The sequence below is a fragment of the Legionella hackeliae genome (assembly GCF_000953655.1).
GTDB classification, from domain to species: domain Bacteria; phylum Pseudomonadota; class Gammaproteobacteria; order Legionellales; family Legionellaceae; genus Tatlockia; species Tatlockia hackeliae.
Genome location: NZ_LN681225.1, coordinates 115,343 through 173,013, shown reverse-complemented (window position 1 = coordinate 173,013; position 57,671 = coordinate 115,343). Strand labels below are relative to the sequence as shown.

Below are 57,671 nucleotides of genomic sequence, written 5' to 3'. Positions count from 1 at the left end.
AACATAATAGTCACTGCGAAGCCTACGAGGTAGTGATATAGTGTTTGAGATAAATAATCAGGTAAAGACTTGTTAAAGGGCCAATCAAAGCGTCTAACAAATAATAAACAACTCAGATAAATAATACCCGCAGTAAATAAAATACCTGTAGCAATCATTAATGAGTCAAGATAAATGCGATTAAAACTATGCACATGCGGCTCAGAAAATAATAAATAAAAATCCAGTGTAAAAAAGGAAAAACCACCAAATAGTGCAAGCAATAATCTTTTCCTTGGAGACAAGAGTACTTCTTTCCGTTTGGCACAACACAATAAATGGGGAAGATAAAAACCTAAGCCAAACGCTAAGGTTGCAGCAAAGAACTTTTTAGGAATATCTTCAAATACTATTTGATAGGCAGGATTATCATGCATGTATTCAGCAGCAGGTAAATTGACCAGCAAATAGATCCCTACGGAAAATAAGTACAATGCAAGTATAGATTGATGTAAAACATGACGTTGCTGAACAATATTGCATTGCTTTAAAACAATAAGATAAATAATGGCTACAAGCGGACAAACTAGACTACTTGCAGTAAACATCATTCCTTGGATCTGAATTATTTTAAAAGAAACATTAATTAACAAAATAAGACAAGTCATCATGCTTATGGTAAGCGGTAAATAACTTCGTGTCTGGTGTGCAGTTGAAACAGTAGTCATAAAAGGACAATACTCATATTACAACGAAGGACTCACCATTTGGGGCTTGCCTCTAAAAGTGTGCAGTAATATACCATTATTACCTTTCTTTTTGCAAATTTTATCAAGTACGTATAATTATCCGGCATCTTGAACAAGGTAAGAATAGAATGTTCATACCTTTGTTATTTTGCAACAAAGGTATGAACTAAGCCTAATTAGTGAGGGTTGATGTAGTAGGCTGATTAATAGTCCTATGACGAATAGTGGCGTCTGGAACTAGCTTAAAAAAGGCAGGGCCCGAAGAGTTAATCCCAATATCAATTACATTTGCTTTTTGATCTTTTATAACTGCACCAGGGTTAAGCATGATTGGCACAGACTTGCTAGTACTTTGCGCTTTTGGGATCTTTTTTTTATTTATGTCCTCATCGACAAGCTCTTCAATTTGCGGTGAGGTAACCGGCTTTTGAGTAATAACCTCTGATGGGACGAGACGAAGGTGCATATCAGAATCTATTTTAACAATTGCAGAAGAAAAGTTAGTTGGCTCCTGTACTTGCCCGGTTAATAAGAAAGCATCGTCATTGTGAGGTAATGCAGGGGCTTCTCCAGGATGCAAACTACCAACATAATTACGAAACTGCCCCAATTTGAGCATAGCCTCTTCGTTTTTCAATATACTCAGAAGAATTGTAACCAGCGACTTAGGGGTCCCAAAGATAGGACGAGCCAATTCAGCAGCAGCATTGGGTGAATGCATCGCTATTTTTACTATAAGATAGGCCCTGATATCTTGAATATTTTTAATGGCATCAAGTATTCGCTGACGAGATAAAGACCAAGGTATGACTGGATCGTCAATAAATCTTTCCCCTTGAAGCATTCGTGGAAGCATTACCAGTTTAATTTTTTCAGAAACAGGATTTGTCCACATAAAATGTGCATAATCTGGAATCTTGCTCCAAGGAATTATTGATTCAGTTCGTTTTTTAAGCAATGCGGGAATTGTCTTTCTTGCCCCCTCGGCAGTTGTATCCACTACAAAACCAACCATGTTCCCATAAGCTGCTACAGGATCAGGTATATTCCGCCGTGGCTCTTTTACCGCGGGCGGCAGGGTCATTTGCGACGCAATGCCGATTTGTGAAATTAAGAGAAATTGCTGTACTGTAGATTCGTAGAACACTGCAGGCACTCCAGTGTAATACTCAATCATAGAGCAAACAAACTTGCTTAATACATAATGCGTAATACCATGCGATAATGCTAATTCTGGATATTCACGCAAGTAACGCTCTTGATCGGGCCCACAGAGTTCGGGCAAGACCAGCGTAGTCACATAACGGCCATTGTGGTAAACATCAAACGCCGCAGCCAAATTCTCTCCAACTACAGGGACATAGCCTACAAATGCAATAGCCGCTTTGGTAGACCAATATTCGATAAGATCACGGAAAGAGCCCTTTAAAAAACGCATTGTTGTACATTTTTTCTGAATGCACAAATCCATGGGTGGCGTTTCTCTCATACTATTAAATGCACCGCCTGCTTCAAGCGCTAATACGGTAGTGCGAACAACAAGCTGAGTTTTCCTGCGTGTGGTGTACACCCATTGGGCTCCCCACATTAACCATAGACCCATATAAAGTGCAGTATTGACAGACAACCAGGCTTCATTGGGATTGTCCTCCAAATAGTCTTCACCCTGCTGTTCTAATACTGTGTAAAGATAAGAGGCTACCGCTAACGGAATAGCATCCTCCACAATGATACGAGCGCCTCCCTTCACGACTTTACCTACTTTTTCCTTTGTTTCTGCTGAAATTGCAGGATCAAAAGCAACTCGCGTAAGTCTGAGTGCAGCTGGCAACTGTTCTAATAATCTACTTACAGTGTTGTAAGAGAAATTCACTATGCCACTTGTTGCCCCACTGACAGATGCGTTATTCCAAACGTCTTTTCCCCATCCCGAGACAGTTTCCTTAACTGTGGTCCATTTATCCCACCATCCCATACCAAGCTCCTGCTAAATAGTCGGAAATTCCATTCTAGGGGGAATGCTAAAAAATTACCAGAGTAGCCGAATTTTTATAAGAGCGCTCGGAAATCATGTAGGAGGGTTAAGATTTTTGTCGGTAAATTCACACAAGTCACAAATTAGACAGCGATAACATCGTGGTTTGCGGGCGATACAAACATAACGACCATGTAAAATTAGCCAATGATGTGCATCATGCAAAAATTCTTTATCTACGTTTTTAAGTAACGCCTGCTCAACTGCTAAAGCTGTCTTTCCATGCGCCAAGCCAATTCGATTCGCAACACGAAAAATATGAGTATCTACAGCCATGGTTGGCTGGCCAAATGCTGTATTCAAGACAACATTGGCAGTTTTGCGTCCCACACCAGGCAATGCTTCCAAAGCTTCACGATTATCTGGGACTTTGCCCTGATGTTTTTCGACTAGAATTTGGCAAGCCAAAATGACATTTTTTGCTTTGTTATTATAAAGACCAATTGATTTGATATAGTCTTTTAGCGCTTCTTCCCCTAAATCAAGAATAGCTTGTGGAGTATTTGCAACAGGAAATAGTTTTTCAGTTGCTTTGTTAACACTGACATCCGTGGTATGGGCAGACAACATCACAGCAATAAGTAACTCAAAATTTGAACTGTAACGAAGTTCCGTCGTTGGATGCGGATTATGCTCCCGAAAACGTTCGAAGATGGCTCGACTTGTTGATCTATCCATTATTTTTTTTCGCTTGGACCCGAGCAAGTGCCTGTAAAATATAGGTTTGTTTTGCTTTCATATCTTGCGAATCATCCTCTTTTTTTGCTAGCTGCCGTTTTTCTCGATATGAATGCTGTTTTTCCTGCTCTTCCCGCAATAACCGCGCTTGTCGTTCATTAAACCGTTGCCGGGCAAGCTCCCTATCATAAGCAGGCTCAGGAAGGATAACCAAATCAATACAGTCCACAGGACAGGGTTCAACACAAAGGCCGCAGCCCGTACACTCATGTGCAACAATACTATGCATTAGCTTGCCACTTCCTATAATGGCATCTACTGGACAGGCTTGAATGCATTTAGTACAACCAATACATTCCGCCTCACGAATTGAGGCGACCGAGGGCTCGCGCGTATTTACTCTGGCTTCGGCAAGATAAGTACTGGCATCGACTCCCAACAATTCGCCCAATGCCTTAACCGTTGACTCTCCTCCAGGTGGACAACGGTTAATAGGTGCCACACCTTGTGCCAATGCTTCAGCATAAGGCAGACAGCCTCCATAGCCGCATTCTTTGCATTGGGTTTGCGGCAATAGTGCATCGATAGTTTTAACAGCAACCATTACTTGACCTTCATTCCTGGTGCAGCCCCGGAATCAGGTTGCAACAAAAAGATACCTTTTCCATCACCTGCAGCCAAAACCATGCCTTCTGAGACGCCAAAACGCATTGTGCGAGGTGCCAAATTAGCCACCATTACGGTTAATCTTCCAATTAGATCAGCGGGTGCATAGGCTGATTTAATACCGGCAAATACTTGTTTTTTTGCATCGCCAAGGTCTAATTGCAAACGCAATAGTTTATCCGCTCCTTCAACTGCTTCAGCAGAAATGATACGAGCGACACGTAAATCAACTTTACTGAACTCTTCAATACTAATCGTATTTTCCAAGTTTTCAGGTTGAGTTTTTTTCTCTTCTGTCACCACATTCCCCTTTGTTTGTAAAAGCATAGCATCGATTTTTTCTCGCTCCACACGCACCATCAGCGGTGTGAACAGATTAATACGATGATTTAGCAGAGGTCTTTCAATATTTTCCCAATTCAGGGGTTCACAGTTTAAAAATAATTCGGCTGCCTCGGCCATAGTAGGCAATACAGGTTTTAAATAACTCATTAACAATCGGAATAAATTGAGTCCCATGGTGCAAATTGCCTGCACCTCTGACAAACGATGTTCTTCTTTGGCAAGTACCCAGGGTTTATTCGCATCAATATACTGATTCACGCGATCCGCACATTCCATAATTTGACGAATAGCTCTCGCATAATCTCGCTGAACAAACCCATCAATGATTTCCTTACGGGCAGCTAAAATCGATTCATATAAAGCAGGTTCGCTTAATTCAGCACTTAGCTGATTGTCAAATCGCTTATTAATAAATCCCGCACAACGGCTCGCTATGTTGACAATTTTCCCTACTAAATCTGCATTCACACGATTAATAAAATCATCAAAGTTTAAATCCAAATCATCCACTCGCCCGTTTAACTTCGCCGCAAAATAGTAACGCAAATAGTCGGGATTCAAATGCTCAAGGTAGGTACGAGCTTCGATAAAAGTACCTCGGGATTTAGACATTTTTTGGCCATCAATGGTCAAAAATCCATGGGTGTAGACCGCAGTTGGCAGTCGATGCCCACTACCTGCTAAAATTGCAGGCCAAAACAATGCATGAAAATAGACGATATCTTTACCTACAAAATGATACAGTTCTGTCGTTGAATCCTTACTCCAGAATTCATCAAAAGAAATTCCTGTCTCACTACAATACTTTTTAAAACTCGCCATATAACCAATCGGAGCATCCAACCAGACATAAAAATACTTGTCTTCAGTGCCTGGGATTTTAAAACCAAAATAAGGCGCATCACGTGAAATATCCCACTGCTTAAGACCTGCAGCGAACCACTCATCCAATTTATTAGCTACTTCAGTTTGTAAGTGCCCTTTACGTGTCCAATCTTTGAGTAGCTGCTCATAGCGAGGTAAATCGAAGAAGTAATGTTCAGAATCTTTCTCGATAGGTTTAGCGCCGGAAATTGCAGAAACCGCATCAATCAATTCGGTAGGCGAATACGTTGCACCACACGACTCACAATTATCCCCATATTGGTCAGAAGTACCACATTTAGGGCAGGTCCCTTTTACATAACGATCGGGTAAAAACATTTGTTTTACAGGATCATAAGCTTGTCGAATTGTTTTTTTGACAATGTCGCCAGAGAATTGCAATTGCTTATAAATAGTCGCAGCCAATTCCTGATTTTCTGAAGAATGTGTTGTGTGGTAGCAATCGTAATCAATGGCAAAGGCTTTAAAATCTCGCTCATGACTCAGTTTAATTTGAGCCGTTAATTCTTCTGGCGTTATCCCAAGTTGCTCCGCTTTAAGCATAATTGGGGTTCCGTGGGCATCATCTCCACAAACGCTAATGCAATCATAACCCAGCAATTTATGGGTACGCACCCAAATATCTGTTTGGACATGCTCCACCAAATGGCCTAAGTGTAAATGGCCATTAGCATAAGGCAGCGCACTGGTTACCAGCATTTTACGAACAGTTGTCATATCATGAGCCTATGGAAATAAAATGGCGGATTATAACGCATCCTTGGCTAGAATGCTGCACTTTATAATTACAATTTAGAGGAAATACAGATGGGTTATTGTCGAGAATACTACGATAAAAAAACGCGGCTTCGGCCGCGTTTTTTTTAAGACTACAATTATTGGCACTTAGGAACTTGAAGATTATCAACTTCATCAGTTAAAGGTACTGTTTGTTTCCTGTCAGAAACATTTGAGCTTCTGAAACCAAATGTAGATCTAACTGTGTCAGTTGGCTCAGCTTTTTTCTCAGCACAGCAGCTACCAAAAACTCTTTGAAAGAGGTTAGGCGTACCATTAAGATCTTCGTCTTCATCCTTTGCAAGTTTAATTTCTGCAGAAGGCTCGATATCTTGAGCAGGAGTAATTAAAGTATTCATGAAATTGTAAATACTAACAACGGTATTGAACAGAGTGCTAGCAGTTAAACTTGCAGCAAAAGTAAGAGCACCAACTGTAGCAACAGCAGCAGGAGTAGCCAATGTACTCAAGAATGCCAAGGGTGTTACGCCGAAAAAGCTAGCAGCAGCCAATGCAGGAATTACTGCAGGGAACAAAACAGCGAGTGTTACAGCAGCAGCCGCAGTTAAAATACCTAAAAATACTGCTAAAGAAGCTGCCCAGTGTGTACGCAAGAAATTAATAAAGCGCATAGTTTTTTTACTCCATTGGTTAAAAAATCGAGCGCATCATAACAATCTATTGCCCAGATGTGAACCGAAAATGCGCAATATGTTGTAACATTTATGTAAAGATGTGAGTTTTTAGTATTATTTGTAACGTGTTGGATCAGTTAGATTTGCCGCTTTAAATCCTTGTTTTCTAAAAGTACAACTATCACAAATACCGCAGGCTTCACCAGCTTCTGTTGCCTGGTAACAGGATACGGTCAAAGAATAATCAAGTCCTAGATTTGTTCCCTTTAAAATGATTTCTTCTTTGGTTAAAAATTGCAACGGAGCATGAATCTTAACAGTATCGCCACTGACGCCTGCTTTAGTTGCTAAATTTGCCATCTTTTCAAATGCTGCGACAAATTCAGGACGGCAATCAGGATACCCCGAATAATCAACAGCATTAACTCCGATAAAAATATCCCGAGCCTCCAGAATTTCAGCATAGGCTAGAGCCATTGCCAAAAAAATTGTATTGCGTGCAGGAACATAGGTTATGGGAATCTCTTTGGATCCGGAGTATTCAGGGACTGGTATAGCGTTATTGGTTAAAGCAGACCCACCAAATTGACCAATATCAAGATCGGTAATACGATGCTCAACTGCACTTAAGTGCTTGGCAACACGAGTTGCTGCTGCTAATTCAGCGGGATGACGCTGGCCATAACGAAAACTTAATGCATAACAAGCATAACCCTCTTGTTTAGCTAGAGCCAAACAAGTCGCAGAATCCAATCCCCCAGACAGCAATATGACTGCTTTTTTCATAATAAGCTCACAATCTCAAAGTGTGTTGACAGTTTTTAAAGCCAGGCTCCATTCTCCTTCAAAGCCACGTTTCCATTCTCCTTCAAAGCCACGTTTCCATTCTCCTTTAAATCCGCGTACGGCTTTCTTTAAACCCATGTCCGGCTATCTTTAAGCCTACGTCCCGCGGCTTGTCCGCGGGATCCATAGTGCCCAACCACAGCAAATTAGCATCCTAATGAAATGAAATACCAGCACGCACCTAACTTGTCGTTAAAAAAATGGCTATTATCATCATTGTAAACAGATCAAGCAATGCAAAACCCCAATAAGAACAAATTTCGAACAAAACAACCCTATCTATACCTTAAAATATTTGGTTTTTTTAACTATTTTCTTATTAAAATCATTTAACCTACTTATAAAAGCTTAATTTCAGTAAATTAGGTTTCAATTGTGTAAATTTAAAAGGCCCAGGCTTGTGACGTGATTCCGTGCTATGTTATAAAAAAGAACAGTTTGAACATTTATACAGTCTTTTTTTTGGTCACCAAAGACTCTCTATTTATGAGGTGATATCATGAGCGCGAGCAAAGATGCAGTCAATCAGACAACTGAGTTGTTGACATTAGCCGAGCTTCTTTATCGCGAGCGCAATGAAACTACTTCAAAAATATTTGGTGACATCGTCACATTAAATGAACAACGACGGGAAATTGCTAGTTTGTTGGGTTACCACAGCGCACAACTGTATGCTATGAATCCCATCATGTTTCAGTTTTTAAAACCTGCCCAGCGAGCTCAAGTTGAAAAACAACTTATCTTTACTCTGTATCTATTAGCAGCTCAGGCTCATCTTGATGATGCTGAAGATAGAACTAAAAACCTGCAAGGCTCACTTGATGGCATAAATTTGTGCTTGAAGCGTTTAGGCGAGTTAAAAGGTTACACGACAAAACCTATTGACAAAAATGAAGCTCAATTAAAAGAGGCTGTTGACAACTCCGAAAAATATTTGAAATTTTTGGGATTAACTATTTTAGCCCCTTGGCTTGTGTCAAGAATGACCGAGTTTTTTAACCTTACAGTAAAAGAGAAGAATGATGCTGAGAAAGCAGCCGAAGTCGTTAATAAAGAGAACGATACATCTACTCTGGCTTATCAAATGGGCGTTGACCAAAAGCAACTAACAGGTGTTGCCGATGGTAAAAAAACCTCTCTTCTAGTCGACTGGATGAGTCAAATCAATGGTCGACGTCTCTACTGGGTTTGGGGCGGAGGCATGCTTGCGTCTGCATTGGAACTGTTAGCTTTTGAAGGCATTTTACCCTCTGATCAAATTAAGCAAGCACAAAGTAATTTAAGTACGCCCTCTCCAATCACGGGTTATATGAGTTGGGTACTGTATTATACACGTTTCGCTGTTCACTTGGGTTTGCTATTAAAACACACCATCGCAGGTCCGTGGATGAGTCCGGAAGAAGCAAAAATTCCGGCTTGGGAGCGATTTAAAACTCAGTTGGTACAACGTAAATTTGCTATAATCAACGACTCAGTCTGGGCAACAGCCAACCTGGTTTGCTTCTTCTGGTTGCGAGGCGGAGGCGCACTCGGTCACGCCGGTAATATCTTAACAGCACTTTTATTATTAATGGATTTAATATTGAGTATTGTTGCTCTTATCGAAGAAAGCACCAAACACAATAAAGAAATGGAAGCATTTAACAAGAAGGAAATAGAACTCGGTGAACAACGTGCTACATACGCAGCGTCTATCGACACGGCTGAAAAGACACTTGCAGCACTTAGAACCTCTATTCCGGATTACGAAAATAATGAAGTAGTCAATAAGAAATTAGAGGAAATTAAACTTTGGCAAATCCAATTGGCAGAGACAGAAGCAGAGCTTAAACAATTGCAGAAAATTAAAAAGCAAAGCGAAATGGCTTGGAAATACAAGAAATTTGGCTTGATTAATAATACTGCTTATGCCGCCGGTTTATTATTTGCTTTCGCTTTGTTCTGTTGCTTCTTCTTCCCACCTGCAGCCTTAGCACCTGCTTTGATTCTTGTGATGGGCGTTGCCGGGGCAGCATTATGTTTTACCCTGACTATCCTTTATGCAGCAATCAATGGGGGTCTCGATATTGCCAAATCCAAAGACTCCATTAAAGCAGCACGTGCAGAATGCAAAGATTTAATGATCCAGTTTGCTAAAGAAAGCGATCCTGACATTAAAAAACAATTGTATCTGGAGATGAAAGCGTTAATGGCCGAATCTGAGTACCAGGAAAGATTGGTTCGCTTCCAGGCCGTGCAATTGGCTCGAGCCGTCTTTGTTGATGCCTTTATTCCTGCTTTAGTATTTGCATCTTTGGTGTTTATGCCATTAGGAATTGGTTTAGGCGTTATGGCAGCGGGGCTTGCAGTTGCCGTTATTTCTCATCTTATCATTAGTCGCTTTGCTCCAGAAAAAGCGCCAATAAAGGATTTGAAAGATGTGGATTTGGCTGCTTTTGAGAAAGAGTTTAAAACATTTGAAGATAAATTTAATATAACTTTTGTTGATGAGGAAACTTCTGTCGAGAAAATCACTGATGATGGGGTCGTTGCTTTCTTTGCTGAACCTAAAAAAACAAATGGTCATAAATTATTTGATCAAACCAATAAGAGCGGCTATCAACGATTATCCCCGGGCGATAAAAATGATATTGCTTTAGATGGTTTATCCTCATCTAAATAAAGTTACTCCATTACTTTTTGAATACCCAACCTTGTGTTGGGTATTCTGTTAAAAAAGTGTATAATTGCAAGATTTGTTGCGCAGTTATTTTTCCTCATGAATCTTGAAAAGCATTATGATGTTATCGTCATTGGCGGTGGCCATGCGGGTACTGAAGCCGCGCTAGCTGCAGCACGTCTGGGTGCCCAGACCTTATTACTCACCCATAATATGGATCTACTCGGCCAAATGTCCTGTAATCCCGCCATTGGTGGAATTGGGAAGGGTCATTTGGTGAAAGAAATCGATGCTCTTGATGGCGCTATGGCCTTAGCTGCTGATAAAGCAGGCATTCAATTTCGCATTCTCAATGCTTCAAAAGGTCCTGCTGTCAGAGCTACGCGTGCCCAGGCTGATCGCGTGCTTTATCGTCAGGCCATTCGCCAACAACTACAAAGCCAGCCAAACTTGACCTTATTCCAACAAGCCGTAGATGATTTGCTCGTTGAGGGTTCTCGTGTGACGGGAGTGGTTACCCAGATGGGCCTAACCTTAAAAGCCCATGCCATTGTGCTCACCGTAGGCACCTTCTTAGGCGGCAAAATTCATGTGGGTATGAAACAACATGCAGGCGGACGTGCAGGTGATCCTCCGGCTATTGCTTTGGCAAATCGCCTGCGCGAACTTGATTTGCCCGTTGGCCGTTTAAAAACAGGAACGCCACCTCGTATTGATGGTCGTTCTCTTGATTACAGTCAAATGACTGTTCAACCTGGTGATGAACCCGTACCAGTATTCTCTTATTTGGGAACGACAGCACTACATCCCCAGCAAGTACCTTGTTACATTACCCATACCACGAGTCTCACGCATGAAATTATTCAGGAGAATCTGCATCAATCGCCCATGTATGCTGGCGTTATTGAAGGTATTGGTCCCCGCTATTGCCCTTCGATTGAAGACAAAATTGTTCGTTTTGCTGACAAATCTTCTCATCAAATTTTCGTAGAACCTGAAGGCTTAACCACGGATGAAATTTACCCAAATGGCATTTCAACCAGCCTACCTTTTGAAGTGCAGGCCCAATTTGTAAAAACCATTAAGGGATTTGAAAATGCGCATATTACCCGCCCGGGTTATGCGATTGAATACGATTATTTCGACCCCCGCGGTTTAACACCATTTCTGCAAACAAAACCATTGAGCAATCTGTTCTTTGCCGGCCAAATTAATGGGACGACCGGTTATGAGGAAGCAGCAGCCCAGGGAATCATTGCCGGAATGAATGCCGCATTGCAAACGCAAGAGAAAGAGCTATGGTGTCCGCGTCGCGATGAAGCTTACGTCGGTGTGCTCATTGACGATCTTATCACTTGCGGTACCCAAGAACCTTATCGCATGTTTACCTCCCGAGCAGAATATCGCCTGTTACTGCGTGAAGATAATGCCGATTTGCGTCTTACTGAAAAAGGACGCGAACTCGGTTTGGTGGGTGATGCCCGCTGGCAAGCCTTTTGTGAAAAACGAGAAGCCATTGAAGCAGCCCAAGCACGTCTTAAAGAAACCCTTGTACGTGTTTCCCACAATGAAGCATTAAGCCATATTATTGACAATCCCCTGCAACAAGACTGCAAAGCCGCAGAGTTGTTAAAACGCCCGGAAGTGACTTATAACGATTTACAGGCGGTTTCCTCTTTAGAATTACCGGTATTAAGCGACGATGTGGCCGAACAAGTAGAAATTCAGAGTAAATATGCAGGTTATATTGAACGGCAGATACTTGATATTGAGCGTCTGCGCAAACATGAAAATACACAATTACCTGAATCATTGGATTACAGCAAGGTTTCTGGACTATCAACCGAGGTCATGCAAAAATTAACTCGCATACGACCAACAACACTTGCACAAGCAGGTCGCATTTCGGGGGTAACACCAGCAGCACTCTCATTGCTTTTAGTTCATTTAAAAAAGCATAGAGAACCAGCATGAACCAATCTGCAAACATTGCGCGGCTGCTTCATGAAGGGCTTGCCCAACTTGGCATAGAAACAAACGCAGCTTCTTTGCTTCAGTATCTGTATTTGTTGGATAAATGGAATCGTAGTTATAACCTAACGGCCATTCGCGATTTGGATACCATGGTGACACGCCACCTTTTGGATAGCTTAGCCATCACCCCCTGGATTCATGGCACACGAATTCTTGATGTCGGTACAGGCGCTGGTTTGCCAGGAATTCCATTAGCCATTTATAATCCACAGCTTAAAATTGTCTTATTGGACAGTAACGGTAAAAAAACTCGCTTTTTGCAAGAGGTAAAACGGGTATTAGCGCTTGATAATGTCGACGTTGTTCAATCGCGTGTCGAGAACTACCACCCACAACAAGGTTTTGATACAGTAACAAGTCGAGCCTTCAGTGACTTAGCGCAAATGATCAAATGGACTTCCCATCTCATTGGTAAGCAAGGTATTTGGCTTGCCATGAAAGGGCGCTATCCTGAAACTGAATTAGCAAGCATCAACCAACCTTACCAGGTGGACTCTTACTCAGTACCCGGTCTGGATGGTGAGCGTTGCTGCGTCATCATCAAAAATGCAACTTAAGGAATAAACCATGGCAAAAGTCATCGCCATTGCCAACCAAAAAGGAGGCGTGGGGAAAACAACCACTGCAATTAACCTGGCAGCCTCCATTGCCGCAAATCGTCAGCGTGTGTTATTGATTGACTTAGATCCACAAGGCAATGCCACCATGGGTTCAGGTGTTGATAAAAATGCGCTGGTGCATACGACCAATGATGTATTACTGCGCGATTGCCTGGCAGAACAAGCCTGCCTGACCACCACCTGTGGTTTTGATTTAATACCGGCCAATGGTGATTTGACGGTTGCGGAAGTGAGTTTGATGGAACAAGACCATCGTGAAACATTTCTTTCTAAAGCATTACAGTCCGTGCAAAATACTTATGATTTTATTCTCATTGATTGTCCCCCTGCATTAAATACACTAACAATTAACGCCTTGGTTGCTGCAGATTCGGTATTAATTCCCATGCAATGCGAATACTATGCGTTGGAAGGTTTAGCCTCATTGATTTCAACAATCGAACAGGTTAAAGCGAGTGTGAATTCACGTTTGCACATTGAAGGTCTGCTACGTACCATGTACGATGCACGTAACCGTTTATGCTCAGAAGTCTCCAAACAGTTACTTGAGCATTTTAGTAATAAAGTTTATCGAACGGTAATACCCCGTAACATTCGCCTAGCCGAAGCACCCAGTCATGGTATGCCGGCATTACAATATGATAAAACCTCTCCTGGAGCTGCAGCTTACATGGTTTTAGCGGCGGAAGTTATCAGCAAACAAACGGTCGCCGTTTAAATTGAGGTAATTATGACAGTTAAATCCCGAGGTCTTGGACGAAATTTATCCGCGTTGTTAGGAACTGGTACCGCATTGATCACAGAAAAACCAGCTACGCCAGAAAGTTTAAAATTAGCCATTCATTGTCTGCAACCAGGAAAATACCAACCTCGTGGTGAAATTGAAGAAGCCCCTCTTGCTGAGTTAGCTGCATCTATTAAGCAGCAAGGGGTACTGCAACCCTTAGTGGTGCGTGAAATTGCCAATGGCCAGTATGAAATTATTGCAGGAGAACGCCGCTGGCGAGCTTCACAACTTGCAGGCTTAACTGAGGTTCCTGTCATTCTTCGCCAAGTAGACGATGAAACTGCTATGGCCATAGCACTGGTGGAAAATTTACAACGCGAAGATTTAAATGCCATGGATCAAGCTCGCGCCATGCATCGTCTAACCACCGAGTTTGGTCTCACTCATCAACAAATCGCTGATCTTCTTTCCAAATCACGCACTGCTGTCAGTAATTTTTTGCGTTTGCTGCAATTAACACCGGAAGTCAGACGTTTGTTAGAAAATGGCGATATCGATATGGGACATGCTCGTGCACTATTAATGCTGGATGAAAAACAGCAAGCCCAAGTCGCACAACTCATTATTGCCAAAAATCTCTCCGTTCGTGAAACTGAAAAGCTAGTTGCCCGTGTCAAAGAAGGCAAAACAGAACAAGTGCCCAAACCTGAAATTAACCCCCTGTTACAAGAACAAGTCCGCACCCTATCCCAGCGTTTAAATGCCGCAGTTAAAATTAATCCGGGCAAAGCGGGTAAGGGCACATTAGTTATTCACTATAACAATCTGCAAAGCCTACAATCAGTCATTGACGAATTAATTAACAAATAAAGCTCAAGTTTTGATCAACTCCGCCGATATAGCCTAATATGACGCGCGGAGTGCTCTTATGCAAATCCAACCCGTGCAGCCTGTACCCGTCAAACTAAAATGCGGACATACGCATGCTTCCTGTTTGTTAGTTGAATTGACCGACACAGAGATGCAGGTAACCAGTACCGATTATCTTGACAAAGACAGTCCTGTAATCTTCAGCGCCCAATTTTTTCATGGCGAAGCCATCATTACGCACATTAGTTTTTTGAATTATCGATTCATCTATACTTTGGGTATTAATCAGATTAAATACCAACCTGGGTTATTGGTGAATAAGCAGCTGTGAATTATTCCTTTCGGCCAAAGTATTTTGTCAGCAAAATAACCTCGGCAATTGCCGAGGATTATCAACTAATACATGAAAGGACATCGTGTTTCTGAAGCATTTTGTGTCTCGTTTTCTGTTATTTTTTTTATAACCGGTGCAGCGTATTGATGAAGAATATCTCGCTGCATAGATTTTTTATCGTTAAAAACGAGCCCACCAATAAGGCTGTTACAAAGTTCCTTACTCAAATATTCAATCATCATAGTACCCGTGGCTTGAGACATCAGTTGAGGTGGCATTTCAGCATAAAAGACCAAATCATTATCCTCTTTGCTTTGATTCTTAAAGTAATGTTGAAGATATTGCACCTCAATCATCCCTTGTCGAGGGCCTTGAGTTCCGGCAACCACAGCACGTGCATCCGCCCTATCCAAAATTCCCAATGACTCCCAGGACTTAAGAATTTCATGCAGACTACGAATCTGCAGCTCAGTCACTTTCTCGCTAATTTGCTGAAGTAAGGAAGTCTGTTTCTCTCGTAATTGTGACACCAATTCCAAAAGAGATTGCTCCTTTTCCAGTTCCTGCAGTAAACAAGCAGTCAATTTCTCTCCCAAAATTAACGATTCTTTCTCGATATCTGTTGCTTGCTCAAGAATTTCCATTAAATCGTCATAGATTCCCTTAAGATTCGAGCGCTCATTGATTAGTTTGCCCTTTTGCTGCAAATCCCCCAAAATGAGCAGTGTTGTTGAAAGATGCAATAGTGTTTTCAAGTAATTATAAGCAGTCTCTTTTGCCGCTGTCGGCTGACAAGCAATTTCCTGATACTCACCTGACCCTTGTTTCTTCCACAGTAATAAATCACCGCGTAATAGAATAAGGATAGAGTCTTCTTTTAGTGCTTCTTTGGCATACTGAGCATGAATCCCGTGAAAGCGTGCATTGGCTTTATTACAAGATTTTGGTAAGTGCGATTTATCTACGGCTATAGGATTCGATTGAAATAAACGGTAACGAGTAGAGGAAGGGGAGATTGGAATAGGTTTTTCACTATCTCTATCTAAAAAGATACCCCCGGTCCTTGCTTAAATTTGCAATAGAGTCGCCATTGTGTTGTTGTTTAGCATCGTCTAATTGGGCTTTAATGGTTTGTGTATTAAGCATTAGTTTTCTCCAGTGATTAAATGCCATTACACTGTAGAATTTTTTACACACTTATGTCAATAACAAACCATTGTGATTTTACGACAATCAAACCTAAACAGGCTTAACACCTTGATCCTTGTTCGCGTTATTTCTGTAATCTCTTGGTTAATTTGGCTTAAATCAATTACGGTAGTGTTAGTCATTTTGGAAAATAGAAATCCGAACTGTGTAACGTCGTTAGTTTTATCACCTGCATCTATCAATTTTCCATTCTTTATGATCTCATGAATTAATTATGTTTTACCTGCAGACAACGCACCAAAAAAGCAAATGAGGCATTTTTCCTCACAAAAACGATTTTTAGTCATTTTAGCTCTAGGATATTGAGAGAGAATTATGGAAAAAAGACACCGCGCTTCACTGATTATCTATGCTATATAAATCCCTTATACTTCGCATATTAATTATTAATTTTTATTTCAATGTGATCAATGTTTATTCTTATGTTTTTATTTTAATCCTTATTTGTCATGAAAAGAAAAGAAGAAATCGAAGATACTAATCTCTTTGAAGTGTTACCTAACGAAACAATAAATCACATTGTAGATGCCCTTAAAAAAGAATCCGGAGCCCAACGAAACTTCGCCACTAGCTGTCGATTCTTTTATAAAAATTATAACGACCAATGGTTAATTAACAAATTAATTGAGGCTGTTATCATCTGCAATCAAAACAAAGTCCAAAAGATTCTTGTAAACCATCCTGAATATATGTTCGAAAAAATGAATGAGCTAAAGGACTTATCAGGGCGCACTTTTTAAAACATCTCTATTTGGCAATACGTACTTTGGACCCTTGATGTTCGATATATGGCTCCCATGATGCTCCAATGTCTCCCTCAAAACGAAGAGGGCGAAGCCATGCGAGTAGAATTGCTTACACAATTTGAAGAGGTGAAATCTCATGGTGTTATCTATCGTTTAATGGGTGAATTACATAGAGAAACTCAGTACAATTTTTCAGTGTTACATGCATTAAATAATTATGTCGCTTATTTTGAAGAGCATGGATTAGATATATTTGAACAAATGGATAAAAGTTTAGTAATTGGCTATGAACAAAAATTAATACCCGCTCATATTGCCCAACATTACTGCGAACTCGCTGTCCCGTTTTGGCCAACACCTTCATTTAAACACGATCATTTGAAGCGCATGTTAACAGTGGCCTATAGTGGCGATTGGTATTCCACCGCCAATGAAGAGACCGCTTATCATCCTGTAACCAAAGAAAAACAACGATATGCAATGAGTACCCGTTTTTTAACGCTAATAGAAGCAAAAATTGATGCGAGAGCTCTTGAGGAATTACAAAAAGTACGCTTAGAGGATTTAAACGCGCTTCACCTGAATTTACAAAAGCCAATACATTGCTCACCGCATTTAGCTGGTTAGAATTGCAAGAAGTAGCCTGGTTGGCGCAAAGCGGCAACCGGGTTTTGAATTCATTTTTTAAATTTTAGTATTCAAATGTCTAACAATATGTTAGTTAATGATTATTGCAATAACATTCACTAATTATCACACTATGAGTATCGCTATTGTTTGGTTTCGACAAGACCTTCGATTATCGGATAACCCCGCTTTTGCTAGCGCATGCAATGAGCATGAGGTGGTCATCCCTATTTTTATCTTTGACAAAGAAACAAGTGTCCTTGGCAGTGCACAGAAGTGGTGGCTTCACTATAGTCTTAACGAGTTAGCTAACTCGTTGGCAGATTGGGGATTACCATTCGTGTTACGGGCAGGAAATCCCTTTGATATTCTGATGGGTTTAATCCAGGAATCAAGAGCTGATGCTGTCTATTGGAATCGCTGTTATGAGCCAAACGCGATAAGACGAGATACAAACATTAAAACAGCCCTTTTAGAGCAGGGCATTGCGGTTCATAGCACCAATGGGAGTTTGTTAAATGAACCTTGGTGTATTAAAAACCAAAGCGGGGATTATTTTAAAGTTTTTACTCCTTTCTGGAAACAATGCCTAAAAACATTAGCCATTCCAAAGCCATTTACGATCTCAAATCATCCTCAAAAATTAGAATTGCACTCAGACGTTTTAGACGATTGGAATTTACTGCCTAAAAAACCTAATTGGGCTTTTAATTTCTCTAATTATTGGCAACCGGGTGAAAAAGGTGCTCAGGAAAAATTGAAACATTTCATCCAAAACAAGCTTAAGCGCTATAAAACTCATCGCGATGTCCCCATCGAGGATGCCACCTCAAAATTATCTCCTCACTTACATTTTGGTGAAATTTCTCCCTGGGAAATAGTGCGTAACTTGGAGCTTATCAAGGTTGAGGAGCAATCCAATTTAAACGCGATTGATTGTTTTTTATCAGAACTGGGATGGCGTGAATTTTCCTATCATCTTTTGTATCATTTTCCCAATCTCGCTAAAGATAGTTTTAGAGAGGAGTTTGATTTATTTCCGTGGCATAGTGATGAAAATCTCCTTCAATATTGGTACCAGGGCAAAACCGGTTATCCGCTAGTTGATGCGGGGATGAGGGAGTTATGGTCAACAGGCTACATGCACAACCGTGTAAGAATGATAGTAGCTTCTTTTTTAACCAAAGATTTATTTCTTGACTGGCGCCTGGGGGCTGATTGGTTTTTAGATACCCTGGTTGATGCGGACTTGGCTAATAATAGTGCGAGTTGGCAATGGGTTGCAGGTTGTGGTGCAGACGCAGCGCCCTACTTTCGTATCTTTAATCCTATTTTGCAAAGCGAAAAATTTGACCCCAATGGGGATTATATCCGCCAATGGGTTCCAGAACTGTCAAAAGTTGGTCCTAAATACATTCATCAGCCCTGGTTAGGCAGCTTCTCACAAACCGGGATAACGATCGGTAAAGACTATCCTGCGCCGATTGTTGATCACAACGACGCCAGGAAAACCGCCTTAAAATATTACGACCAAATTAAACACCATCGCTTCAATGAATAACCCTTATCTGATAGCGTTAAATGTGATTACGAAGCATAAGTTCCTTAGGATAAGGATTAAGATAACTCTGCGTACTTAAATAAGGTTGAGGATAATGTTTTAAATGATGGTTTAGCAAAGTTACAGGGACTATCAAAGGAAGCAAGCCAGAACGATAGTCGTAAATTGATTCTATCAATTCCTGCTTATCAACCGCTGCCAATTGTTTCTTAAAGTAACCCAAACAATGTTCAAGTACATTGGTATGTTTTTTAGGGGTAGCAAGATAGGACATACCCTGCATAAAGGTATGAATATAATTTTTTGCAAGAGACTCGAGATCATATTTTTTAAGCTCGGCAACTTTTTGGCCTAATAACTTGTAGGTTGCTGGGGAATGGGCCATAAGCGTTAACTTGTGACGCGTATGAAACTTAACGAGTTTATTGGCGTTGAAATCGGATTTTGTGAGCGTTTGCCATTCATTGTAAATGAAAATTCGTTCAATAAAATTTTCACGCAGACGATAATCCTGAAGGCGCCCCTCTTCTTCAATCGGTAAAGAAGGATAAGTTTCCTGAAGAGTGCGAGCAAATAATCCCTGACCATGAAGCGGCGTTTTCCCATGTTCCTGGTAAATTTTGACACGCTTTAAACCACACGAAGGCGATTTGCTTTTCAAAATATAACCTGATATTTCAGTCAACTGAGGCATGGCTTGTCGTGAGAAATTTAACATTTCAGACGTGTATTCACGAGCATGGTCTTTTGAATTAACCAATTTGGGATTATCAGGATCCCCACGTAACTGTATTGCGGGACGAGGAATGCCAAGTCCGATAGCCACCTCAGGACAAATTGGAGTAAAATCGACGTAATTAGCAAGCAGGTCACATATGAAATGGTCACGTTTATGACCACCATCAAAGCGAACTCGCTCTCCAATTAAACATGATGAAATACCTATTACAAGATTTTTAGTCATATTATCTGCTTTAAATAAAATATGTTCCCTAAATAAGCGTAGCCTGGTCGGCGCACAGCGACAACCTGGTTTTCCGAATGATTAACCATGAACAGGATAAATGATAACCCGAGTGTCAGCAAAGCTTCCACCAGGCAACGTTTGCTAATTCAGCTTGGTTTTATCATTTTTTCCGAGGAACTCTAGGATCAATGTCGATTGGATCAAATCCTGGTGGATATTGAGGTACATAAGGATCATCGTGGTCCCCAAATTGTCCAAAACCACCAGAAATATCCTTTAATTTGTTTTTATTAACTTTTTCTTTCGTTTGTTTTTTTGACTTGGCTTGAGAAGACTTTTTCATAATTTTATCCTGTAACAAAGAAAGGTCTTTTAAAGCATAGTCTAAATTTTCAACAAGGATTTTAACGAGCTGTGATTATACAACCTCGTATTAATCACCAGGATTAGCATCTCCTTTTTTTTTACTAAAAAATAAATCGGATAGCAAATCCTGCGCACTTTCATATTGCAACATTTAAAGATACGATTAGCCAATTTCGTCTTAACCTTCTTATTGAATAAAAATGAATTTTATTGATGCCGTTATTTCTTGGGTTGATGGATATGATCCCGTTTATCAAAATAAATTAAAAACATTTTGCACTGAAAAAGGCATTCACCAACATACCGCGGTCGAACCAACTCGTATTCAGCAACGTAATGAAATTCATTATTGCTTACATGCTCTACGTCGCTATGCCTCATGGATACGAACTATCTACATCATCACTAATCAGCAAGTACCTCCCACAGTAAAGGCTTTAGAGGGCACAGAGTTTGGAAATAAAATAAAGATTATTGATCAAAATGATCTATTACTTGAGAGCAATTCGACATCTCCTGTTTTTAACAGCATTAGTGTCGAATGGTTAATCTGGCGAATTAAAGGATTATCTGATCGATTCATTTATTTAAATGATGATTTTTTTATTATCCGCAATGTCACTCCTGAGGATTTTTTTAAAAACGATTGTGTGCTTCTTCGCGGTGAGTGGAAAGTACAAACCGAGCACAAATGGCGGCATCAAATTAATAATTACTTTCTCAAATTAAGAGGAAAACCCGCAGTAAAACCCCAAGACAATCCCCACCGAACTTGGCAAGAGAATAGTGCAAAGCTCGCTGGGTGGGAGAAAAAGTTTTATCTTTTACCGCATGCCCCCTTCCCTCTGCTTAAAGATACCTTTGAAAATTACATAGGGCCGGAATCAGAACTGTTTAATGAAAATATTCGCTATCCATTTCGTAATCCCAATCAAATATCAAGTATTCCATTGATGGTCCACTTGGACATTAAAAACAAGCGTGTACTTTACGATAAAAATTTTCAAACAATCATGGTCAATGGAGCCACTCATCCATTAAAGAAAATTAAATCGCGCCTGAATCATGCAACGCGTAACCCCAAAGTGGCTTTCGTATGCATGCAAAGTATTGATCAAGCCTCGGAAGCAACGCAAGAATATATGCTTGATTGGCTGAGTAAGACTATTGAAGCGTAGCCAGGCAGAAAGCGCTAACCGGGTTTTTTATGAAGCCTGTCCGTATTAGCAATCTGGATCATAGGGAATTAATACATCAACTCGCATGTTGTTATTTTACCAATGCCATAACATCGCGAGCGTAACGGATTCCTTGTAAATAGGAATTTGCAAAATCAGAAATATCTAGTGTTGATGCTTCTAAAGCACTAAATTGAGCTTCTTCATAGGCAATCGTATATTTGAGAATTTGACCTAAATCTCCCTTATGATTCAGCAAAGCGGTATTGAGTTGGTCACTTAATTGAATCTTGTTCAATAAGGATCCCATTGGTTCATTTAGGATGGCATCTAAGGTGGATAAAACGCCAACCATATAAGCCATTTGTGGTTTAGGATAATAATTCGTTTTGGCAAGAGTTTCGCACATTTTTGCGCGAATTAAAGTGCGTTCTAGAAGATCAAGTGCTACTTCATCTACGCTAGATAAGAGTAAAAGACAAAGCCAATTCCGTATTTGAATTAAGCCTAATTGGTTTATAGCATCTAACAAGGATTCCATCTTTCTACCTTGATAATACGAGACCGAGTTGGCAAGTTGTAAAATACGATAGCTGAGTTTTGGTATTTGCAGAATGATTTCTTCAACTCGATTAATAGACACTTTTTCATCATTTAGTTCGTTTAATAATCGTAATAGATTTGTTTTATTTTCGGTAAGAACCTGTCCTTTTAATGGATCGGGCTTATTCAGAAAAAATCCTTGGAAATAGTCGAAACCTAATTCAGCACACCAATTAAGTTGTTCTTTAAATTCTATTTTTTCAGCAAGTAATTTACCTCTGAAATGAGTTAATGGAGCTAATTGAGATTTAATCTGAGATTTATCAAGACCAAGAACATCAATTTTAATAATATCTGCAATCTCAATTAAGGGAAGAATTTCTTCAGTGAAAATAAAGTCATCCAGTGCAATTTTATAACCCATATTACTTAAAGACAGTAAACTACTTATAAGTGCTTCATCGATAATGACATTCTCAAGAACTTCAACAACGATACGATTTTGAGGAAGGATTTGAGGTATTTGCTGAATTAGATGATTATAAGTAAAATTGATGAATCCCAGCTTATCTCCAATCACAGCGTCTAGATCAAGATTAGCAAATAATTGTGTTATTACCGTTGAGGTGGCCCTGTCACCATCAATAGTACTATCTTCTACATTTGAAACTGACCTATTGTCATCCCGATAAAGCAATTCATAGGCACAAACTTCGCTTTGCTTATTATAAATACCTTGACGAGCGAGTAAGGTGTGTATTGGTATATCAACCATATAAAATCCTTATCAGTATTAAATGCAATACCGCATCAGCCTTTCAAATTGCTCAGGTTATTAAATTATAAAAGAATTTACTCGTTGGGTCATTGGTTCATGTTGCTCTAATATACTAATCGGCGTAAATCGCGCGCAAACCTTGTTCCAAATGGTATTTTTATTGTTAGCATATAATGCTGAGTTCTATTTTCCAAAAGATTTTGTCAAATGGAAACCACGTTGTGTCTTATGAAAATTAATGACAGTCTAGAGGCTGTTCAAATGCGTTGGGACATTGTGCCTTGGTATGCCAAGAAAAGAAAAATGCTTTGTTAATAAACGCACGTGCTAAATATAGAGTAAATGTATCAGTTTCGATCATACCCGCTTTGTTGAAGCAACCAGGCTATTGCAGTATACGGGATACATGCGGTTATCTTTTAGAAAAAAAAGCCAAGTAAACTCTTACTTGATGACTGAGGTTTTGACTTAGCTGTTGCAAAAAATCCTCCGGTGCTTACACTTGATGAGGATTGCCCATTACTCTGTTTCTGCTCCTCGCTCGGTAATATTTTTTGGACTTGTTTAATAATTTTTTCATTACCAAGAATCTTTGCTATCTCCAAGGACCGAGCTAATTCCTGCTCCGGTATCTCATCATGGGAGTCTACACTCTCTATCATTCGTTTCACAATCGTGCTAGATCCAGCAAAAATCGCTAGGTCTAGAGCGGTTATACCTGCGATTTTAGCTGGGAGAGGATTTTGATATTGTGTTTGCAACCAAGCCCGCAGTTTATTTTTGCAAGAACGATTTTTCACTAAAGCCAATGCATTTTTGGTCTTTATCCGCATTTTTTCTGGAATAGAGGCTTTATTTGCCAACAAATAGTTGACTACTTTAGTATTTCTATTTAGAACTGCTTCATGCAAAGCAGTAACACCTTCTTTGGTGGCCACATTTACATCAGCTCCATGGTCAAGTAGAACCTTAACAACATTATCATGATCTCGTTGGGTAGCTACGAATAAAGCAGTTTTACCATTTGCAGTTCTTGCATTTACACGAGTTCTGTTATCTGCTAGCAAAATTTTGGCGACCTCACTATGCCCCTCTTTTGCTGCCACATATAAAGCAGTATGACCATTTACACAACTTACATTCACATCAATTTTATTATGAGCCAGCAACAGTTTAACCACATCGACATGCCCTTTCCGTGCCGCTAGAAATAAGGCAGTAGCACCAATCCTATTGCATGCATTTACCTCAATTCCATCGTGACCGAGTAACAGTCTGACTACTTCTACGTGACCTTGCTCCGTCGCTGCAAGTAAAGCTGTAGAGCCATCTTCAAGACTTGCATTCACATTCGTTTTATCATGAGCAAGGAAAAGTTTAATGACTTCCAGCTGATTTTGTAAGGAGGCAACGAATAAAGCAGTAGCGCCATTGGCACGGGGCGCATTCACATTAGTTTGATAACGGCCAAGAAAGAAGGTAACTACTGCTGTGCGACCATTTTGTGCTCCAAGATACAAAGGAAGGGGGCTGTCTTTCCATATTGTACCCGGATTTGTTTCACCATAAGCTAGCAAAAGCTTGATTACGTCAACATGCCCTCTTGTTGCTGCAATATCTAATGCAGAATGACTGCCGAAACAAATATTTGCATTAATTTTATTACTAGCCAGCAGATGTTGTACTACCTCAACATGACCATAATACACTGCTAAAAACAACGGTGTATAGCCAGAACTATTCACTGCATTGACATCGACATTAGGCTTTTTTAATAACCACTGTAAAACCTCGATATGATTAGCACGTGCAGCCTCATGTAAAAGAGCATTATCATCATGACTAAATCCAAGATTTCTCAATCCTTTTATCCGATCGAGGGATTGGTGGCAACGAATCGCCCAATCAAGGAGTTTTAGTCCTCCAATCTCCATTCTTATTTTTTTCTTATCCTTATCTTGATAATAAGGCACGATTATATTTTTAAAAATATGACCTAGAATTTTTCGATTATTAGTCTTGTACATCCAATCCATTAAATTCAGCTTATCTTTATCTAGAACACATAAACTCTCTAGCTTGATTTTTTCTTTTAACAGCTGCTCATTACCCAGAAAAAGCAACAACAATAGCTCTGGAAAATGCTTCTCTTTGTAAAGCATGGATAATTGCTCAGAGTGGTGTTTCTCTTTATCATTTGGCCATTGTGCCTCTAATTTTTTTCTAAAATCAGTTTCCGTGCTTTGAGGCAAATATTGTTTAACTATAGAGTTTATAAACACTGGGTCTTTGATGATTGAATAAAAGCGTTTTGAAACTTGCTTGACCTCATGCAATTTGCTTGAGGGTAGACACTGTAGAATTGCAAAAAGAACTTCATCCGGTATGGAATCCAAATGGGAGACAGGCTGCCAAAGCTGGTTAATATGTGCGACATTTTTAAGAACAATACCATCCAATTGAAACCTTCTATTATCTCGATCATTGACAAATTCTATTATCGAATTAACTGCGGAGGCTAACTCATTAAGTGCCACAAACAGACTTGTTAACTGCTCCTTATGAAGAAATGATTCACTATTCTCCTCAGTGCGCAGTTTTATCAACTGTGCCGCCAATTTGCTTGCATCATCCTCAGTTATTACATCACCTAAGAGCATTGTTTTACTCATAGCATTAATCATTTTCAGCCAGGACGGCAGACGAGCACTTAATTCATTGACTGCGGTAAAATAATTCTCCTCCTGAGCAGAATCAGCGTAAATATCGGTACCCGCAGCAGGGAAACTATATTCCTTAAAAAATATTCTTATTTCATTTAATAATATGTGGAGAAGTTGAATTTGAGGCACAGGTATTTTTTTTTCCCGCAATTCATGTTTGATTTTCATAAGACAATGTGGGCAATAATTAGGCTATATGATTAGTCTATATCTCGAAATGACATAATAAAAATCAATCTTTTGTATGCAATGCATATAAATTTTTTATCTGCTTCTATGAAAGACTAAAATTATTCATTAAGTTAGAATGGCTAAAAAAATCAATATAATCTTCGTTGCGGTTCGTATTAGAAAGATTGCAAAAAATAAGAAAAATTAAATAAATATTTTTCCTTGTACATAAATCAATCGAAGCATCAGGTTAAACACCTTTAAAAAAGAATTATTGATACTTTGAAAATTGTTCATAATATGTACTATAATTTCCCTACACTGTTAACAAAAGGGGTGTTTTATGAAACATTTTTTTATCGCAGTTGCTTTAATATTGGGCTCCATCGGTTTAGTAGCATGTAGCGGTGGTAATACTGTTCCAGGAGCTGAAGTTTCTAAAAGCGTTTCTTAACTTTTCGAGGCGACAGGATGTTGCCTAACCAAAATAATATGAAAAAAAAACAGAACGCCCTAATTTTCCTCCTCCTTCTAATATTTTTTATAGTATTTTTATTATTTAATTTGAATAAAACCATCTCTTCCCCCTATCTGCTTTCCTCGCTCCAAGTGGGTGAGTTCAATAAAACTTTGAGCGCGAGCGGTACAATTAGTCCCCGCTCAGTCATTTCAGTTGGGACACAAGTATCGGGAATTGTAGAAAATGTCTATGTCGATAAAAACAGCGTTGTTAAAAAAGGGCAAATAATTGCTACTTTAGATAAAAAACTATTCAGCAATAGCGTAGATCGTAATTTGGCCCTGGTTAAAAAATTGAAAGCCCGTATGGAGCTGAGCAAATTACGTTTGGCAAGAATACAAAAATTAGCCAAAGACAAATTCATCTCTGCTGAAGAAATTGATGAAAAAACAGCGCAACTAAAGATAGATGAAGCCGATTATGATCTAGGAAAAGCTAATTTAGAAAAGGCAATGATTGAAAAAAATTACACCGATATCAAATCCCCCATCGATGGAATAGTCTTGGACAAACTAGTCGAACCCGGGCAAACCGTGGCAGCATCTCTAACAACGCCTATTTTATTCCGAATTGCAGAAAACTTACACGATATGCAGATTACTGTGAAGGTTCCCGAAGCAGATATTGCTTTAATTTCTTTGGGGCAAAAAGGGACTTTCGTTGTTAGCGCTTATCCTAATAAGGAATTTATTGCGCATGTTGAAAAAATCATGGTAAACAATAACTTAGAGGAAGGGGTAGTGAGCTACGATGTATTAATGCGAGTTAGCAACCCCCAACAGTTACTCAAACCCGGTATGTCCGCTGATCTAAAAATACAAATTAGTCAGGTTAAAAGTACTAACTATATTTTAACCAATGCTCTTCGTTTTAAGCCCGAAGTTTCAATACCAGTGGATCCTAACAAAACCTATGTGTATGTGTGGGAGCATAATAAAATTATTCCTGTGGAGGTCAAAACAGGATTAGAAAATGATGAGTATACGCAAATTTTGGCAGGCGATTTAAACGTCAACCAAAAAATAATAGTAGGGCTTAGCAAAAATGACTCTCCTTAAAACCCAAAATCTTACAAAGCGTTATATGTACGATAAGCATTCCTATGAAATTGGGGTGGAAAATATTTCTATAAGTATTAATGAAGGTGAAATTGTTGCTATACGTGGTCGCTCAGGCTCGGGAAAAAGCACTTTGCTTAACTTATTAGGTGGTATTGATAAGCCTTCGGGTGGTCGATATTATTTTTTAGATCATGAGGTTAGCAAAATGAGCTCCTCTCAACTTTCACTCTTTCGATTACACCACATTGGCTTTATCTTTCAAGATTTTCACTTGATGAGAGAGAGGAGCGTGATTGATAATGTTTGCTTGCCTTTGTTATATGCGGGCTTAACCCTAGAAGAGGCCAAAGAAAAAGCCAAAGTACTTGTCAAAGCGGTTAATCTTTCGCACTATGAGGATAAAATGACAAAACATCTATCAGGCGGACAGCGGCAACGAGTCGCTGTTGCACGTTCATTAGCAAACTCGCCAAAAATGATTTTAGCGGATGAACCAACCGGTAATTTAGATGAAACAAACAGCCATGCGGTATTTTCATTTTTAAAAGAAATCAACCACCTGTACAACACTACGTTGGTCATTGCCACTCATGACAATATTTCCCACCACTATGCTAATAGGACAATACATATGCATGATGGTCACCTTCAAGAGAAAAATTAAGTGATGCGCTGGAACGTCTTGCTACGAGAAATCCGTATCTCATTAAGCACTCATCTATTACGCTCTTTATTGGCAACAATAGGGATTGTCGTTGGTGTTTGCGCTGTATTTCTTACGTTTAATATCACTCATTATATTCATAGTGTCTTAGAGAGAGAATTATCACCCATTAGTCGAATGATTATTGTCCTTCCGCAGGCTTTTTCAGTTAAAGGTGTTAATATTTATGCACGGAAAGCATCACGTCTTACGGAGAAGGACAGTCAAAACATTAACAAATTAAATTTTGTTTCTTCTTCGGCTCCGATTCTCACTGAAAAAATGCAAGTTTTAAGTCAATTTTCTAATCTGAATACCACAGTATTAGGAACGACATCAAACTATTTTAAAGTTTTAGATCTGAATTTAGTGGAAGGAGTAGGTTTTAGCTCGAGTGATCTGGGAGCAACTCGGCGAGTAGCTGTGATTGGTCGTACCATTCAACAAAAATTATTTAAAAACGCTCCTGCTCTAGGGCAAACAATTAGTTTAAATAATGTAGCATTTAAGGTGATCGGTATCATCGAGACACAAGGACAAAGCGTTGATGGCGTGGATCGGGATAATTTAGTTGTAATTCCTATTTCAACTCTTAGGCAAAGTTTTTTTGATGATTTCTCTTTGAAAGATGCTGTTGATTACATCTTGGTTGCCATCAAAAATCCAAGCTTTATGGATTTAAATATCGCAGCGATTAGTGATTTATTGTACAGAGAGCATAATATTCAAAAAAATAAAATTGATTTTAAAATACTTAACCGTGTCAAAGAAGTAGAATCAATTCAATTTATCTTCCTTTCAATCTCAAAAACATTAATGATCATGGGACTGTTGTCCCTTTTGGTTAGCGGGATTGGGATATCTACCTTGATGTTGATGTCTATCTCTGAGCGGAAAAGTGAAATAGGCCTTCGCAAAGCAATCGGTGCTAGTGATAAAGAAATTATCCTACAGATTTTACTAGAGGCGGTTTGTTTATCATTACTAGGAGGAATCCTGGGCTCTCTTGGCGGAATTGTCGCGCTCTATCTTTTTAATTATGTAATGGGACTCAATTTAGTCCCATCCTACCTTTATCTCTTATTTTGCTGGTTTATCGCCATGACTGTCGGTGTGGTATCCGGCCTTTTCCCAGCCTATCAAACACTAAAAATACAACCCACAACGGCCCTAAACGAGCACCGTTAGATTATCGTTTTCTTCACGATATAGAGAAGAGCAAAGAGTATAGGTTGGTGAATCATATAAACCCACAAAGCATTTTGACCAATCCATAAGATGGGTCGAAAATTTTCATTGTTGTAGAGTGGGCAATAATCATGAACTTGTTTGTATCCTACAAAAACACCTAGAAATACAAAGGCAATATAGGGGTAGACGGGATAGTAATCTAAAGTTTTTAGATGACATCGAATAACAGTGCAGCTCTCGACTATTCCAAAACCATAAATAAGCCCAATCGCTATGGCCAAGAATAGGCTGGTTTTGGGATACCTCAAAAAAGGGTAGACCATCAACATAGAAACTAAGATGCAATGCAAAATACCAAAATATATCCAGTATTCTTTATACAAAATATAAGTAAAGAGACTAATTAATAAAGCACAAAACCCGATTTTGACTACTCGTTTCAATAGAGAACGAAAGGAGGGCATTGTGATCCGAAGCGAGTACCCTACCAAAATTAAAAAAATAGCGACAATCAATGTTTGAAAAAGAAACCCAATCTTAGAGGCTTGAATATTAAAAATAATAAAACCAAAAAAAAATAAATCCCATATCAGGTGATAGATGATCATGGCGATAACATCCATTCCTCTTATAAAATCAACAATAGCAATACGATTAATTGGTCTTGTTTCGTTCGCAGGGAGTCTATTAATGATAGGAATACCCTTAATATTAGCTGGTTTGAGTGGATTATAGAGCATACCTCAACTATAAATGAATAGAGTACTGTTGAAAGAAACGACTGCAGAAATAGCCTACTCCTACCCCCGAATTCGTAAACATTAGATTCGGCAAAGGAAGACCGTGAAATATAGGATAAGTCATTGCCCTAGAAGTGAAATTAATAGCCAATTGTTTCATGTTTATAACTAACTTGTATTCGAATTCTGACAAATTTTAGACCACATATTACTTTTTGCAACAGAACCCTTTGGTGTTTTATTGCACGATGATAAAACTCCCTTGCTTAAAATGGCATGGCTGTATCCATGTATATTTGATTATTATTCAACCAATAATTGCTTTTAATGGCTGGTGATGATACTTTGAGTTGCAAAACAAACTCTTACATATCAAACACATAAAAGATGAACTTCCAGCAAGCGTAGCCTGGTTGGCGCAAAGCGACAACCGGGTTTTCATTAATGTAAAGCTGTGGGCAATGACCGGAATCTGGGGTTAGGAGTAATTATTATCAAATCCAAGCTCTCATTCCCGGATGTCAGCTAAAGCTGCCATCCAGGCTACTTTTCTAACTAGCGATGGGCATAATTATTGGTCTTGCAAAATTTACTCTCTTCTCTGAATATTCTACTTTTTTATTTAAATTTACTTTACCAATCATCCCTCTGTGAATACCTTCCACTACAGCCTCAATAAGAGAACTACAATTAAATACTTCACGAGTATGCTTTAAGTATTTCTCGACTGTATAAGGACTAATTTTAAGCACCTGAGCAATCTGTTTTACCGTTTTGCCTTGCGCAGCAAGCCATAAACACTCTTGCTCACGAAGAGGAATGGATTCTTTTTCTGAATACCCACCTTTGATTACTGCATGTCGATGAGCTTTATTCGTTAAAATAAACGAGTATCGGTACTTGGAGTTACAATAAGTAATTAGTTCAAGAAATTTATCGACAAAATGTATACAAAAATTTTCAAAAGCGCGAATCGTCTTTTTATAAAATTGCTCCGAATTTGTAGGCATGTCACGTATGGCACTAAATACAAAAGTACACTCAGCACTGCGTCTTATAATGTTATATGTAGGATGTAGATTATATTGTTCGTTTAATATTTTTTTGAGTCTGGAAGATACAAATTCCACTTCATCACATAAATAATGATCCCCATGACTAGAATCTGTCATCCTGGAAGTATAGGTATAATCTTCTTTATATAAAGCGTCTTGGTAATAAGAAAGAATAATCGGAAAAACATTTGATAAAATTAACAAGCTACCATCATTAAATATCAGATACATCGCAAAATGCTTCAGCCCCATTTGTCTTAAAGGGATACAAGCTTCTTCTATTTGCTTCTTATAAGCCAAACTTAAAATATAGGGTACTTCTTTCATAATTCCTTTTCCTTTATAGATGTTTTCATTCTTTTCTTATGTTTTTCACCAAATAGGGATAAATTGTTATAGTCCCCATCACATGTTAAAATGAGAAATAATATTCTCTTGGTAGAGTAAAATACCTTTAAATTGAATAATTTTATTCATATTGTGATAATTTACCGTTTTTTTTTTATTAGTGTCAATCTGTTTTGAATAATTATATTCATATATGAGTTATCAATGAATGAATCTAGATTAAGTTACAATTTGCAACTATTAATGCGGACACATGGGAATTTATCTGTAAGCGAACTGGCACGATTAACCGCCATACCCCAACCTACAATTCACCATATAATTTCTGGCTCTACGAAGAATCCGAGAAAAAAAGCATTACAAACACTTGCTCAATTCTTTTCAATATCTGTTGAACAATTACTGGGATTAACGTCTTTACCCAATTTGATTCCTGAAACAATAAAAAAAGACTTGCGACTTAAATCAATCCCAGTTATTGAATGGGATATGCTATATGACTGGCCACACCGTAAAATTGAAAATAACATCCAAAGAGAGATAATATTTGATAAAGAAATTGCCGATAACTCTTTTGCTTTAAAAATAGACGATACAAAAATAGAACCTTTATTTCCTCAAAATTCACTACTGATTTTTAACCTAGGGAAATGCCCTAAAGATCGGGATTTCGTCATTGCTAAGCAAAATAATCAAATTTTATTCAATCGACTATTTATTGAAAATAATGAGAATTACATTAAGCAAAATTTAGAAGATGGTAGTTTCAAATTTATAAAATTAGATAAAAATACAGATTCGATTTTAGCAACACTTATCGAAGTGCGGATTCAATATTAGTTGTCATTTTAACCTTACTATCCTTTGTGAAATTAAAAATAAAAGGATTAAAATTAGTGTTTATATCATAGTAATCCACGTTTTCAATTCTTTTTAAATATTTGACTAACAGCCATGCAGGGAAGACCATAATAATTGCGCACCCCATCTTCCAAAGATAACCACAAATCATCATCCATCCTAGATAATGATCTGTGATTTTTCCAAAATAATTTAATGTATCAACAATAATTGTCAAACAAGCTTGCCCCAAAGCAGTAGATAGCAAACTTCTAAATATAAAAAAATTACCTTTTAAAAAGATTTTCCATTTAGCGAGTAAGTAAATATTTACAAATTCTCCGACAAGTAATCCTACAAGTCCTGCACCTACATATCTTAAGGTGGGGTCAAAGACTATTTGATAAGCCTCAATATAATTAAAAAATTCAGGAGCTGGTAGATGTGAAACTGCGATAACTACGCAAGAAAAGATCAATTCTGCAAGAACACCAATCCAAATAAATAACCGCGGATAAGCGTAACCATAAACTTCTCCAACTATATCACAAATACAAAAAGTAATTGGGAAAATAAATATTCCCCCAGGTTCTAACATAGATCCTATTAATGTAATTCTACTGGCAAGACAAACTGTCGCCAGTAAAAAAGTTAAGTATAATCCCAAGAAAAATAATGGATATTTATATTGCTTTTGTGGGGATAAAATATACAAGGCCGAGTTTTGCAAAATAATATCCTCACTTTTCGTTCTTGATTAATTGGTATTCTTTTACAGTCTCTCTAACTCCTGCCATATAACCAACTCTATTAGCTTCGATAGGATTTAATTTGGAAATTAAATCCCTGTCACTTGACAATTCAGACAAAGATTTTTTTATAGTTGTACCGTTATTTTTAGCCTTTAACTCAAGAATATACTCATCTACTTCCTCTGCCATCTGCTGAACTATAATAGAATAATCTGGTTTCAAATGTTCGACAGTAGCCATATAAGTCAATGTACGTATTGTTTTTTTATCCAGACACTCTATGAATTCATTATCAATGATTATGTCACTAATATTTTTTTCTATTGTATGTCTCTCTGATAATTTTATCACTGCTTTCGTAAAACCAGTCTTCTTACATTCATAGATATTTACTACCTGATATGGAGATTTAGTTGCTGCTTCTACTATAAATTCTCTAAACATAACCAATATCCAGCCATACCAACTCATTTTTTGCGTCATAATCCATCACTCTCATTAATGCCTATTGCTCCAACACTTTCTTTTCCACATTCAGGTAATAGTAAATCCTCCGGGAATTGGCCACATCTATTGATATACATTGAATGTTTCACAGTAAAACCTGTTCTTATCAAACTTCTCTCTAACACTTCCCTTGTTATCCAATGAACAAATGAAGGCAATGAATTTACCCTACCACTACTTTCATACTCCGAAGGATTGGTGATTTCACCTGGCCATTCAATATTATTTTCCACTCTCCTATTAAACTCAGGTATAAAGCGTTGCCAATTTTTCAGATATGGAGTTTCACAAACAATATATATTTTGCCGCCTGGTACAAGTAATTTGGACATTAATACTAAGGCTTCTTCTATCTTTGAGCCAGTAAAAAAATGTAGGACTCGACAAATTAAAATAGCATCAAATGACTTTTCAGGTAGGCCTGATAATTCGTTAGGAAATTCACCAGGTATAAGAACCAATCTGTTATGATCAGCTGTTGTTGCATTATCTTCATCTTCAAGAATTTTTTTAGATCTATTTCGAACTACTGCCAAATTCTCTGCACTAATGTCATTACAAAAAACCGTTGCTCCCTTTGTGATTGCAGCCAAGGTTGCAGCACCAAATGCTGCACCGATTTCAAGTACTTTGCCCCCCCTTTGAGAAATCAACGCCGCATGCTCAATAAACTTCTGGGAAATCTCATCACAAGGTGCCGTAGTAAAACCACCTAGAGGGTTATAAGTTTTTGTAAATGTCCCCATAATTTCATCCGATGGTGTATTAATGAGGGAAGGAATAAGAGGATTAATGATCACCTTATTCATTTCATCTACCTTAAAATTTTCCTGCTTATTTACAAACCATGGCCTTCTGCGCTCTTTTTGGTTTTGAATTGAAGGTTCTATGAATAGTTGCTTGGTTTGGTCTATTTTTTCTTTAAAGGAAAGAAGAAAGGGAACAGTTGGTGTACCATAATGTTGTGACCATCTTTTAATTCTGATTTCTAAAAAATTTTGTTTATAGTAGCCAATGGCGAGCGATTGATAAAACCCTTCAAACAAAATTGACAACCTTGTCATTTTTAATACTTCATCCTCTCCCTCATCATTCATAAGTCGAGCAAGTGCATATAGAAAATAATTATTGGCTTCTAATTGTGGTTTGGAGAAATTAGTTGAAGTGGTTTTAGTTAAAATACTTTTGATAGCTTCGCAAAAATCTGCAAAATCCATTACGTTTACATCCATTCAAATCTTTAATAAAACTGGCCGACTATATAATTAATAACAATCAATTTCAATGCATCAAATTAAAAGATTCAAGCGTAGCCTGGTTGGCGCAAAGCGACAACCGGGTTTTCATTAATGTAAAGCTGTAGGCAATGACCGGAATCTGGGGTTAGGAGTAATTATTATCAAATCCAAGCTCTCATTCCCGGATGTCAGCTAAAGCTGCCATCCAGGCTACTTTTCTAACTCGCCATGGGTATAACTATTGGTCTTGCAAAATTTACTCTCTTCTCTGAATATTCTACTTTTTTATTTAAATTTACTTTACCAATCATCCCTCTGTGAATACCTTCCACTACAGCCTCAATAAGAGAACTACAATTAAATACTTCACGAGTATGCTTTAAGTATTTCTCGACTGTATAAGGACTAATTTTAAGCACCTGAGCAATCTGTTTTACCGTTTTGCCTTGCGCAGCAAGCCATAAACACTCTTGCTCACGAAGAGGAATGGATTCTTTTTCTGAATACCCACCTTTGATTACTGCATGTCGATGAGCTTTATTCGTTAAAATAAACGAGTATCGGTACTTGGAGTTACAATAAGTAATTAGTTCAAGAAATTTATCGACAAAATGTATACAAAAATTTTCAAAAGCGCGAATCGTCTTTTTATAAAATTGCTCCGAATTTGTAGGCATGTCACGTATGGCACTAAATACAAAAGTACACTCAGCACTGCGTCTTATAATGTTATATGTAGGATGTAGATTATATTGTTCGTTTAATATTTTTTTGAGTCTGGAAGATACAAATTCCACTTCATCACATAAATAATGATCCCCATGACTAGAATCTGTCATCCTGGAAGTATAGGTATAATCTTCTTTATATAAAGCGTCTTGGTAATAAGAAAGAATAATCGGAAAAACATTTGATAAAATTAACAAGCTACCATCATTAAATATCAGATACATCGCAAAATGCTTCAGCCCCATTTGTCTTAAAGGGATACAAGCTTCTTCTATTTGCTTCTTATAAGCCAAACTTAAAATATAGGGTACTTCTTTCATAAATTCCTTTTCCTTTCTGCCTATTATTGTTAAAACTAGATATTTTTTTTAGAATCTACACTTTAGCGTGTAGGAGATTATACACTCTAGAGTGTATGACGCAATAAATAAATTTGATCTTTTATTTTTATGTGTATTATTAATAAAAGACGAAGAAATAATAAATAAACATGAGAGCTGTATGAACTATATTGGAATTAATCTAAAAAAACTTTTACAAGAAGAAAATATTAGTGAAAATGAATTTTCAAAAAGAATTGGAATACCTCAACAAATGATTAACAGAATAATCTCTGGAGAAAATCAAAATCCAAAATTATCGACAATAACACCAATTGCAAATTATTTTAAAATTCCTCTTCAAGAGTTAATTTCTAATGCTAATTGTGATTCAACGAGTTCTCGCATAACTCTTACCCCAAATAAAATACCCTATATAACACTGGAAGAAATCAAAGAGCATGGTATTGGTAATGCTATCTTACATGCCAAAAAATTTATTACTATAGATTTGGATAAAAGTAAAAACTATTTTGCCACTACTATGAACGACAACTCTATGGAACCCAAATTTTCAAAAGGAACCATTCTTGTATTTGATAAAGAAAAAGAACCCAACAATGGCGATTTTTGCTTATTAAAATGCGAAGACAAACATTATGTATTTCGTCAGATAATGATAAATTCAACGAATAAAAAATTCATAAAATGTCTCAATCCAACCAGTCATGAATATAATATAATTCCTCTACCTATTAATATCTATGTTTTAGCGACATTACTTGAATCAAGGACTTTGTTTTAATTTTTGGTATAAAACGGGTTAAAAGAAGGCTTTAGAGTGATTTCTTCTTCGTTTTTCTTTAAAATATATGCAATAAATGTTGCAGGCCAAACTGCTATTAAGCCGTATCCAATTTTAAATATAAACGCGTTGGTCATAACAACTAAAATTTTTGCCGTTGGCATCATGCCTAAAAAAGTAATCATACCGGCTAAAAATGTGGCCAGTCCCTCACTAATTGAGGAAGCTAAAAGACTTCTGGCCCAAAAATATTTTCCTCTTAATTTGTATTTCCACTTAGTTAATAAATAAACATTTAAAAAAGCACTTGTTAAATATCCAATGATACCAGCATTTGTAAATCGTAATACATGCCCAATTACTTTATTAAATTCTGCATACATATTCCAATAAACAGGAGAGGGAAAAGAATTAACTAATGTTATAAGTAAAGCAAAAATATAGCCTGTTATTATTGATTCCCATATTAATTTTTTAGCATAATTTGGACCATAGAGCTCAGCATATATATTTCCAAGAAAGAATGTAAAGGTATATATAAGTGTAGAGCCTGGTTCAATTACTCCGAACACATCAACCAACTTATAAGCCATTATTGTTGCAGCCATTAGGAAGGTTATATATATCATGGAAAGAATACGCATATATCTGTAACAATCGAGTCTCTCAATAAATTTAGACTTTATTTCAATATTCATAATTGATCTCTTAACCTTTCCATATTTTTGATATCCAAAATCGTTTGCTCTTGAACCGCAGTTGAAATGACATTTATCATATCTTTCCTGCTTAACTTTATTAAAAGATCGTAATTTTGGTATAGATTTTTTGCGTCAATGTTGAAGACCCTATCAGTATTGACATCTTTTAAACCAAATAAAGTTTCTCCATTGTTTATATGCTGCTGTTCTATTTTTAAAGAATAAAGTTCTTGCTTTACATATTTTTGAAAAGAAAGGTATGTGATAGCTCTTACATCACAGGGAGAAAATTCAGATAATAAGCCATCATCATAAATTACCTCTTCAGGTCTGAGCTTCAAAATATGTTTTTTAATACCTAATACAATTACATGTAACTCAATCGCATTATTTTGCGTTGTAACATTAATTAAACTATATCTATATCCTTTTTCAACTCTATATTTATTGAATATATCTTGTAACTTTTGAATATATGTAGTGATTTTTTTTACAAAAATTTCTACCATGAAGTCAATATTCCTCAAACACTTGTTGTATTCTCTCAATACTCCTCGTCATAATTAGTGCAAGTGATAACAAGAGACTTGATTTATGTGGCGATAACCCTTTTGCTACAATAAAACCATATTTTTCTTCATGTGCTCGATCAATGTTGGTATAACTACACCCAGAGCGAGAGCATCTTACGACAGGAATACCTGATTGAACAGCCTTGTTTAAGGCAAGCGATATTTGAGTTGATTGATACCCTTTACCAAACCCCGCACTTACAATACCGGATACCCCTGAAACTATGGAAGCTTCAATCAAAGATTCATCCATACCCAAGTGCGCATAAATAATTGAGACTTTTGGTAAACTATTTTGTCCTCGAATAGACAATTCACTTTGATAAGTATGTCTGTAAAGGGGTTTTGACTTTAAAACAAATTGACCACCAATTACATGACCAATTACTCCCACTCCGTCTACAGCAAAACTACTAATTAATCCAGGTGCGTTTTTTGTAGCATCACGTGCCGTAACCACATGATCATTAAAGGTTACTAATACCCCTAATTTCCTGGCATAATTAGAGCTTGCAATACTAATTGCATTCAGTAAATTTCTTTCTCCATCAAAAGATAGGCTATTTTGAGGATAATTTGCTCCTGTAAAAACGATAGGTTTGATAGACTTAACCACTAATCCTATAAAATAAGCTATATCCTCAAGAGCGTTAGTACCTGCTGTCACCACAATTCCATCAAACTTATTCTTATCAAGTAGAAATTGAATTCTATCAGCTAACTCAATAAGAATTTTAATGGTAATCTCATGACTAATTAGTTGAGAAAATTTTTCTATGATTAGTGTAACATCTTCTCCAATTTTGAGCCGCTCAATAAAAGAAGATAAAGAACCTTTTGGCCCTTTGTAAAACTCTGAAATAGGATCAACACTAATGCAGTTAATAGTGCCACCTAATTCAATTACTCCAATGGTCTTTAGATTATTCTTCATTTAAAACTAAATTCGTTACTAATAAGTCCCTAGGATTTCTTCACCAGATGCATCCTATTTTTTCATTTTGAGTATAACTGCATACATTTATTTATACACAATTATCTTCCACCTCCTCTAGAATTTCGTTTACTTCCATTAAGTCTTTAATAAAACTGGCCGACTATATAATTAATAACAATCAATTTCAATGCATCAAATTAAAAGATTCAAGCGTAGCCTGGTTGGCGCAAAGCGACAACCGGGTTTTCATTTATATGAAGCTGTCGGCAATGACGGGAATCTGGGGTTATAAATCCAAGATCGCTGCCTTTCGCCAAAGTTTAAAATATCGCCGCTGCATCATCAAATGAATGAAAAAACCATCAAACAGCCCTACTACATTACCCGTTCCAATAACAAATTTATGGCCGTTGCCGCCATTTGGGAAACCTTTAAACCAGAACCTAAGATTATCATTACTTCCTGTTGTGTATTAATGACAGCGCCTAATGAGTTAATCGGTTAAGTAAGGTAAGAATGGTATAAAATGTGTCTTCGATGTTATCTGTTAGCTCATCCCAATGAATGGGTGTAGCCACTGGTGGGTGAAGTCTTGCTCTTGATGAATAGTTAGCAACTTAACTAAATAACTTTGAGAACATTAAAGCGTTTGTCACAAAAATTATATAGACTCTGATTTCATGGCTCTACAATATAACTCTATATCATCTGCTCCGATGTTGGCCAGGTCAAATATCATGTGTAGCACGCCGTAATGAAAAGCAGCAAAGCAACAACTATTGTCGCTTTAAGACGTAACTGAAAAAACCATGATGGAATAACTTTGTTGCGATAAAGCTCCAGGTCAAGAATAAGTAGATACAGAAAACATAAAATCTGAAGCGCGAAAGTTAAATAAGACATAACCGGTAGTACCGACAACCATGCGAGTAAGCTTATAAAATTGCTCTGAAACAAGAGATTGCGTGAACAATTTTGCGAAAAAAATAAGAATATCGCCCAATGGATTCCGCAAAGGAATGAGATAATGACTGCTCCGTATGCAAATAAAGCTAAACTATAATCTAAGCGGCTAGCGTGTAGAGCAACTGCAATCCCCAAAAACAAAAAAGGGATAATACCTGCGTAAGTGAGGACCCGCGCGGTCAGGATATTTTTTTCATTCATGATTTAAGCCACCGTTTAGAACAATATTACCTCGTGCAAAAATCCCAAGAAAGTCTAATAACCCACATTCCACTTAATTATCAGATCATTAATAGATTGGCAATGATATTTGCAGAGTGAATTAAGCATTCAATCTATCGATAATAGCAATTAAATAACCAGAAATTCAGCTCAATGAGGAATTTTTTTAAAGTCGTTATGAAATTATCACTTAAATGATAAACTGCTTAATTTGGTTGAATAACAAAATTAAAAGGCAAAAATAGATTATAGCGAGCTATTTAGTAATTGCCCAAGCAGTGTTAATCGGCAGTTAATTCTCTAATATCTCAGGGAAAAACTGTATTTACTACCGCTCGAGATAACAGCAAGATTCAACCTAATGCACTATTGGATACGACTGATTTTGAGGCGGGCCATGAAGTATTAAAAAAGTCTAATCCAAAAGATGGCGCTGTTAATTGTACAGGTTTTTTATTATTAATAAGGGGGGCGCCCTAAAATGAAAATTTAATTGGTAACACCTTATCTCGATAAAATAGCATTTATCTTTTCAAAGATGCATGTATATTGTGTTTACTAATAGTCTGAAGCGATTATCAATTGATAAAAAAGAAAATACTCATTTCAAGTCTTGGCAATACCATAGAATGGTTTGATTTTGGACTTTTTATTTTTATGGCACCTATAATCGGTGCTAAATTTTTTCCACAAGCATCCGATGGTAATGCAACCATAGAGGCTTTAATGGTATTTGCCGCTGGTTTTCTTTTTCGACCACTAGGTGGTATTTTTTTTGGTTATTTTGGAGATACTCGCGGTCGTGCAAAAACATTAAGAATTTCTATCTTAACCATCACACTCTCAACTTTTTTGCTTGGTGTTATTCCATCCTATGAAGAGATAGGATTGACTGCCCCAATCGTATTCATTCTACTTCGATTAATACAGGGTGTATCTATTGGTGGGGAATACAGTGGAATAATAATCTACCTTGCCGAATCAGCCCCGCTTAACAAACGTGGTTTTATCACAAGTTTTGCAGCAATGGGGGCGAATTTAGGTTTTTTATTAGCTACAGTTACATTACTGTTTCTACATTTGTTTTTTAGCGAAGAGACAATTACCAATTGGGCATGGCGCTTGCCATTTCTCCTTATAGGGCTACCAGGCTCATTAATCATTTACTATCGTTTTAAATTATCTGAAACACCAGTTTATTCACAATTGCAAAAAAAACATCGCCTTGTGTCCATCCCCTTTATTACAGCTATCAAATTTGCTCCCCACCAGTTACTGAAAATTTTAGGACTTACTTGCATGGGCTCAACATTTTATTATGTTTTTTTTGCGTATATACCAAATTATTTAGAACACTATATTGGATTTTCATTGTCTAACGCTCTGACCATTGAGAGTTTGATGCTAATTATCATGTTGTTTACTGTTCCTTTGGCAGGTCTGTGTGGTGATTTTTTCACCCGAAAAAAGATGCTAATAATCACCTCAGTAGCTATTATATTTTTGGTTTTACCCTGTTTTTATTTACTGCAGTTCAAATCCGTAATAACAACGCTAATATCTTTAGGCACTGCAACGATTCTAAGCTCATTAGAACAAGGCAATACTCTAGCCGCTATTGTTGAAAATTGTCCTGAGAACATTCGCTACAGCGGCATCGCATTTTCTTATAACTTAGGAAATGCTTTATTTGGTGGCAGTACGCCATTGGTTGTTACTTTACTCACAGAAAAGATGGGCCTTATCACACCCGCTTATTATCTAATTTTTATGGCAGCGATGACTTTGATTGCCGCTACAACATTACTCAGCAATAACCAGTTTTTGGGACCTATTCGCAATTCTACGCGTTCTAGAATGCAAATGAATTCTTGATAAAACCAACGTGGACAAAATGCCACCTCACATCTATCCCCTCATTTACACTTTGGTGAAATCAGTCCTTGGGCTATTTTAAGAGCCGTTGAGTATTCCAAACTAGACCAGCAGTCTGATTTAGCAGGCGCTGAGCATTTTTATCTGAGCCGGGATGTAGAGAATTTTCTTATTTACTTTATCATGTGCCATCGCCCTATCAAAATTTTAAAAATCACTCAACTAGTACGCTGACTTTTCGTCCGTCGCTGGACGTAATGGAATTCACCAGGATTTTTTTGATAGATGCTGGCTAATGATAGCTGACAAATGGATTTCTTAGGATAAATAGCTTTTTCCTTATTAAGTTAAACTCCAATTAGTTACTTTGGGAAGACACTCAAATCCTGGTTTTGCAAAATAAAACCCTTGCATAATTGAAATCCCATTTTCTTTAAACCAGCGAGCTTCTTCTGCTGTTTCTATACCTTCAGCAATAATTCTTATGTTTAGTAGTTTTGCAGTTAAAATAATTCCTCTAACCATAGCTTGTTTCACTTCGCTAGAATGAATATTACGAACCAACTTAATATCAATTTTAATAAAATTGGGTTGAAAATCAGTAAGCAAACCAAGACCGGCATATCCCGCACCAAAGTCGTCAATAGCAGTTGCAAAACCCCGGTTTTTATAATATTGAAAAATAGTAAGTAACTTTTGGGGGTCATGAATTTGTTCACTTTCAGTCACTTCGAAAATAATTTTTCCTAAAGGAAAATTTGCTTTTTCTGCGGCGGCTATAGTAGTTCTTATACATAATTCAGGCGAGTAAATTGCATTTGGTAAAAAATTAATTGAAATACATTCCTTCATCCCTAGTTTTTGAGCAAGAAAAATACTTCGTATACGGCATTCTTGATCAAATCGATAACGATTTGTATCGTTAACTTTAGAAAGGACCTCTTCTGCTCCTTCTCCTTTTAATCCTCGAACTAAAGCCTCGTATGCAAAAATTTCTTCATTATTAACGTCAACGATGGGTTGGAAAGCGAAGGTAAAATCAAATTTGAGATTAGTTTCACATAACTCACAGTCAAGTTTTAGTTGATCCTTTATAGTTATTTTTTTCAAAATTAGTTCCTTTAGAGTAGCGGCCCCGATCATAGTAGAAAGCTCTCAAATCCCTGCTTTCTCAGGTCATACCCAAGTTTAAACATTATTTCCTGCCTATTTAAATCAAATTGATTTAAACATTCCGTCTAATATGTTTAATTCCTGGTAAGGCCTCATCCGGGATTTAAATGTCCGCTGCTAAATTCTTGTTAATTCCTTAGTTCCTTTGACAATGAGCTCGCTGCATTTGAGATTCACTGCTGAGCTCTCTTGTGGATGTCTTTTTAAGCAAAGGTTAATTTTGCACAGAGCAAAATTTGTTTGTAAAGTAGAAATTTCAGATTTAATCACTTAGCGTATGATTAAGATTCTTCTATTAATCGCCATAATGTTTAAAAAAAGTTTCAGACAATCAAACCAGGTTTTTTTGGTAAATTAAGAAGCAACCAGCTGAGTCAATGCATTTTTGAAATCAGTACTTTTTTGGATACCCACCCTCGTCGAGTTAGTATTGATTATTCCTAGCGAGGATATGTTTGAGAGGAGAAATCGTAATATTTAAAAACAGATAGTAATCTGAGTGGTTTTGCGCATGTTAGATAAAGTTTTTCTTTAACTTGAGAAACGAACAGTAAGCCAGATTTAGTGCTAAAATAGTACTTGAAGTGTATCATTAACTAATAATGATCATTATGGGTGGACAGCTTTACCTTAACAATGGCCAGACACCGAATCGAAGTAACGTCTGTGTTTCCGGTTATCAAAGAGGCAAAGAGAATTTTGCTCTGAGTAACTTTGATGATAATGAGGGTAAAGGCTATAAATTTCTCGACCCACATCTCGGAGAAATTTGGTTTCCAACCTCAGAGCACTACCTGCATTTTCAAAAATTAACACCTAAGGCTAAAGAAGATAAATTAAGAGACTGGCAAGATCAAAAAAGCCCAGGAGAAATTCTTAGGGGTATAAGGGATAAAAATAATAAATATTTTATTAGCTCCGATATGTCTGCATACTACGTAGATGAGAATAAACCTTTTGACAATGAAAAGTGGGATAATGAAAAAAAATCTGTTCAGATGCAAATTAATGCGGCCAAATATCAACAATCTGAAAAGTTCCGAGAAAGTATTCATAAAGCAATTGAGTTAGGGCGGGCATTTGGAGATAAAAACGGGCCTGCCACGATTATTGAAGATACCAGTAGTCTTGCGAGTGGTCAAAGAGTAGAGGAAGAGTGGGGGACTGGCCCAGGAGGAAATGGAAAAAATATTCTAGGTAACTCACAAACAGCCTTCGCAATGATGGTAGAAAAGGGGCTAATTAGCGCCAAATCTCCCTTGCTACCTCTAGACACATTTAAGACGAATACGATAAAAGACTTCTATACGACTGCTGACAATCAATATAAAAATGGTGTTCAGAGATCATTACAGGTGGTTAGAAAACAATCAGGAAAGGATATGGGTCTTAATCAGCCCGATACAAGCGATTTGGATGGCTCGCTAGTGCAGACGGTTTCTTTAAAAAATATGAAGATTGAGGCAAGTAGTTTTTCAACTCATCCTAAACCATCCCAGATGCCACTTAGTGAGCAAAAACCATATCAGCAAATAATAAATGCCAATCAACAGCAAAGCTATGATTCATTGCCAACAAAATTTAATATTTTTGTTAATAAGTATGGTAATACAGTGATTGAGCGATATAAAAATGCGAATCTTCAATTATATTACAAACCAGGTCAAACCCCAGGAAAGGATACGCCACATGTCCTTTATCGAGATGACCAAAACTCCAGTTGGAAACCTGGCGATATACGACATCCAAGCGCCAAAAATTTACTTCAGGACTACCAAAAAACAATAACTCTACAATCGCAAAATAATATCCAGAAACAATCTAGCCAACAGCAGGTACGAGAAACTGGGTTGGAATATGTGACCAAAAGCCTAAAAAATATTACTTTCGGATATGCTCTTCAATCTGTTCAGTTAGACAGAGATAAGAATATACCACATAAGCATGTAGTTAAGATAAATTTTAATACGCGAAAAGAAGCGGAAGCTTTTAGAGATAAGCATTTTAGTCAACCAACACCATCACCAATTGATGGTAATACTGTAATTATTGGAGAAGATAAAGCGAGGTATTTCTTTAAGAACATCAAGATTGAAAATTATGGTAGGCATAATCCACGAGAAACTATGAGTGTATTGATTGATGAGTTCAAAATGCACCAATCAGCTCAATCAATTCCGTCGATGAGATCGCCAACATCATCCCAAGTCGTAAGTAACAATAATAGTATTTCCCAAAATAATAGCGTATGGTCAGCACTAAAAATAAATCCATTTGAGGTTAATTTCAAAGAAAAAAACGGTACAGCTATTTCGGCTGAAGCCCAAGCAAAAACGATACTCAATGAAGTAAGTAGAATACACAAAGAAGAAGGGGCCAAAGTTGTTGGCATAACTTATTCTGCTAATCAGGCTCAAACAGAAGAGATTTTAAAAACTTATGCAAACGGCGGTTGGAAAACCAATACACAGGGCTCCAATCAAGCGGCGGTAATTCAGAAAATCGAAGAGTTATTGGCAACAGATGAATACAAACATTTACAGAATGTCTATCGAACTGTTCCTATCACCACAATGAAATACCAAAATGGTCAAGCAGCACCTGCAGACAATTCTTCAGTGGAGGAAAGTCTTAGGAAAGCTTCGGAATTTATGTCAAATGGGGGCGTATTATTAGGCTGGAAAAATCAAACTACTCCACAAGGATTAGCCATCGGTGGAGGTGTCGCTGCCTCAGTGCAAACCCCAGAGCAAAAAAAGATGATTAATGATTGGATACAAAACCCCGCGTCAATGCTGCCCTCAGGAACTCTGACTAAACTTTACAAAGAGAAGTTACACAGCCATCAATCTAGCGACAATCTGATGAAAGTGTACTTTCCAGATGATTTTATTGGCGGTTTTATAGAACATGATATACCAATGGAAATTGATAAGTATTTAGACCGTACGATGCACGATATCATAAAAAAATACTATCCAGGTGAGGACTATTCTGGACACGTGCTACATACTTTGGCCTATCATTTTACACAAAAGTCGCTAGAAAAAAGAGAGGAGAAAGTTGGCCCATTGCAACTAAAGGAGATAGGACAGGGATTATCTGATTTTTCTAAATCAAATGGATTAAACCTTGACCACAAACTCGTAAAAGAATTAAGTGAAGAATTTTTCAAAGTGCAGAATATGGCATACGAGCATCAAGCCTCTTTGCGAATGGGTATCTAGGCTATCACAACCAAGCGCATTAAGCTTGGAAGGCAGAGGAAATTTGTCGAAACTATGGTATTCCATAAAAGAGGTTTTACAAATCGCGAAGCAAGTATGCAGGCCTTTAAGTGAATGAAGCGAGCCGTCTTGATGGGGTTGAGTCCGAAAATATTAATCTTTCGAGGTTGTTGGCAGATAAACTTCTCTAGTTTGAGGTAATTAGGGTGTGTTATCAAAAAAGTAGTGAAGCTAGTAGCAAGAAAGTTGACATAAAACATGTAATGTCTTTCTTTAATTTTAGCTTTGATGAACACCTAGATTAGTAATTGACGGGATTTCGAAGAATATATTGCTTACTTAAGCATAGTTTATAAAAATATATCTCAGAAATTGAAAATTATTAAATCTAATTTAAGTGTTACAATTTAATCCTTCCTTATGAAGTGGTTGCTTCGGAATAGTCCATAAAATAGGTATTTTCGGTAATTGACCGCGTTTGCAGGGTTTTTTTTACATTTCATTTTTAAACCACAGTAACCTTCATATCCAATCATCATGCTTAATATGCGTTAGTTTTGATTGAGTTAAAGGGCGTTTTCGATCTCGATTTAACCATTTTAATTTGTCGAGCTCCCAAGGCAGTAAATGCATACCAAACTCCTAATAGTCTCAACAAGGCTTTTAAAGACCAGTGCGCGTGCTTTAAAAATTTGTTAGTTCTAATTACGGTTCAACAGGTTTGAAACCTCATTATTGCTGTCTTTTTACTTGTATTAATTTTTATAAATAAGACTTAAATTGCTGATTATATCTTTAAAAGAATGGATCAGTCAGACAACTTATTTTCGTTGAAAGTATTTTTTATTCTAGCGCTTCTCATACCCAAAATCTGGATAAATCCAATCGTTTTATTCTTCATAATTAAAGTGTTTATTCGCCCGTTAAGCTAAAAGCCCATAATTGGCAATCGCTTTTTTGGAATCAGAGCAACACGGGCAATAAAGGGTTTTGGATTATTTTTAAAAATTTACCCGATATGTGTTAGGGTTGGTAAGGAATAGACGATTTGGGCTATTTACAATCGATTTATTGCCTTCTATTATTTGATTAATGTAACAACAATCATAATAGGGAGGGTATATGAGCCGAATTAAGCACTATTTGCAGGGCCAGCCCAGAGGCATTCCCCTCTATAGCTCGAAAGTTCGAGAAGGCTTTCCCTTCCCTACCGATGATTATATCGAATCATATCTCGATTTGAACGAACATTTAATAAAACACCCAGCTTCAACCTGGAAAGAAGCGACAATTGAAGTCACCTCATTACACCACTCGATGGTCAGCTCTCCTATTGCCTATTTAAAATAATTCATCGATTAACCCTTGATTCCCTGCCTAATTAACCGCTCAATCTCATCAGAATCAATCGGGTTCTGGGGCACAGGTGGATTTAACGCATCTTTTAAAAGAGCACCCCCAGAAATATTTTTTAAATCAGTTTTTTTAACTTTTGGTTTAGTTTGTTTTTTTAAAGAATCAGATGAAGATTTTTTCATGATCTTCTCCATAACAATTGGATCCTTTTAAAGAATAGTTCAAATTTTAACTTAAGGGTTTTACTCATGTGCGGTTGCTTTACTATCAATACAGATTACGAAGCAAGCGTAGCCTGGTTCGCGCAAGCGACTACCGGGTTTTCAATTAATGTAAAGCTGTCGGCATTAACGGAATCTGGGGTTAGGTGATTAATAAATCAAATCCAAGATCTCATTCCCGGATGTCAGCTAAAGCTGCCATCCAGGCTACCTTGCTTTTCTATTATATGCCGTGCATCTAATGAGGATTCACGATAAATCAGCGAATTAATCTCTTTGTATTAAGAGGGGGCAAATGGTAGGAAAGCCGAAGTTGATTGGCCGAATTACTCTGAACAAACTCTACTCAGAACATAACATTTAGATCTTAAGTCTAATTTGACAATAGTGTCAGTGCGCATCTAAACTCTTATCTTTAAACTTACGAAATTACAGAATAATATGCAAAAAAAAGTCATCGGAATGACAGTAGCAGGTATTTTAATATTCAACGTTTTATATGCTGAAAACGCAACAACTTCTAACCCACCGTCGGACAACACGGATACCAATCAACATTATCCTTTTTATATTGAGCTCGGTAGCGGAGTTTCTTTTTCTAGCCGTGCTGGCATTTCTGCAGATACTAGTTTTTGGGATGCAAGCCCACAGGGTTACAATGCAGATTTGGGCAATGCTCCTTTGTTTACAGCTGGACTTGGCTATCGTGTTAATAACTGGTTCAGCTTTGATATCACCGCAACGAATCGGAGTCTATATTCTTATAAAAAGTTCCAAGCATCGACTGCTACTAGTACCATAAATTTCCAAGGAAACAAAACTCGTTTTTTTGATCTGAGCAGTAATGCTGTCATGTTGAATAGTACTTTATATGGCAGGGCCCTGGCCGATCATTTGCTTATGCACGTGACGTCGAACAGCACCTTAGAGCCGATACTAGGTGCTGGTATTGGTACATCTTATAATACTGTGAGCGATTTCCACTCTGTACTGGCAAATTCTAATACAGTGGCCTCCATCATGCAGGATAATTCTAGATATGCTTTCGCCTATCAATTAATGGCAGGAATGGAATGGCAATACAAACGACTAAGTGTAGATGTAGGTTATCAATATTTTGATGGAGGCAGATTTGAAACCAACAACTATGTTTTTGCTTCTAGTACTCCTTTGATTGCTCCTCCTTGGACAGGTCATTTAAAAACCAATGAAATTTTTGCAGCAATAAAAGTTGCAGTTTAATTTTATAGTAAAGATCATAAAATCTTTTGGGTGATTTTGCTTTATCAAATCTAAAACGCATTCCCGGATGTCAGCTAAAGCTGCCATCCAGGCTACCTTCCTGAATACTTAGAATATGCATTATACTGATGCAGTTTTCATTGTTGTGGTGTAAAAGTTGGTGTAATAGTCTTCGCCACTGTATTGCTAGCTGGTTGAAAGAACTTTTGATCAGAGATTCCTTGTTTTAGATGCTCTAAAAATTCTTTCATTAATGTAATTTGATTTTTAAAGTCCTCTTCTAAATTGGGAACCTTTGTATTCTTTTCTCCAAAAAGTTTAATTGAAAGCTCAAGTGCTTTTGCTGGTTCAAGAGGGCCATTTTTATCTTGATAGGCATTCAATTCAGATGATACCTGGCTTTGAATCACAAGAAACGGTAGATGATTCTCCATAGCATTATAAAAGTTGAGGATAAATAATTCTTCTAATTTATTTTGTAGTTCAGGCTGATCGTTCGCAAACTGTTTTATGAAAGTGTTTTTAAGCGTCATAAAGCCGGTTAAGATTTGGCCCATGGTATGTTGTTTGGAAATCAAAGGTCTATGACTGAATTGACTTAGATTTTCGTTGACGTAGGGGTAATAATCTGCAGCTTGCCCGCCGCGAAATTGCATTATTCCTTCACTGTAGAACCATGTAGTGAGTTTTTCTTTGTCTAGAGAGGTAGTGGCGACAACTTTGTCTATGAAAGTACGCATTTCTTTTTCATAAATGCTGAACGTTGAAAAATTTGGCATGAAAAATCCTTGTTCATCCGAAAAAAATGTAGACTATATAAAATATCAATAACGGTCAAGGCATATAGTAAACGTTGCATGGTTGGCGTAAACGACAATCAGGTTTTTCAATTCACATGAAACTTGTCGGCATTTACGGTAATCTGGGTGTAGGTAATTAATACATCAAACCCGAGATCTCATTATAAATTGTTCAAAAGGGGGATAAATGATAGTTACAGTGATTGGCTCGGGGGCGATTGGAAAATTTTATGGCGGGTTGTTCGTCTTAGCAGGGCATCACGTGTGCTATCTTGAACGCACTGATTTCACATTCTTACAAGAACAAAAATACTATGAAATTGAACTGCCTGATGGTTGCGTGATACAAGTGCCCCCTAGCCAGATTGAAAATGATTACAATTTACTCCCCAAATCCGATCTCATTATCATTGCATTAAAAACAACTGAAAACCATTTAATTGAAAAACTTCTTCCTTCAGCATTAAAACAAGAAAGTAAAATTCTTCTTTTGCAGAACGGCATCGGTAATGAAGAGTACTTATCTACTTTTATTAAAAATTATTCAATTGTTTGTGGCGTAACTACCACCGGCGCTACCAGGATAAAGCCCGGATATATCAAGATTAAGCATCTTGGTGAATTAAAGCTGGCTCCTTTTATTAAACAGAATGCAGCTTCATGTGAATATATAAACCAATCATTGGTACGAGCTAACCTTTCCAATACCCTTTGTCCCCACATACAACTTTTTGAAAACCATCGTGCCCTTCGCTGGACGAAGTTATTGTGGAACACACCTTTTAGTAGTTTATCTCTAATACTTAATTTGTCAGTTGATGCACTCGCTACTCAAAAGCAATACCAAGATATTATTCGATCGATGATGCGGGAAGTTTGTTTGGTAGCAAGAGAAGATGGAGTAGAGATTGAAAACAATATTGAAAAATTAATCGCGCTGACAGCAACGCTAAAAGGATTTTATCCTAGCATGTATTATGATTTTAAAATGAATAAGCCAATCGAGTCCCAATATATTATATTTAATGTCATAGATTACGCCCAATCACACCAGTTGCATTTGCCCCTATTATCTTTAACTTATGAAAAACTAATGTTACTGGAAGAAAAGAAGCAGTGGTTTAGTCCAATTGAGCGAAGTAACATTATTTCCTTACTCAAAAGCAAAGGAAGGGTAAGGGGAGCAAAAGAAATGGATTAGACGATGAAAGTCGCCTCATTACCCACCCGATAGCCTGAACTCCGCAGAGCATTTTGAGAATTTCAATAGATATCCTTAATATGTCGAGGTTTCCTGGGAGAAGGAGAAGAGGGAGGAGAAATCGTGTATCTCGGATCTTGAAGATTTCGATTTCTTTGATCACTACCGCCCGAAATATTCTTTAAATCATCCTTCTTTACTTTTTCTTTCGCCTGTTTTTTTGAAGAACTTGATGAAGACTTTTTCATGATTTTATCCTATAGCAAATTAGGTACTTTTTAAGAATAGCTCAAAATTTGAAGCTGAGGATTAATTCATGTATGGCCGTTTCACCATTGAAACCAATTACGAAACCATAAAGAACAATTTGGCATCCACCAAATTGAACCTTTACCCAACAGCAGTAAAGTCTGGTTAGTACCAAGAGACAACGAGGCGTTCCAGTTCATTGCGAAAAGATTGTTGACATTTTACGGCAACAAGATTTATCGAATACATAATTATCAAATCCAAGACGCATTCCCGGATGTCAGCTTTTTTAGTTAGCTTTTTATACATAAATTATGATTGTCCATCAAAGTTTGTATTCCAATTAGGAAATTCATTTTCCCATTAATTCGTTTTACTTAATTCCAGTTGTCTAGCATTATTCAATCTGATTTTTTTTTAACCAATATGAGGATATTATGAAAATAAATCTAACCGACTATATAAGTTGTTTCGCAGCGTTCGTTCCCGATTTTGATGCTACTGGCAATCCAGGCACAAAGGCAAAAATTTGTTACCAAAAAACAAAGGAATTTGTGGAAATATTAAGAAAAAATTCCATACATTTTCCTGAGTTAAAAGACATCAGTATTAAATTAGAAGATTTAAATAATTTATTTTCAGACGCTTTACTTCAACAAACTAAAGGATTACTCAAATTAAATGAAGAAACAAGTTTATCAGTTGCCGTAAGTCGCAATCAGTATGGACACATGCTCGCAAAAATCGTTCTTCAAAATCCAGATGATTTCTTGGATTTGATTGCAGGATTTATTAAAGAAATCAAGAAAGCAGAAGAGAACTCTAAATCCGACACCATTGATGAAAAGAAAAAATTAGACAAAGTCGATGTTGATTTGTTAGCAAACTCCACCGTAAAACTTGGATTCCAAGATATGTTTTTTGGAGGAGCAGTTGATATCAATGCAAAAACTTCTCGCTCCAACCTATCTCTTCTCGCAAATGGTGATTTCAGCAATTTGAAAAATCTCCCAGTAAAATTACATAATGAGCAAGAGCTAAAAACACTCATTGAAACATTACAGAATTTTATTACACGAGTCGAAGCCATAGAGAATAAATTTGGTTTTGTTGTCGAAGAGATTGACAACAGTCTTAGATTTACTCAATAAATTGTCGAAACTCTATGTTTCCATCTAATAAATCTAGCCTGGCTGACGCAAAGCGACAACCGGGCTTTCAATTAAGGTGCAGTTTGTCGTTTTTTATTTTTTTCTAATCCAACTAAATTTATTCAATCCTCGCAAACCGTTTAACATCTTTTCTTTATCTTTACATTAAACAACAAAATGACCTCTAGGTCTTACAGGTTGAAATTGCTATTCTATCCTTGTGGTTAGAAAATCTTGCACGGCTAACAAGTCATAACAGGAGGTCAAACGAAACACGGTGAGTATGCTTAAGTCAACGCTTAAGAAACCTAATGTGTTTTCAGTGACATCCACTTAAACCAGTGAACCGCTGCAAGACCTAACCTTTATTCTTCACCAACCCAGGTACTGTTTCCCATAGTGATGGTTTTAAAATTTTATGCAATTCGACACGCCTTCCCCGGTGGCTTCAGATTTTCCCTCAGGCTTATAAAAACGCAGTCTGTGGCATCCCTGTTCTTTTAATAGCATTAATTCAAAAATGTGTTCTATGCGCTTATAGTTAAAGGGTTCATGTTGTCGTATATGGTGGTCTTTCGACAAGACGATTTTTTCTAATAATTGCGGCGAGAACGATTTTATCTTTGGTAGAACATTAAAGAGCAGATCAACGATCACTTGACTTAAAGCAGTTGGCAACTTATGGAAATGAATCTGAAAAGCAAACAATTCCTCACTTTCGACAATACTATCCGAATGCATCATAAGATTACGTAGAGAAACCCAATCCATTAATCTAAGTTTTAAGTACCCCATGAGTGCAAGCCAGTCATTAAGCTCTAAATTAGCTTCCGGAATCAATGCTGGAATTATACGAGCCGTAGAAAAATGGTTGAGTATAGAAATAATTTGGGTCAGTAAATAACCACAAGCCAAAAAGAATTGGATATCTTCATTTAATAACTTATTAAATTGTGTATATCGATCGAATTGACTAGTCACGGTTTGCTCGAGATTAAAGACAATGTGAGATTCAGCCAATAAATCCATTAAATTTTTAAATCGTAAATTGAGATTAATTAACAAATGATTTGGAGACATCTTGTGGAGGTGATCATTAAGTTGGGCTGTAAACTCCTCAGACAACTCATGAAGTGTGGGATACTGCAAGACTGCCATTTGTTGGCATTTGCGTATGCTTTGCTCTCTTTCTCTGCTTTCTTTAACAACTTCTTCCTTGCGCTCCCTTCTAAGCACATCATATTTTTTATACGCAGCGGTAATGTAATCCCCTAAGTATTTACGATTTGATTTATTTTTTTCTTCGTCTTTCACATAACGCAGATAAACATTATTGTTTAGTTCTTTGTAAGAGGGGCGAAGCTCTCCTCTTAGTTCTTTTTCGAAATTCCTTTTAAAAGCAATTTCATCAGCAGTTGTGTCTTTAAATAGTGAAAGAACCCAAAGAATGTCTTTTTCAGCCAGTAGCGGTTGTCCCGGAGCATAAGTTTGTTCATTAAATAAATCATGCTCTTCATGATAACGTTTACTGACTTGCTGCCAATAAGAAGTTACATCAGGTTGCCAACGTTGAAATTCTTGATTGGTCTGTGGCCATAAGGGATATTGTTTTTGGCGGGTGATAATAAAATTAATAACCTTGGCTCTTAATTGTACTAGCTCAAAGAGTAGCTTATCTATTCGAGCATCGTTTCTTTCCAAATTAATGACGGTCTTTGCCGAGTGCAATTCTTCAATATGAGCCAATCCATTGCGAATGCTTTGTAAAACCAAAGGAGAAATAAACAATAATGAATCTACACTGGAGCCAAAACAACGATGCGTAAAAAGTTCTCCTAAACATGTGAGCTGGCGTAAAAGTGCAAATTTACCTTTTAAACCCTTTGCTGGCGCCCAATTTGTCTTTTGGAATTGCTGATAGGGAGTACTTTTGTAATCGCCAGCTTTGTTATAGTTATTTAACTCTATTAGCGTAGCTGGGGATTGCGTGTGTGGCATAAACGCACATATTCGATAAAGGCTAAATAATTCTTTAAAATGATTGATTAATATAGGTAAATTAGGTAAATCCCTCATTTTGATTAGATCAACTTGAGGATTTCTTAAATGCTCAGCGAATGAGCGGAAAAACTCGTCGATACAAAGCAAATCTTCTGCAATGATGGCTAAACTGACCACCTTCACCAAGCAAAGGTAATTTGCAACGCTTAGCCGAAATTGCTCGATACTTTCTCTATTCTCCTTGTTTTGAATCGCTTCAAAATCAACTAAAATTTCGACTTTAAAGTTTTTTTGACGGTCAAACGACGTGGAGAACAAAGAGCCTAAAAACTCTAAGTAGTACCAAGAGCTATCTCCCCAAGGAAGTTTTTGATTAGCTTTATCTTTATCTTGTCGAGGTAATTGATGAATGGTTTCAAATACCATCCGTAAAACCAGGAAAAGGTCAGAAAAATAAATATCATCGGAACCATTTTGAAGTTGTGATAAACAATATTCATCAAGTTTGTTACTAGATTCTGTAGAGTGGGCGGTGACGTGATCACTTATTACAGTCGGATAGGTTTGCAGGAAATAGGCCCCTAGTCCTCGCAGTCTAAGATGTGTCCCTCGTTCAGACAATTCAAACAACCCGGGATTCACGAATGAATAGGGTGTATTTCTTTTTTTATAAAAGTGATTAATAAAGCTAATAAGTTCAACTATCCATTCCGCCCTTTGAATATTGGTCATCTGATTGGGCATGGTTTTATGTCTGTCTTGAATTTCTTTGAGTCTGAACTGATAGGTTTCAGTCAATGCATAAGAACGAGTCAGATTCTCATTCTCAGTGGAGACAAACGTCAAGAGTTCTTTTGCTTTCAGATTTTCGGGGGAATATTTTAGAGCAGTCTCAAAATAGATGTTTGCTTGATATTTATTAAACTCGAATGCAGATTGCAATCCTAGCTCAACAAATAATGCAGCCAGATAATTTTTAACAACTTGATTATTGGGTTCATCCTTTAGAACACGTTGGAAACTCATAACCGCGGAATCAGCATCAAATAACTTCCAATGAGCTAATCCTTTTTGAATATGTGCATTAAGATTACTATCATCGATTTTTAAACCACTTTCAAAAATGTCCAATGCTTTTTGATAGTCGCCTTTCTCAAAATATTCTTGTCCCTTTGCAATTATATTGCTCCATATGTCCGCAACATGCTGTTTAGCACTTACATCTTCAGGAGTTTGCTTTAAAATTTCTTTAAAACTTGCAAGCCCTTGTGAAAATTGTGCTAATTTCAAATGAGCTAAACCTTTATACCTCAAGGCATTGATATGAGTGCTTTCAGAATTGAGTACACTATTAAATGCAGTTATTGCAGCGTCATATTGACCCTGGGCAAAATGTCTTTCGCCCAACAGGTAAAGCCGTTGAACTACATTTGCAGAATATTTTGCCGAGATACCTTTTCCGTATGCCATAAGATTGAATAACCAGTCAACAAAGGGCAGTGTTATACCACGATGAGCACTATTTGATCAAATTGCAGTTAAGAACAGAGCGGCTGCTCTCTGTGCCAGCAGTGTTTAATTATCCTAGTTGTGCGGGCACTATTCTAAATTTAAAAACCTGCTAAGATGTAAATCTCCTTATCTTTCAGTCCTATTTTTTTGCATATTTAGGCCAATTTTACTAAAGATAAGTTTCTCGCCGGAGCTCTATAACCTGTTAACTGGAGGATTTGCGATGCAGCAAAAAAGAGAGATTAAAGATACCAAGCGTCTATTTGCTAAAGTTTATGCTCTGGTTGACCCTGTGCTTCAAACCATCCCTGAAAATCCCCGGTTTATTTTAAATAGTGGTAAGCAATTGCGATTATTTGATGAAGATACATTAACAGGCTTAAGAAATTCGGTTCGACAATGTCGTTCTTTAATTGTTGTCATCGATACTAGTGGACCAACAGGTATCGGATATATTCTCACAGCTCTGCCTGAAAATCGTGAACACGCGGCTATAGCAGGGGATGAACTACTTAAGGCATGGCATGCCAGATTCCCTATGGAAAACTATTTAAAGGCTGAAGAAGAGCAAAACAGACAATTAGAGTTACATTTTCATGAACGTCAACTAGCTACGATAGACCAGCTTTTTGATCTCTGGGCTTGGAGCGCACTTCCTGAAGAAGTTCGTCAAATCCCCGCAGTAGAAAAACAACTTAATGAATGCCAGGACGAACTTGCTAATCTGACGGAAGAAGAAGACGATGAAAATATTCAGACTGAAATAAAGCAACTCCAAGAACAACTCGATGCAGCAAAGAGTATTCGGGATACTCTTAATCTTGTTGATATTAAAGAAAAAGCTTTTATTCATGGGCAAGTGACTGTCGCTATAGCTATTGCTGAGAGAAAAAAATGGAGTGAATTACTGAATTTTGATCAAGATGATCCGAAGCACATTTTAAATGATGAGCAGTTTACGGCACTTGTCTCCCAAAGTGTGGATGCACTAGCCGCTCGCAATTATACCCGCCTTGGTAAAGACGAACTGGGACCATTAACGAGGCATTTGGCTGCTCGCAGAGAATTACAAAATGAGCAACGTTCCAATGCTGAAGGCAGTTTGCGTACTCTCGCAACAATGAACGGTGAAACTCATAAGCTCTCGCTAAGTGAGGTTAGGGACCCACTCGATCGCACTCTCTTCATTGATACGATTACAGCGAGCTGTGGCAAGAAATTTCTCGACATTATTGTGGGTGCTTGTCTTGCGGCAGACCAACCGCTGCCTTTTGTAGTTAAAGAATTTATTGAGCAGAAAGTAGAAACAGATAATACCTATCCAGCAAAAGCACAGAAGACCTATTATCAATTTTGTAGAAACAGATTGAAATTACCTCCAGAACAAATGGAAGTACTCGCCGACTTTGGACTTCATTGTTCACCACCTAGTGTCGATAATGCAAAAGTAAGTACAAATCTGAAAAAGTTTGGTTTGCTCAAAAGAACCCGCAGTTTAGATGATCTTAGCGAGCTCGACAGTAACAAATTAACCAAGTTTCCTGATCCAGGAACACCATAATCTTTTTGAGGATAGTGTTCTCATCTCACGTTCTATGGGGTGATAAAACAAAAACCACCCGAAGGTGGTTTCTGTAAGCAGAACAAATTAAGGCTTGGGCCTAAACTTACTCTACACTTTAAGTATAGACAACCGAAGAGCTCTGTCAAAGTTTTATAAAAATTGTTCAATTATTGAAAAAATGTGC

At 37.5% G+C, this 57,671-nt stretch carries 50 protein-coding genes and 2 pseudogenes (1 of these 52 cut by a window edge); 24 read left to right on the top strand and 28 right to left on the bottom strand.

Going from position 1 to position 57,671, the window contains the following annotated elements; translation table 11 throughout:
* The 7 genes from LHA_RS00800 to queC form a co-directional block, all read right to left on the bottom strand.
* On the bottom strand, positions 1–707 hold the 5' portion of the coding sequence (locus LHA_RS00800; RefSeq protein ID WP_045104855.1) for a VUT family protein. 598 nt of this gene lie to the left of the window's left edge; only the first 707 of its 1,305 coding nucleotides appear in the window; the start codon lies at positions 705–707; its stop codon lies off the left edge, out of view.
* A gap of 193 nt (positions 708–900) precedes the next feature.
* On the bottom strand, positions 901–2,703 hold the full coding sequence (locus LHA_RS00795; protein ID WP_045104854.1) for a hypothetical protein: 1,803 nt from the start codon (positions 2,701–2,703) through the stop codon (positions 901–903).
* Between the two features lie 93 nt (positions 2,704–2,796).
* Complete coding sequence (nth, locus tag LHA_RS00790; protein WP_045104853.1) at positions 2,797–3,441, bottom strand: endonuclease III; 645 nt, start codon at positions 3,439–3,441, stop codon at positions 2,797–2,799.
* The gene (locus LHA_RS00785) at positions 3,434–4,045 is read right to left on the bottom strand and encodes an RnfABCDGE type electron transport complex subunit B (protein WP_045104852.1); all 612 of its coding nucleotides are present in this window, start codon (positions 4,043–4,045) and stop codon (positions 3,434–3,436) included. The genes nth and LHA_RS00785 overlap by 8 nt, the downstream gene beginning before the upstream one ends.
* A complete protein-coding gene (gene metG / locus LHA_RS00780) occupies positions 4,045–6,054 on the bottom strand; it encodes a methionine--tRNA ligase (protein ID WP_045104851.1) in 2,010 nt (669 codons plus the stop codon). Before metG ends, LHA_RS00785 begins: the two co-directional genes overlap by 1 nt.
* 158 nt (positions 6,055–6,212) lie before the next feature.
* Complete coding sequence (locus LHA_RS00775; RefSeq protein WP_045104850.1) at positions 6,213–6,746, bottom strand: hypothetical protein; 534 nt, start codon at positions 6,744–6,746, stop codon at positions 6,213–6,215.
* 117 nt (positions 6,747–6,863) lie between these two features.
* Positions 6,864–7,535, bottom strand: a complete 672-nt coding sequence (queC, locus tag LHA_RS00770) for a 7-cyano-7-deazaguanine synthase QueC (RefSeq protein WP_045104849.1) — start codon at positions 7,533–7,535, stop codon at positions 6,864–6,866.
* A gap of 559 nt (positions 7,536–8,094) precedes the next feature.
* Between queC and LHA_RS00765 the strand changes: the two genes are divergently transcribed.
* The 6 genes from LHA_RS00765 (at position 8,095) to LHA_RS00740 (ending at position 14,836) form a co-directional block, all read left to right on the top strand.
* Positions 8,095–10,257 (top strand): hypothetical protein, encoded by a 2,163-nt coding sequence (locus LHA_RS00765; RefSeq protein WP_045104848.1) that lies wholly within the window; start codon positions 8,095–8,097, stop codon positions 10,255–10,257.
* A gap of 96 nt (positions 10,258–10,353) precedes the next feature.
* A complete protein-coding gene (gene mnmG, locus LHA_RS00760) occupies positions 10,354–12,228 on the top strand; it encodes a tRNA uridine-5-carboxymethylaminomethyl(34) synthesis enzyme MnmG (protein WP_045104847.1) in 1,875 nt (624 codons plus the stop codon).
* A complete protein-coding gene (rsmG, locus tag LHA_RS00755) occupies positions 12,225–12,845 on the top strand; it encodes a 16S rRNA (guanine(527)-N(7))-methyltransferase RsmG (RefSeq protein WP_045104846.1) in 621 nt (206 codons plus the stop codon). The genes mnmG and rsmG overlap by 4 nt, the downstream gene beginning before the upstream one ends.
* A 10-nt stretch (positions 12,846–12,855) precedes the next feature.
* Positions 12,856–13,626 (top strand): ParA family protein, encoded by a 771-nt coding sequence (locus tag LHA_RS00750; protein WP_045104845.1) that lies wholly within the window; start codon positions 12,856–12,858, stop codon positions 13,624–13,626.
* A gap of 12 nt (positions 13,627–13,638) precedes the next feature.
* Entirely contained in the window at positions 13,639–14,505 is an 867-nt protein-coding gene (locus LHA_RS00745) for a ParB/RepB/Spo0J family partition protein (RefSeq protein WP_045104844.1), read from the top strand.
* A 58-nt stretch (positions 14,506–14,563) separates the two neighbouring features.
* On the top strand, positions 14,564–14,836 hold the full coding sequence (locus tag LHA_RS00740) for a hypothetical protein (RefSeq protein ID WP_045104843.1): 273 nt from the start codon (positions 14,564–14,566) through the stop codon (positions 14,834–14,836).
* 65 nt (positions 14,837–14,901) lie between these two features.
* Here the strand turns inward: LHA_RS00740 and LHA_RS00735 are convergent, their stop codons facing one another.
* Positions 14,902–15,594, bottom strand: coding sequence for a hypothetical protein (locus tag LHA_RS00735; protein ID WP_045104842.1), 693 nt, complete (start codon positions 15,592–15,594; stop codon positions 14,902–14,904).
* 903 nt (positions 15,595–16,497) lie between these two features.
* Between LHA_RS00735 and LHA_RS00730 the strand changes: the two genes are divergently transcribed.
* The 3 genes from LHA_RS00730 to LHA_RS00720 all read left to right on the top strand — a co-directional run bounded on the left by LHA_RS00730 (position 16,498) and on the right by LHA_RS00720 (position 18,982).
* Positions 16,498–16,788: a hypothetical protein gene (locus LHA_RS00730; RefSeq protein WP_045104841.1), complete on the top strand. Its 291-nt coding sequence runs from the start codon at positions 16,498–16,500 to the stop codon at positions 16,786–16,788.
* A gap of 57 nt (positions 16,789–16,845) precedes the next feature.
* Complete coding sequence (locus tag LHA_RS00725) at positions 16,846–17,421, top strand: hypothetical protein (RefSeq protein WP_147292375.1); 576 nt, start codon at positions 16,846–16,848, stop codon at positions 17,419–17,421.
* Positions 17,422–17,554: 133 nt separating this feature from the next.
* Positions 17,555–18,982 (top strand): cryptochrome/photolyase family protein, encoded by a 1,428-nt coding sequence (locus LHA_RS00720; protein WP_045104839.1) that lies wholly within the window; start codon positions 17,555–17,557, stop codon positions 18,980–18,982.
* Between the two features lie 16 nt (positions 18,983–18,998).
* Here LHA_RS00720 and LHA_RS00715 read toward each other — a convergent pair whose 3' ends face one another.
* Positions 18,999–19,946, bottom strand: a complete 948-nt coding sequence (locus LHA_RS00715) for a YbgA family protein (protein WP_045104838.1) — start codon at positions 19,944–19,946, stop codon at positions 18,999–19,001.
* A 163-nt stretch (positions 19,947–20,109) separates the two neighbouring features.
* Positions 20,110–20,292, bottom strand: coding sequence for a hypothetical protein (locus LHA_RS00710; protein ID WP_045104837.1), 183 nt, complete (start codon positions 20,290–20,292; stop codon positions 20,110–20,112).
* 223 nt (positions 20,293–20,515) lie between these two features.
* Between LHA_RS00710 and LHA_RS00705 the strand changes: the two genes are divergently transcribed.
* On the top strand, positions 20,516–21,493 hold the full coding sequence (locus LHA_RS00705) for a hypothetical protein (RefSeq protein WP_045104836.1): 978 nt from the start codon (positions 20,516–20,518) through the stop codon (positions 21,491–21,493).
* A gap of 91 nt (positions 21,494–21,584) precedes the next feature.
* Here LHA_RS00705 and LHA_RS00700 read toward each other — a convergent pair whose 3' ends face one another.
* On the bottom strand, positions 21,585–22,811 hold the full coding sequence (locus LHA_RS00700) for an EAL and HDOD domain-containing protein (RefSeq protein ID WP_045104835.1): 1,227 nt from the start codon (positions 22,809–22,811) through the stop codon (positions 21,585–21,587).
* A 422-nt stretch (positions 22,812–23,233) separates the two neighbouring features.
* Entirely contained in the window at positions 23,234–25,705 is a 2,472-nt protein-coding gene (locus tag LHA_RS00695) for an ankyrin repeat domain-containing protein (RefSeq protein ID WP_045104834.1), read from the bottom strand.
* 567 nt (positions 25,706–26,272) lie between these two features.
* On the opposite strand from LHA_RS00695, the gene LHA_RS00690 reads away from it, so the two are divergent.
* From LHA_RS00690 to LHA_RS00680, 3 genes are read left to right on the top strand one after another with little or no spacing between them, the layout of a single operon-like run.
* On the top strand, positions 26,273–27,286 hold the full coding sequence (locus tag LHA_RS00690; protein ID WP_193392397.1) for an efflux RND transporter periplasmic adaptor subunit: 1,014 nt from the start codon (positions 26,273–26,275) through the stop codon (positions 27,284–27,286).
* A 25-nt stretch (positions 27,287–27,311) separates the two neighbouring features.
* Entirely contained in the window at positions 27,312–27,953 is a 642-nt protein-coding gene (locus LHA_RS00685) for an ABC transporter ATP-binding protein (RefSeq protein ID WP_045107314.1), read from the top strand.
* 3 nt (positions 27,954–27,956) lie between these two features.
* Positions 27,957–29,180: an ABC transporter permease gene (locus LHA_RS00680; RefSeq protein WP_231862000.1), complete on the top strand. Its 1,224-nt coding sequence runs from the start codon at positions 27,957–27,959 to the stop codon at positions 29,178–29,180.
* Here LHA_RS00680 and LHA_RS00675 read toward each other — a convergent pair.
* Both LHA_RS00675 and LHA_RS00670 read right to left on the bottom strand, forming a co-directional pair.
* Positions 29,177–29,923, bottom strand: a complete 747-nt coding sequence (locus LHA_RS00675) for a heparan-alpha-glucosaminide N-acetyltransferase (protein WP_045104831.1) — start codon at positions 29,921–29,923, stop codon at positions 29,177–29,179. The two genes, LHA_RS00680 and LHA_RS00675, sit on opposite strands and share 4 nt — an antisense overlap.
* 551 nt (positions 29,924–30,474) lie before the next feature.
* Positions 30,475–31,305, bottom strand: a complete 831-nt coding sequence (locus LHA_RS00670; RefSeq protein WP_045104830.1) for a response regulator transcription factor — start codon at positions 31,303–31,305, stop codon at positions 30,475–30,477.
* A gap of 225 nt (positions 31,306–31,530) precedes the next feature.
* On the opposite strand from LHA_RS00670, the gene LHA_RS00665 reads away from it, so the two are divergent.
* On the top strand, positions 31,531–32,166 hold the full coding sequence (locus LHA_RS00665) for a helix-turn-helix domain-containing protein (protein ID WP_045104829.1): 636 nt from the start codon (positions 31,531–31,533) through the stop codon (positions 32,164–32,166).
* On the opposite strand, the gene LHA_RS00660 is transcribed toward LHA_RS00665, so the two are convergent.
* From LHA_RS00660 to LHA_RS00645, 4 genes are all read right to left on the bottom strand, one after another.
* Positions 32,141–32,896, bottom strand: a complete 756-nt coding sequence (locus LHA_RS00660) for a queuosine precursor transporter (RefSeq protein ID WP_045104828.1) — start codon at positions 32,894–32,896, stop codon at positions 32,141–32,143. The two genes, LHA_RS00665 and LHA_RS00660, sit on opposite strands and share 26 nt — an antisense overlap.
* Positions 32,897–32,906: 10 nt before the next feature.
* The gene (locus LHA_RS00655; protein ID WP_045104827.1) at positions 32,907–33,401 is read right to left on the bottom strand and encodes a hypothetical protein; all 495 of its coding nucleotides are present in this window, start codon (positions 33,399–33,401) and stop codon (positions 32,907–32,909) included.
* Positions 33,398–34,657, bottom strand: a complete 1,260-nt coding sequence (locus LHA_RS00650) for a class I SAM-dependent methyltransferase (RefSeq protein ID WP_231861956.1) — start codon at positions 34,655–34,657, stop codon at positions 33,398–33,400. The genes LHA_RS00655 and LHA_RS00650 overlap by 4 nt, the downstream gene beginning before the upstream one ends.
* A 224-nt stretch (positions 34,658–34,881) precedes the next feature.
* Positions 34,882–35,712, bottom strand: a complete 831-nt coding sequence (locus LHA_RS00645; protein WP_045104825.1) for a response regulator transcription factor — start codon at positions 35,710–35,712, stop codon at positions 34,882–34,884.
* Between the two features lie 91 nt (positions 35,713–35,803).
* Between LHA_RS00645 and LHA_RS00640 the strand changes: the two genes are divergently transcribed.
* Positions 35,804–36,517, top strand: a complete 714-nt coding sequence (locus tag LHA_RS00640) for a LexA family transcriptional regulator (RefSeq protein WP_045104824.1) — start codon at positions 35,804–35,806, stop codon at positions 36,515–36,517.
* Here the strand turns inward: LHA_RS00640 and LHA_RS00635 are convergent.
* From LHA_RS00635 to LHA_RS00625, 3 genes are all read right to left on the bottom strand, one after another.
* On the bottom strand, positions 36,514–37,146 hold the full coding sequence (locus LHA_RS00635; RefSeq protein WP_269447708.1) for a queuosine precursor transporter: 633 nt from the start codon (positions 37,144–37,146) through the stop codon (positions 36,514–36,516). The genes LHA_RS00640 and LHA_RS00635 overlap by 4 nt on opposite strands.
* A 65-nt stretch (positions 37,147–37,211) precedes the next feature.
* On the bottom strand, positions 37,212–37,727 hold the full coding sequence (locus LHA_RS00630) for a hypothetical protein (RefSeq protein ID WP_045104822.1): 516 nt from the start codon (positions 37,725–37,727) through the stop codon (positions 37,212–37,214).
* 4 nt (positions 37,728–37,731) lie between these two features.
* Positions 37,732–38,724: an asparaginase gene (locus tag LHA_RS00625; RefSeq protein ID WP_052673539.1), complete on the bottom strand. Its 993-nt coding sequence runs from the start codon at positions 38,722–38,724 to the stop codon at positions 37,732–37,734.
* A 349-nt stretch (positions 38,725–39,073) separates the two neighbouring features.
* Between LHA_RS00625 and LHA_RS16860 the strand changes: the two genes are divergently transcribed.
* The gene (locus tag LHA_RS16860) at positions 39,074–39,232 is read left to right on the top strand and encodes an SOS response-associated peptidase family protein (protein WP_115678797.1); all 159 of its coding nucleotides are present in this window, start codon (positions 39,074–39,076) and stop codon (positions 39,230–39,232) included.
* On the opposite strand, the gene LHA_RS17620 is transcribed toward LHA_RS16860, so the two are convergent.
* Together LHA_RS17620 and LHA_RS17615 are read right to left on the bottom strand one after the other, a co-directional pair.
* Positions 39,213–39,305 (bottom strand): hypothetical protein, encoded by a 93-nt coding sequence (locus tag LHA_RS17620; RefSeq protein ID WP_370447936.1) that lies wholly within the window; start codon positions 39,303–39,305, stop codon positions 39,213–39,215. The two genes, LHA_RS16860 and LHA_RS17620, sit on opposite strands and share 20 nt — an antisense overlap.
* A gap of 157 nt (positions 39,306–39,462) precedes the next feature.
* Complete coding sequence (locus LHA_RS17615) at positions 39,463–39,894, bottom strand: DUF3429 domain-containing protein (protein ID WP_045104821.1); 432 nt, start codon at positions 39,892–39,894, stop codon at positions 39,463–39,465.
* Between the two features lie 603 nt (positions 39,895–40,497).
* Between LHA_RS17615 and LHA_RS00615 the strand changes: the two genes are divergently transcribed.
* Together LHA_RS00615 and LHA_RS17545 are read left to right on the top strand one after the other, a co-directional pair.
* Positions 40,498–41,790, top strand: coding sequence for an MFS transporter (locus LHA_RS00615; RefSeq protein WP_045104820.1), 1,293 nt, complete (start codon positions 40,498–40,500; stop codon positions 41,788–41,790).
* A gap of 15 nt (positions 41,791–41,805) precedes the next feature.
* Positions 41,806–42,002: pseudogene (locus tag LHA_RS17545) on the top strand (deoxyribodipyrimidine photo-lyase); the annotation flags it as partial.
* Between the two features lie 130 nt (positions 42,003–42,132).
* Here the strand turns inward: LHA_RS17545 and LHA_RS00610 are convergent.
* Positions 42,133–42,900 carry an EAL domain-containing protein gene (locus LHA_RS00610; protein WP_197541146.1) on the bottom strand — a complete coding sequence of 256 codons (768 nt, stop codon included), beginning with the start codon at positions 42,898–42,900 and terminating at the stop codon, positions 42,133–42,135.
* Between the two features lie 674 nt (positions 42,901–43,574).
* Here LHA_RS00610 and LHA_RS17085 point away from each other — a divergent pair.
* Both LHA_RS17085 and LHA_RS00595 read left to right on the top strand, forming a co-directional pair.
* Entirely contained in the window at positions 43,575–46,190 is a 2,616-nt protein-coding gene (locus LHA_RS17085) for an NADAR family protein (protein WP_065238338.1), read from the top strand.
* Between the two features lie 1,140 nt (positions 46,191–47,330).
* Positions 47,331–47,468: pseudogene (locus LHA_RS00595) on the top strand (DNA polymerase V); the annotation flags it as partial.
* An 80-nt stretch (positions 47,469–47,548) separates the two neighbouring features.
* On the opposite strand, the gene LHA_RS00590 reads toward LHA_RS00595, so the two are convergent.
* Positions 47,549–47,728: a hypothetical protein gene (locus LHA_RS00590; RefSeq protein ID WP_045104818.1), complete on the bottom strand. Its 180-nt coding sequence runs from the start codon at positions 47,726–47,728 to the stop codon at positions 47,549–47,551.
* A 480-nt stretch (positions 47,729–48,208) separates the two neighbouring features.
* Between LHA_RS00590 and LHA_RS00585 the strand changes: the two genes are divergently transcribed.
* Positions 48,209–49,009: an outer membrane protein gene (locus LHA_RS00585; protein ID WP_052673538.1), complete on the top strand. Its 801-nt coding sequence runs from the start codon at positions 48,209–48,211 to the stop codon at positions 49,007–49,009.
* 137 nt (positions 49,010–49,146) lie between these two features.
* Here the strand turns inward: LHA_RS00585 and LHA_RS00580 are convergent, their stop codons facing one another.
* Positions 49,147–49,788 (bottom strand): hypothetical protein, encoded by a 642-nt coding sequence (locus LHA_RS00580; protein WP_045104817.1) that lies wholly within the window; start codon positions 49,786–49,788, stop codon positions 49,147–49,149.
* A gap of 208 nt (positions 49,789–49,996) precedes the next feature.
* On the opposite strand from LHA_RS00580, the gene LHA_RS00575 reads away from it, so the two are divergent.
* Positions 49,997–51,010 (top strand): ketopantoate reductase family protein, encoded by a 1,014-nt coding sequence (locus LHA_RS00575; protein ID WP_045104816.1) that lies wholly within the window; start codon positions 49,997–49,999, stop codon positions 51,008–51,010.
* 62 nt (positions 51,011–51,072) lie between these two features.
* On the opposite strand, the gene LHA_RS00570 is transcribed toward LHA_RS00575, so the two are convergent.
* On the bottom strand, positions 51,073–51,258 hold the full coding sequence (locus tag LHA_RS00570) for a hypothetical protein (protein ID WP_045104815.1): 186 nt from the start codon (positions 51,256–51,258) through the stop codon (positions 51,073–51,075).
* Positions 51,259–51,696: 438 nt separating this feature from the next.
* On the opposite strand from LHA_RS00570, the gene LHA_RS00565 reads away from it, so the two are divergent.
* Entirely contained in the window at positions 51,697–52,410 is a 714-nt protein-coding gene (locus LHA_RS00565) for a hypothetical protein (protein ID WP_045104814.1), read from the top strand.
* 408 nt (positions 52,411–52,818) lie between these two features.
* Here LHA_RS00565 and LHA_RS00560 read toward each other — a convergent pair whose 3' ends face one another.
* The gene (locus LHA_RS00560; RefSeq protein WP_045104813.1) at positions 52,819–55,881 is read right to left on the bottom strand and encodes a tetratricopeptide repeat protein; all 3,063 of its coding nucleotides are present in this window, start codon (positions 55,879–55,881) and stop codon (positions 52,819–52,821) included.
* 265 nt (positions 55,882–56,146) lie between these two features.
* Here LHA_RS00560 and LHA_RS00555 point away from each other — a divergent pair, with 265 nt between their 5' ends.
* Complete coding sequence (locus LHA_RS00555; protein WP_045104812.1) at positions 56,147–57,484, top strand: hypothetical protein; 1,338 nt, start codon at positions 56,147–56,149, stop codon at positions 57,482–57,484.
* The last annotated feature ends 187 nt before the right edge of the window (positions 57,485–57,671 follow it).

Excerpts from the sequence above, each read along its gene's own strand:
- LHA_RS16860 (WP_115678797.1), top strand. The coding sequence starts at position 39,074 with ATGAATGAAAAAACCATCAAACAGCCCTACTACATTACCCGTTCCAAT.
- LHA_RS00785 (WP_045104852.1), bottom strand. The coding sequence starts at position 4,045 with ATGGTTGCTGTTAAAACTATCGATGCACTATTGCCGCAAACCCAATGC.
- nth (WP_045104853.1), bottom strand. The coding sequence starts at position 3,441 with ATGGATAGATCAACAAGTCGAGCCATCTTCGAACGTTTTCGGGAGCAT.
- LHA_RS00680 (WP_231862000.1), top strand. The coding sequence starts at position 27,957 with ATGCGCTGGAACGTCTTGCTACGAGAAATCCGTATCTCATTAAGCACT.
- LHA_RS00765 (WP_045104848.1), top strand. The coding sequence starts at position 8,095 with ATGAGCGCGAGCAAAGATGCAGTCAATCAGACAACTGAGTTGTTGACA.
- LHA_RS00580 (WP_045104817.1), bottom strand. The coding sequence starts at position 49,788 with ATGCCAAATTTTTCAACGTTCAGCATTTATGAAAAAGAAATGCGTACT.
- LHA_RS00705 (WP_045104836.1), top strand. The coding sequence starts at position 20,516 with ATGAATTTTATTGATGCCGTTATTTCTTGGGTTGATGGATATGATCCC.
- LHA_RS00570 (WP_045104815.1), bottom strand. The coding sequence starts at position 51,258 with ATGAAAAAGTCTTCATCAAGTTCTTCAAAAAAACAGGCGAAAGAAAAA.
- LHA_RS00710 (WP_045104837.1), bottom strand. The coding sequence starts at position 20,292 with ATGAAAAAGTCTTCTCAAGCCAAGTCAAAAAAACAAACGAAAGAAAAA.
- LHA_RS17615 (WP_045104821.1), bottom strand. The coding sequence starts at position 39,894 with ATGAATGAAAAAAATATCCTGACCGCGCGGGTCCTCACTTACGCAGGT.
- LHA_RS00745 (WP_045104844.1), top strand. The coding sequence starts at position 13,639 with ATGACAGTTAAATCCCGAGGTCTTGGACGAAATTTATCCGCGTTGTTA.
- LHA_RS00565 (WP_045104814.1), top strand. The coding sequence starts at position 51,697 with ATGAAAATAAATCTAACCGACTATATAAGTTGTTTCGCAGCGTTCGTT.
- LHA_RS17085 (WP_065238338.1), top strand. The coding sequence starts at position 43,575 with ATGGGTGGACAGCTTTACCTTAACAATGGCCAGACACCGAATCGAAGT.
- queC (WP_045104849.1), bottom strand. The coding sequence starts at position 7,535 with ATGAAAAAAGCAGTCATATTGCTGTCTGGGGGATTGGATTCTGCGACT.
- LHA_RS00795 (WP_045104854.1), bottom strand. The coding sequence starts at position 2,703 with ATGGGATGGTGGGATAAATGGACCACAGTTAAGGAAACTGTCTCGGGA.
- LHA_RS00725 (WP_147292375.1), top strand. The coding sequence starts at position 16,846 with ATGATGCTCCAATGTCTCCCTCAAAACGAAGAGGGCGAAGCCATGCGA.
- LHA_RS00670 (WP_045104830.1), bottom strand. The coding sequence starts at position 31,305 with ATGAAAGAAGTACCCTATATTTTAAGTTTGGCTTATAAGAAGCAAATA.
- LHA_RS00675 (WP_045104831.1), bottom strand. The coding sequence starts at position 29,923 with ATGCTCTATAATCCACTCAAACCAGCTAATATTAAGGGTATTCCTATC.
- LHA_RS00575 (WP_045104816.1), top strand. The coding sequence starts at position 49,997 with ATGATAGTTACAGTGATTGGCTCGGGGGCGATTGGAAAATTTTATGGC.
- LHA_RS00560 (WP_045104813.1), bottom strand. The coding sequence starts at position 55,881 with ATGGCATACGGAAAAGGTATCTCGGCAAAATATTCTGCAAATGTAGTT.
- LHA_RS00695 (WP_045104834.1), bottom strand. The coding sequence starts at position 25,705 with ATGAAAATCAAACATGAATTGCGGGAAAAAAAAATACCTGTGCCTCAA.
- LHA_RS00685 (WP_045107314.1), top strand. The coding sequence starts at position 27,312 with ATGTACGATAAGCATTCCTATGAAATTGGGGTGGAAAATATTTCTATA.
- mnmG (WP_045104847.1), top strand. The coding sequence starts at position 10,354 with ATGAATCTTGAAAAGCATTATGATGTTATCGTCATTGGCGGTGGCCAT.
- LHA_RS00665 (WP_045104829.1), top strand. The coding sequence starts at position 31,531 with ATGAATGAATCTAGATTAAGTTACAATTTGCAACTATTAATGCGGACA.
- LHA_RS00635 (WP_269447708.1), bottom strand. The coding sequence starts at position 37,146 with ATGATATATATAACCTTCCTAATGGCTGCAACAATAATGGCTTATAAG.
- LHA_RS00775 (WP_045104850.1), bottom strand. The coding sequence starts at position 6,746 with ATGCGCTTTATTAATTTCTTGCGTACACACTGGGCAGCTTCTTTAGCA.
- LHA_RS00555 (WP_045104812.1), top strand. The coding sequence starts at position 56,147 with ATGCAGCAAAAAAGAGAGATTAAAGATACCAAGCGTCTATTTGCTAAA.
- LHA_RS00630 (WP_045104822.1), bottom strand. The coding sequence starts at position 37,727 with ATGGTAGAAATTTTTGTAAAAAAAATCACTACATATATTCAAAAGTTA.
- LHA_RS00740 (WP_045104843.1), top strand. The coding sequence starts at position 14,564 with ATGCAAATCCAACCCGTGCAGCCTGTACCCGTCAAACTAAAATGCGGA.
- LHA_RS00585 (WP_052673538.1), top strand. The coding sequence starts at position 48,209 with ATGCAAAAAAAAGTCATCGGAATGACAGTAGCAGGTATTTTAATATTC.
- LHA_RS00720 (WP_045104839.1), top strand. The coding sequence starts at position 17,555 with ATGAGTATCGCTATTGTTTGGTTTCGACAAGACCTTCGATTATCGGAT.
- LHA_RS00645 (WP_045104825.1), bottom strand. The coding sequence starts at position 35,712 with ATGAAAGAAGTACCCTATATTTTAAGTTTGGCTTATAAGAAGCAAATA.
- LHA_RS00590 (WP_045104818.1), bottom strand. The coding sequence starts at position 47,728 with ATGAAAAAATCTTCATCTGATTCTTTAAAAAAACAAACTAAACCAAAA.
- LHA_RS00625 (WP_052673539.1), bottom strand. The coding sequence starts at position 38,724 with ATGAAGAATAATCTAAAGACCATTGGAGTAATTGAATTAGGTGGCACT.
- LHA_RS00715 (WP_045104838.1), bottom strand. The coding sequence starts at position 19,946 with ATGACTAAAAATCTTGTAATAGGTATTTCATCATGTTTAATTGGAGAG.
- LHA_RS00650 (WP_231861956.1), bottom strand. The coding sequence starts at position 34,657 with ATGGATGTAAACGTAATGGATTTTGCAGATTTTTGCGAAGCTATCAAA.
- LHA_RS00700 (WP_045104835.1), bottom strand. The coding sequence starts at position 22,811 with ATGGTTGATATACCAATACACACCTTACTCGCTCGTCAAGGTATTTAT.
- LHA_RS00730 (WP_045104841.1), top strand. The coding sequence starts at position 16,498 with ATGAAAAGAAAAGAAGAAATCGAAGATACTAATCTCTTTGAAGTGTTA.
- metG (WP_045104851.1), bottom strand. The coding sequence starts at position 6,054 with ATGACAACTGTTCGTAAAATGCTGGTAACCAGTGCGCTGCCTTATGCT.
- rsmG (WP_045104846.1), top strand. The coding sequence starts at position 12,225 with ATGAACCAATCTGCAAACATTGCGCGGCTGCTTCATGAAGGGCTTGCC.
- LHA_RS00750 (WP_045104845.1), top strand. The coding sequence starts at position 12,856 with ATGGCAAAAGTCATCGCCATTGCCAACCAAAAAGGAGGCGTGGGGAAA.
- LHA_RS00655 (WP_045104827.1), bottom strand. The coding sequence starts at position 33,401 with ATGACGCAAAAAATGAGTTGGTATGGCTGGATATTGGTTATGTTTAGA.